Origin of the sequence: Labrenzia sp. 011, from assembly GCF_003075075.1 — a bacterium.
Taxonomy (GTDB): Bacteria; Pseudomonadota; Alphaproteobacteria; order Rhizobiales; family Stappiaceae; genus Roseibium.
This window is the reverse complement of the sequence record NZ_QCYM01000001.1, coordinates 575,004-631,419: the sequence shown is the minus strand read 5'-3', so window position 1 is coordinate 631,419 and position 56,416 is coordinate 575,004. Positions and strand designations below refer to the sequence as shown.

Sequence of the window (56,416 nt, the reverse complement as noted above, 5' to 3'; positions counted from 1 at the left end):
CCAGATGCCCGGCGGCATCCTCGACCATTGCCTCGAAGACTTCGGGGGTAACATGCACGCCGCCGTGGCGTTCCGCCAGATTGACCACACCGACGGGCAGCGAGATCCAGGAGCGGATAAAACGTGTCAGGGCATATCCGCGCGCCCCGCAACGGTTGCGCAGATCGAGCCAGACGATTTCAGACGATCCGCCGCCGATGTCGAAAAGGATGACGCCGTCCGCGTCGTGATCGACCAGAGACGCGCAGCCGGCAACGGCCAGACGGGCTTCGGTCTCGCGGTTGACGACTTCCAGGGCAAGGCCGGTTTCCGACTTGACCCGCTCGATGAACTCCGCGCCGTTTTCAGCTGCCCGGCAGGCTTCCGTGGCGATCAGACGCGAGCGGGACACGCCCCTGTCCGCCAGCTTGCGGTGGCAATTGGCCAGCGCGTCGATCGCCCTGTCCATGGCGGCTTCGCCCAGGCGCTTGTTGGAGCCCACCCCCTCGCCCAGTCGGACGATACGGGAATAGGCGTCCACGACCCGGAACCCGCGACCCTCCGGACGGGCGATCAGCAGCCTGCAATTGTTCGTTCCAAGATCCAGCGCCGCATAGAGTGATCCACGCGGTCGGGCGTTTCTGGCCCGGTCGGCATGAACGCCCTTCCAGGGCGAGCGGGACTGGTCGTCCCGAGCTTTCGGCAACCGGATATCGGCATCCCGGGTTGACGGTGCCCTAGCAGCGGAGCCGGCGTTTTCGCCATTTGCCGGCCGTCCCGGCGCAATGCCGCCCTCCGAATCAGGACCGCGGCCGGCGGATACTCCCTCCGGACCGCCGCTTTCGGACTGCCAGCGACGACGGCCTCTGCGCCGCGCGGCCTTTTTGCCTTTCAGGCTGGTGGTGGCATCGCCGCCTTGCTGTGTGTCCCGGTTTTCTCCTGTGCCAGAGCTGCCATTCGCCGTATTGTCTGCGACCGCGAGGGAGGGACGGCTGCGCCGTCGCTTCTTGCGGCGCTTTCCGGAATTGGGCGCGGGTCCCCCGGCCCCTGCGGGCGATGCCTGCAAATGGGCGGTTGTTTCGACGCTTCCGGATACAGCTTTGGCCTGAACAGGTCCCTGCCTTTCGGGCTCCCCTGCCGCGGCGGCACTTTCCTGTGCTGCCGCCTTGCCTTTCGGTCCCTTGCCGGAACGGCGCTTTCGGCGTCGTCTGGCCGGTCCCTTGGACTCCTGCGGGGTCCCGCTGTTTCCGGACACGTCAGCGGTACGACGCCCGTTTTCGGGCGGTTCCTGACCTGACTGAGTCACTTTATGCCTTTCAGATCCCGGCGTACCGGCCGTCAAACGGGGCGCTGCCGAAGACCATGTCTTTCGTTGACAAAACTGTAACAGGTTGGTCGCCGATCGAAAAGCACATAACGTCGGGTTCGGGACCATAGCTTTTGTGAAACTGTCCCGTCGGCCCCTATTTCACAAAAAAATCGGAAACGGCCCTTGCATTCGCAAATATGATGGATGTATATGCGGCACATCGTTCGCAACGGGGCCTCACGGCCTGCATCGTTGTTACAACGAACCGCCCGGTCGCCGGGCCGTGTTGGGGAATAGGTTAACGGTAGACCCACGGACTCTGACTCCGTTAGTCCTGGTTCGAATCCAGGTTCCCCAGCCAACCCTTTTCCAAGTTATTGATTATATTGAGATAATCGGCACTATAAAGCCGTGTCCTCAGCCGATTCGACCAACTGATGCCCAAAACTGGTCCCCGGAACTGGTGCCCAAAGGCGCCGTCCGGCACAGGGAATATGGGCAATGGCTCGTCGACACGACGTTCAAAATCTCCTGCGCCGGGGAAACATCTGGTACTGGCGCCCTCGCCTTCCAGTAGCGCTTTCTCAATCAGACCTTAACCGGAAGCTGTCATTCAGCCTGAGACAATCCGATCACCACCGGGCACGATTCATGGCGCGCCGCCTGAACACCATGCTTGCTGAAATGAGGTTTCGACGGGACCTATACCAAGCCCAATAGGTTGCGACTCATATTTGAGCTTCCCTGTTCAGGGAAAATCATGATTCACGATGGCAAACAGGGAGTTTGCCATGGGTAGCCGGATTTCACTTCGCGATGATTTTGATGCCTGGGCACTGCGGCGTCTTGCCGATCAATCAAGGGATGCCAATCAGACGCGGCGTTTGCTGGCGCTTGCCTCGATCTACGGCGGCGGCAAGCGCCTTGAGGCGGCCGGGGCACGGGAGCCGGCCGTGTTGTACCCCGGTGCCACACGGCCATGATGCAGCCTCACCTCGTGGAAATCTCCACTCATGTTGCTCCCGGTGCGCATGCGGTTCTGATGATGGACCGGGCTGGATGGTCCATGAACGGAAAGCTTCAAGTGCCGGACGACATAAGGACCCTGCCTATGCTGCCCAAACCGCCGGAGCTCAATCCGGTCGAGAACATCTGGCAGTTCATGCGCGATAACCGTCTCTCAAATCGCGTCTTCAAGTCCTACAAGGAGATCCCCGACCTGTACTGCCGGGCTTGGAACAAGCTTGTCGAGCAACCATGGACCATAATGTCAATCGGCAGGCGGGATTGGGCGCATCGGTTCTGATCAATTGCGCTTGGTATGAGTGGAGGTCGACCGATGTCCTTGCCATGATGGCGTGGCTGGCCCGGCTCATGTCTTTCAGGGCCTCCGTCCCGATGATTTCAATGAGCTTTCAATTCGTTCACGCTCCAAAGCGTTGCTGAAATTCGCGGATACGGGCTGCGTTGACGCCCTGGTCACTTCTACCCACTCTCGACACGCTTCGCATGTCTACGCGGCTGCCTGCATCCGTTTCCGCCACGACCACCACAACGTCGTCCGCGAAGTAGAACACAGACGTGCGCGCGGTGGCTTCGAAGCGGCGGCGGTCCGCATCTGCTGCAATGATCTCCCAACCCATTTCCTCCGCCACCGCCAGAGCGCGTTGATACGCCGCGTCGGCAGATTGTTCTGTTTCGAGAGGGGCAATATCAGGGTAGGCAGCGGCTTGAGCTGCGGCCAATTCGGTCCCCGCATATTCCAGTGGGTTTCTGGCCCCTTCGCGTGTTTCATCCAGCACTTCGAACGCGGGGGGATTGGCGGTATCGGTCGTGATGTTGTGGATCGGCGCCGCACGCGGCGACGGGTTGACCGTCGCGGCGATCATCGGTGCCAGGCAGGCCAACCCGACAAACAAAGCAAATCCGCCCGCCAACATCCCCTTCGTTTCCTTTCGCAGGAAATGAACAAGCAGCGCCATGCCACCCAAAGCGGCGACGATTCCCCCAAGCGGATTGAGGTAGTTTCGATAAAATCCGAAGCCTGTGACCGGTGCCCACAGCCCCAGACGCGCACCGAACAGCATCAGGGTCACAAAGAATATGCCAAACACCGCAACGACAAGTGCGATTTTTCCGAAATGTCTCATCAGCTACATGGGCCTTTCGCCGCGTTCACCGTATGGGAGTATGTCCTGCTTCGCAGCCACTGACGCCGCAGGGCAAAGAAGCCCCTTCCACCGCTGTTGTCGCGTTCAAAAGAGGTGGTTCTGGAATCTCGATCAAGTGATGCTCAAAACCGGTCCCCGGAACGGGTGCCCAGATACGGCGTCCGGGATAAGGAATACCGGAGCAAAACAGCTATCACTTAACCAGGGCTTGTGACGAAATTATTCCTTTCCCTTGGTGAGGGACCTGATCAGCAGTGTCAGAATTGGTGTCAACAGGGCGTGGATCGTTCCGTCGAGCGGGTTTCTGGAGAAATTCAGGAAGCTTTTTTTCAGCGTCAGCAATTCATCCCTGATTGCCTCTACCTCGTCCTGAACGGTTTCCGCCCTGGCCTCGAGTTCGAGCAGGCCGGAATCGCGGACCTCGCGGGCAAGATCAAGTTCCGGACCGGTCCTCATACGGGACGCCCAGAGAACCAGAAGGACGGCGATCAGGAAATCGGCAGCCGCGACGCCAAGGGCGGCATAGATCGGTCCCCAACTTTCCTGCAGCGCGAAAAAACCGGCCACATTGAGCATGCCGAGGCCGAACACGAAGACCAGACCGGCGAACGCCGTGGCGCCGATCCGTTTGGTGGCGACATTCAGTTTCGCTTCAATGATCAGCAATTCCGCGCGCCAGACAATCCGCATCGTCCTGACGAAACCGTCCATGAGCCTCTCCTATCGCCTGAGAAGCGCTCCGATCACCACGCCGAGAGCAAGAGCCCCCAAGACAGCAGTAACCGGTCGCTCCCTGATTTCGTCGCCCGCATTTTCAACGAGGTCCGACAGTTTGTTCGCAAGGTCGCCGAGTTCGTTTTTCTCGGACGCGTCTTCCGCAGCCGGCTCCGGCGGAATCACGTTGTCTTCATCCGCGGACTTTCGGGCGCGCGACCGGCGAGGCCTGGCCTTGCCTTGGGAATCGGCCTTCAATTGTGAAAGTTCTGTCTTCAGATCGGAGGTGCGGGGCATGAGTATATCCTTCGCAATCGAACGATTAGAGTAGCTTAGGGGACGCGGCCATAAAAGGATAAACTTCGGAACCGACTGCGGGCTGCAGCGGTCCGGATGATCAATGTATAAGCTGAAGCGGCTGCACAAGGGAATGAGACACAATGGCAACCGACAGGGCTACACCGGACAAAAATCCGGTCGACAGAGTGTACTTGCAACTGTTTGTGATCGGATTTGTCGCCCTGGCGACCGGGGCTGCCTTTCTTGGTCTGATCCGGGATTATCTGATCGCCCTTTTTCTGGCAGCCATATTCAGTGCATTGGCCGCTCCGTTCTACAGGTGGATCCACAGTCACACCGGACGCCATCAGGGCTTTGCGGTCGCCATCACGCTCACCATCCTTTCGGTCGGCGTGCTTTTGCCGATGGGGACCGTGATCGTGCTGGGCGGGCAGCAGGCGGCGGCAGTGGCCAAATCAACCTCTGCCTGGGTCGAGACGCTCGATCTTGCCGCCATAAACAACGGGTTGGCCAACTGGCTGCCTTTCGAAGTGGACCTTGCCGGACTTGGGGCCACGATCACCCAGAAGGTGGGGCAGGCGGCTGGGCAGATTGCCGATTTCTTCGTGGCAGCCCTCTCCCAGGCGACAAAGGGCACGGTCTCCTTCTTTCTGAATATCTTTATCATGCTCTACGCCATGGTGTTTTTCCTTCCGCAGCGGACAAACATGTTTCAGCAGGTGCTTGCCCATTCCGGCTTGCCGTCAGCAATCCAGAAAAGACTGGCGGATCGGGTTGTCTCCATAAGCCGGGCGACCATCAAGGGTACCTTCCTGATCGGTTTGGCCCAGGGCGTTCTCGGGGGCCTCGGTTTCTGGTTTGCCGGACTTCCCGGTGCGGCTTTCTGGGGATGTGTCATGGCGGTTTTCTCCATCATCCCCGGAATCGGTCCGACAATCGTGCTGATTCCGGGCATAATCGTGCTGGCGGTGAACGAGCAGTTCTTCCCGGCTGTCGGTCTCGCCCTGTGGACGGGGCTTGCGGTCACGACCGTCGACAATCTCTTGCGTCCCGTTCTCGTTGGACGCGACACACGGATGCCGGATCTGCTCGTGCTCGTCAGCACCTTCGGCGGGCTGGCCTCCTTCGGGGCCGTCGGGCTGATTCTCGGGCCGGTGATCGCAGGGGTGTTCATGACGGTCTGGGCGGTTCTTGAAGACACGCTCCGGGCAGGCGGTCTTGCCGCAAGTTCTCTTGAGACCTCCTCCTCCCCTGCTTCCGAGCAGACGGAAGGTCGCTCCACCGGGCAGGACATCTGCTCCCCGCAAGGTGAACCGGGTTCGCTTACCGATCCGAGATAACAATCCGTTTCGCGATGCGCTGTTCCAGCCATCTCCCCCGCTCTCCGATGAGGCCGATCTGTGGACGCAGTGGCAAAGCCCGGTGATCTCCGGACCAGAAATGCGCTGTTTGATCAGAACCTGTTTCACCGTGTTCGGGTCCTTCTTCATGCCGGTGACAAGTGCAACCGGGACCGCATACTGCCCTCCCCCCTCCGGGAACAGTCTTTCGGAATTGCGTAGCCATGAAATCATCGTGATTTTTGCAGTTCTCAAGTAGGGATATGTTAATTTTTAAGGTGTTATTTCTGCTGTGTTTTCAATGGGTGTCCACAATTCGAATCGATATTTGGTCGACTTGAAAATAGACTTTTGTTTTGGCGGTCACTTGAGAAGATCGAAGTACGTCTTTTTCTGCGTGTGATGTCGGGACGGAGGTTCACAAGTGCGGGTTGTCTCCCATGATGTTTTCGGCACGGCACCGATGCCGTTGCGCCGGATGATGATCAAATCAGGGAACCGCATCGCGGTTGAACGGCGTGGATCCGCGTCGGTCATGCGAGTAGCGCCGGTGTCGGGTGCGCGCCTGACACAGGTCGGATGTCTTCGGTGTCAGGCGGCGACGCCTGGATCGCCTTGAATTGCGGCGGGCGTCTGCATTGCCCGCGGAACCCACATGGAGGAGCTCGCCAGGTGCAAGCGATCGATCAAGAAAACAAACTCGCCATTGACGGTGGTGCCCCTGTTCGCACGGCGCCATTGCCCTGGGAACTGCCCGGAGCCCATTGGATCGGCGAGGAAGAGCGCGAACTGGTTGACCGGGTCTTGCGCGCGCAAAGTCCTTTCCGGTTCTACGGCATCAATCCCCAGTACATGGTGGAAACCCTGGAGCGGGAATGGTGTGAAACCTACGGGCACAAACATGCACTGGCTGTTTCTTCCGGAACGGCCGCCTTGTCCATAGCGCTGTCCGCGCTCGAAGTGGGGCCGGGTGACGAGGTTCTGGTCGCAGGTTACATGTGGGTGAGCTGCATTTCCGCCATCGTTCGGGCGGGCGCCATTCCCCGGCTGGTCGATATCGACGACACCTTCTGCATGGACGTCAAGGACCTTGAGAGCAAGATCAGCTCCCGTAGCCGGGCCATCCTGCTGGTTCACATGAGCGGCGCCCCCGGGCATGTGACGGAAATCGCCGAGATCGCACGCAAGCACGGGCTGGGCCTGATCGAAGACTGTGCGCAGGCCGCGGGATCGAGCCAGAACGGAACGCCTGCTGGCCGTTTCGGCGATATTGCCACCTTCAGTTTCCAGATGAACAAGAACATGACGTCAGGCGATGGCGGCATGATCGTCTGCAAGGATGACACGCTGTTCCGCAGGATCGTTGCCATGCACGATCTTGGCTATGCCCGCAACGATGCGGGCCGTTTCGACCCGGCAGATGAAACCTGCCAGTTCTGGGGAATCGGGGCCCGCATGTCGGACCTGACCGGCGCGATGGCCCTGGCGCAATCGCGCAAACTGGGCCGGATCACAGGCGCCATGCGCGACGCAAAATGGCGCATCCGCGAAGCCCTTTCGGACATCCCCGAGATCCGGTTCCGCAATGTCATCGATCCGAAGGGTGACAGCGGGCCGTTCTTGATCATGACCTTCGAAGACGAGGACATCTGTTCGCGCTTCATGGCGGCTGTCCGGGCCGAGGGCATTCATGGGCCGGAAGGGTCGCTGAGTTGCCTGCCCATGCGCGACTGGGGATTGCACTGGTATTTCAACATCCCCAGCCTGACCGAAAAACGGTCGAACACACGGGACGGGTTCCCCTGGACCCACCCCGACAACGCCTTTGCCTCGCAGATCGATTACCACCGCGGACTTCTGCCGGTGTGTGACGACCTGCATGACCGCTCAGGCCTGTTGTCGATCGCTTCCATCCTGACCGATGCGGATGTCGATGACATTATTCGGGCTTTCCGCAAAGTTGCTGCCGTATATTTCAATCGCTGAGGCTCAAGTCCATGAAATCTCTGTCTTCGGTCGTTACCTCCGACCTGTTTTCCATCGCCAAAGCCACGACAAATATCGACGTGTTGATCGTAGGATCGGGAACGGCGGGTGTCACCAGTGCCATCCAGCTGGCAAACAAGGGTCTGTCCGTCGTGATCCTCGAGGCCGGTCCGTTCGTGCTGCCCAGCCATGTCGGGTCGACCCCGTTTCGCAGTCGCAGCGATCTGACGCCGCAGATTCACAATCTGGTACGCTACAGGACCGCCTGGACCGACCGCGCCCATTTTGACGAAAGCGTCGCTCCTCCCCTGAACAGCGACGCATGGTCCACCGTTGGCGGCCGGACCCTGTTCTGGGGTGGCTGCACTCCGCGTTTCACGGAATGGGACTTTTCCGACTGGCCCGTCACATATGAAGAGTTCGAGACCTATTACCAGCAGGCAGAAGACCTGATGCATGTCTCGGGTCCCAACACGAGCCGGCCGGCATTTTTCAGGGGTGAGGCACAGCAGGGATTTCTTGACCGGCTGAACGATGCCGGAATCGAGGCCGTGCATGCCTCCACCGGTGTCGACACCCAGGAACCGCGCAACGGCTACATGCCGCGCGGCTTCGACAGTTCCTCCGACCGGCTGATCCGCAGCGGTCTCCTGACACGTGAAGTGGAGCGCGGCCGTATCGTGCTGGTTCCCGACGCCATTGCCGAGCGGGTCGATCATGACGGGAGCAATGTCACCGGACTGATTGTCAAGGGGACCGACGAAGAACAACGTTTCCGGCTGGTTGCCCGCCATTACACGTTCGCCGGTGGGGCGATCCAGTCGACCCGGCTGGCCCTGGCATCCGGTCTGAAGGACCTGCATCCGGCTGTCGGCAGCCATATCGCCGACCATCAGTTCATTCAGGGCCTGTTCAAACTGCGCAAGCCGTTGAAAGAACCGATTTACGCCTTCATTCCGCCGACCCGGGAACGCCCCTATCACATCCAGATCCAGGGGCCGTTCGCCGAGACCTGGTACACCCCCTATCATGCCACCGTCTGGCTCGATTGCGATCCTGACGGCCTGTACCTGCTGGCCTATTGCTTCGGCGTCGGGGAAGCCTCCGAGACAAATGAAGTGGTGCTGACCAAGGGTAAGGGTGACGGCCCCGGCGAGATGGGTCAATACGCGGTCATCGCCGATCGCAGCGACAGCGACAAGCGTATCCTGGGCGAGATGGATGCCTTCCTGCCGCAGGTCGCAGAGGCTCTCGACGCGGAGCTTCTGCGGACCCAGGTCAATCCGCTGGGCGCGGCCCTGCACGAGATCGGCGGTCTGCGCATGTCTGAAGACCCGGATGGCGGCGTGACCAACACCTTCGGTCAGTTCTGGAAGCTGCCCAACCTGTCCGTTGCCGATGCGGCCGCATGGCCCTCGCAGGGGTCGGCCAACAGCTATCTCACAATCACAGCATGGTCTCTGCGCCATGCCGAAGGCGTGTATGCGCGCCTGTCGGCCTGAACCCGAAGGATGACTTGAATGCTCTTACGTCTGGTTTCTCTGGCCGCCCTGTTCGGCTTGCTCTTCGGGTTCGATGAAGGTGTGATCGCCGGAGCCCTGCCCCTGATCACGAAGTCCTTCGACATCTCGCCTACCGGCGAGGGTTTCATGACCGCCGCAGTGCCGCTGGGCGCCGTTGCCGGAGCCATTCTGGCGGCAAGGTATGCGGACAGTCTCGGGCGGCGCAAGGTGCTGATGCTGTGTTCGGTTCTGTTCGCGGCCGGCGCGGTCGCAGCAGGCCTGGCCACCGGGCTGGAATTTCTCATCACCGCGCGCCTGGTGCTCGGGATCGCGATCGGGGCATCCGCCCTGGCTGCCCCGATGTTTCTGGCCGAACTTGCTCCTGCAAAATACAGGGGCGCGGTGGTGTCGGCATTCCAGCTGATGATCACCGTCGGCATTCTGTCATCCTACCTTATCGATATGGCACTTGAACCCCTGGGCGCCTGGCGGTGGATGCTGGCTCTTGGCGCCGTGCCTGCGCTGATCTCCCTGGTCGGGATCGCCAAATCGCCGGAAAGCCCGCGCTGGCTGGCCATGAACGGTGCAAGGGACAAGGCCATATCGGTTATCGGACTTGTTCAGCCGGATCTGTCCAGGGATCAGGCCACGCATGTCGTCGATGAAATCGAGCGTTCAAGCGCTTCCGGAGCCGCCGAGCCGGCGTGGAGTGCCTTCCTGACACAAAACGTCCGGCCGCTGGTTATCTTCACGATTGCAGTCTTTGTCTTCCAGCAGGTCAGCGGCATCAATGCGGTCATCTACTATGCTCCGATCATCATGAAACATGCCGGGTTCGACGGTTCCAGCACCCAGCTGGCCGCTACCGTCGGCATCGGAGTGGTGAATGTGCTGATGACCGTCGTCGCCATGTTCGTCGTCGACCGGTTCGGCCGGCGCCCCCTGCTCATCCTGGGTTTTATCGGCACCGCGCTTAGCCTTGTCGTTATCGCCTTCGCGATGCAGGCCGACAAACCCGAGCTGGCTCCGCTGGCCCTGGCCGGTCTGTTCGCCTATATCGCCTTCTTTGCGGTCAGCCTGGGGCCGTTGCCGTGGCTGTACATGTCCGAATTGTTCCCGCTCGCCCTGCGCAGCCGGGGCATGGCCATGGCCTCCGTCGCGAACTGGAGCTGCAACTTCATCGTCGTGTTTACCTTCCCGGTGTTCCTGGCCCATTTCGGCGCAGTCGCGACATTCGCCCTGTTCGGAATATTCTGCACCATCGGAGCGATCTTCTCCTGGTTCTACGCACCTGAAACGAAGGGCGTCAGTCTGGAAGAGATCGAAATGCGCCACAGTCCTGCCGCGGCATGACACTTGCTCAAGTCACTGGCACGCGGCTCTACCTCGCGGTAGGCCGCGTGTCGTTCCTGACCGTCTGTGCGGGTCTGCTGTTCGGTTACAGCACGGCGAGCATTGCAGGATGGCTGGATGAAATCGGCCGCGAATTCTCCCTCGGCAACGGGGGCAAGGAATATGTGACCGTTTCGCTGGTGTTCTGCTGCTTTCTGGGTGCGATAGCCGCCGGCCCCCTGGCGCGGGCTTTCGGGCGGCGGATCACGCTGCTGGCGGCCTTCGGTCTGGCAGCAGCCGGGTATGGCCTCATTCTCACCCATCCGGACCTGACCGGATTGGTCATTGCACGCATACTGGTCGGTCTGTCCGTCGGTCTGTCCTCCATGGCAGGGCCAATGTATGCAGGCGAAGCAACGCCGGCGCGGTTCCGTGGCAGCGTCGTCTCCCTGTTCCAGCTCGCCGTCACCATGGGGATACTGGCCGCCTACACGGTGCCCCTCGTGATCGACGATCCCAGAGCCTGGGCGTCCGGTATCGGGTTCGGCGGTGTTATCGCGCTGGCAGGACTTGCCGCGCTGCTGATGGTGCCGGAAAGCCCGGTCTGGCTGGCTCGGGTCGGCCATATGGACAGGGCGCAAAGCGTCTCCGCATCGCTTGGTCTCGAACGTGTCCCGGTGGATGAAGCTTCCGAACGGCCGGCGGTGTCCCTCTGGAAGGCGCTGCGCGTCGGCTCGACTCCTGCAGTCCTGGCGCTGTGTTGCGGCTTGTTCATTCTGCAAAACCTGAGCGGGATCGACGGAATTCTCTATTATGCACCGGCAATCTTCGTCGATCTGGGGTTCTCTCCGGGAACCGCCGCCCTGGGAGCGACCTTCGGACTGGGCCTGATCAATCTGATCGCGACTGTCGTGGCCATCGCCACGGTTGACCGGCTGGGCCGCAGACCGCTGGCAATCGTGGGCTCTCTCGTCATGGTGATCGGCCTGTTGGGGGTCGTCGTCGCCCAGGTCTGGTCCCTGCCCATTCTCGGCCTGATCGCCTTGTGCGTCTATATCGGCGCCTTTGCCATCAGCCTGGGACCGCTGCCCTATGTCATCATGTCGGAGCTTGTTCCCTCGACGATCCGGGAAACGGGAATCGCGGTGGCCTCGGCCACCAGCTGGCTGTTCAATGCCCTGATTGCCTTCGTCTTTCTCACGGGCGTGTCCAGCATCGGACTTGACGGGGTGTTTCTCATATTCGCGGCGGTCTGTGTCTGCTCACTGGTCATTTCGCTGGTGTGGTTGCCGGAGACCAAGTCCAGAAACCTGGCGACAATCGAAGGCAACGTGATTGGCGGTATTCCCTTGCGACAGCTGGGCGATATCGACCAGGGGCCGGTTTCCTCTCAGGAGAGCGGCACGCCGGGATAACAACCTGTGGCGCAGCCGCCGGTGCGCGCATTCCTCCCGCCCGGATCTGCCTGGCGGAAGAACGAACGGCCCTAAGGCGTTTATTACCCCGGCGCGGGGCTTTCCGGTCCGCAATACTGAGGACTCGCCCCGGTCGTTCAGGCCGTCAGTCGGACTTCGCCTGTTGCGCATGTCTGGCCATGACCGCTTCCGTGTCCCTGGATGACGGTGGCAGCCAGCCGTGGTTTGCCTGGGTGTCGAAGGCCTGGCTCTTGCCGAAGATCTGTGCGTCACGCTCTTCCATCAGCGTCCGCGTTTTCTCGATATAGGCCAGGTTCTGCCCGGTCGGGATGTCCGGGTCGAAGACTTCTGCCATTTCCTGCAGGACATGACGGTCGTCCTCGGCAAACTTGCGGGCAAGCTGTTCGGCTTCAAACGGATGCATTCCCATTGCCTCATAGGCGGTCCGGCCCGTCCGGACGCTGGAGTCGAAGGTTTCCCGGACGATGTCGGTGCAGCCGGCGGCAAAGAGATCATAGACGTGATGCCTGTCGACCGCACGGGTAACGATTTTCACATGCGGATAGGTCTTGCGGACGTAGTGAACAATCGCGTTGATCTGTTCCTTGCCGTCGATCGCGACAACCAGAAGACGAGCCTTGTCTATGCCGGCCGCATGCAGCATGTCCGGTCGCGTCGCATCGCCGTAGAAGACCTTGAAGCCGAAGGCCCGCAACAGATCAAGTTGCGCCGCGTTATAGTCAAGCACAGTGGTGGAATAGCCAGCCGCCCTCAGCATGCGGTTGACGATACCTCCGAAACGTCCGTGTCCCGCGATGATGATATCGCCTGTCTCGTCGACGGTATCTGGGTCGCGTTCCTGCATTTTCGCGAAGCGCGGGGAAACCAGTTTTTCATGAAGGATGAACAGCGCGGGTGTGAGCAGCATCGACAGGGCAACGATCAGCAGGAGCTGATCGGCGACCGGCTGCGGAATGACCCGGTTGGCGACCGTGAAGGACAGAAGCACGAACCCGAATTCACCGGCCTGAGCAAGACCGAGACTGAAAAGCCAGCGATCTCCTCCCGGCAGCCTGAACAGCCAGCCGAGGAGCATCAGAACGCCGAATTTCAGACCGATGAGACCCAGGGTCAGGGCGAGAATCACGCCGAACCTGTCGAACAGCAGGGCGAAGTCGATACCTGCGCCCACGGTGATGAAAAACAGCCCGAGCAGCAGACCGCGGAAGGGATCGATATCGGATTCCAGCTCATGACGGTACTCGCTGTTGGCGAGCACGACCCCGGCCAGAAAGGTGCCCAGAGCGGGAGACAGACCGACCGCGATCATCAGCAGTGCAATGCCGATGACAAAGAGGAGTGCCGTGGCCACGAAGAGCTCCCGCAGGCCGGCCGCAGCAATGAAGCGGAACACCGGGCGCGTCAGGTAGGCGCCGCCGAGGATCACCGCACCGATCGCGCCCATGGTCATCAGGGCCGTCTGCCAGCCGTTCAAACCGGCGACCAGGCTGAAGGTACCGGCATGACCGCCACCTTCCCCGGCATCCACCGCGTGACTTTCGCCGGCGAGCGCCGCTTCCGCGCCATGTCCGGTGGCGGAGGCCAGCCCCTGGGCCGCATCCATCAGCTCGGGCATTGCCAGCAAGGGAATGAAAGCAAGCATCGGGATGACCGCAATATCCTGAAACAGGAGGACAGCGAAACTCGACTTGCCGCCGGCAGAGCGCATGAGCCCCTTTTCGTTCAAGGTCTGCAGGACTATGGCGGTCGATGACAGCGCCAGAACAAATCCGATGGCCACTGCTATTGTCCAGGGCTGTCCAAGAGCGATTGCAATTCCCATGACCGCTGCCGTCGTACCAGCCACCTGAAGCCCGCCCAGGCCCAGCAGTTTCGTTCGCATGGCCCAAAGCACTCTGGGTTCAAGTTCCAGACCGACGAGAAACAGCATCATCACCACGCCGAATTCGGCAAGATGCTGGATCGCCATCACATCGACACCGAGCACGGTCAGCAGAGGGCTGATGACGATCCCTGCGATCAGATATCCCAGGACGGAGCCGAGCCCAAGCCTGGTGGCGATGGGCACCGCGACGACACCGGCCACGAGAAACACGAAGGCAATAAGGAGGAAGTCGGTCATGGATCAGGATCTTTGCAAAACGGGCAAATCGTCAAATCGGACGATCTCCCGGCTGTCCGCAGACGTGAAGTCGTAAAGATCGTCACGGATCGCGGTGAGCAGATCTGCAAAACCTTTCGAATGTCGTGGTATCTCGTCTGTTTCCGTGGCCCCGAGCGCTCCATAAAGAACATAGGGCGCCGTAAAGGACATGCCGCAAAGACGGGCTGTCTGTTCCAGCGGAGCCAGGAAAACCCTGAGCGGAAAGTTCTGATATCCCTCCGCGGTATAGGCGTCGTCCGCTCCGCCGGCGGTAACGGCCAGCATCATCCGTTTGCCGGCAAGCCGGTCGCCCTTGTGACCAAAGGCAAATCCGTGCTGCAGAACCAGATCCTGCCATTCCTTCAGCAGACTTGGTGTCGAATACCAGTAAAGCGGAAACTGGAAGAGGATCACGTCATGATCGAGCAGCCGCTGCTGCTCGCGGTCGACGTCGATATCGTGTCGCGGATATTCGGCATAGAGATCCACAAAGGTGATGCGGTCGACCGAGCGGGCAGCCTTCGCCATTGCCGCATTCGCCCGGCTGAAGCGCTGACCCGGGTGGGCGTAGTAAACGATAAGTCTGGCCAATTGCGTCTCCTGCGCAGGGCAAAACATGACGCCCGTTTTCAGGAGCGCTCCAATCGATCAGGTTACGTCAACCTCACGGACTTGAAACGGCTGCCGTGTCCGACGAACCGGCCGGCAGCGGCCCTCACCGCAACAGGAACGACATGGTCAGAACGAGACCGATGCCCGCAACGCCATAGCGTACCACAGGTTCGGGCAGACGCCGGGTGACACTTGCCCCGACGTAGCCGCCGATCATGCCGCCCACGAGAACACAAAGGGCAGCCACCCAGTCGACCAATCCGGACAGCATCATCGGCACGACCGCGACGGACTGGATCGCCGCGGCGAAAAGGTTCTTGGCTCCATTGACGTGGCTGACGCCCATCCCCGAGGACACCGACAGCACAGCCAGGAGCATGAACCCCAGACCGGCGCCAAAAAAGCCGCCATAAAAGCCGAACACCGCGAGCAGAACCGCGACTGCGGACTCCAGCCGTTCCCCGGGGAAGGCCCGGCGCATCAGAACTGTCGTGCGCGGCCCCAGAACGATCGCGACAACCGCGATCAGGAGCAGAAACGGTACCACGCTTATGAAGGCATCGTCGCTCGAGTTGACCATGACCAGCGACCCGAGCAGGGCCCCGGCGAGCGCGGGGATCATCTGGCGCCAGAGGCGTTTCATTTCGCCGGCGAGTTCGCGCCGATAGACCCAGATGGCGGGCAACTGCGCCGGCCAGAGCGCGACGCCCTGGGTTACATTTGCCGCGATCGGTGGCAGTCCGGTTGCCAGAAGAAGCGGGAAAACAAAAAGCTTTGCGCCACCAGCAGCAGCGTTGACCGCGCCGCCGACAAGTCCGGCCGCGAGAAACAGAAGAACCGAATCGATCATGCGCCATGCCCGCCGGTTGCGCCCCTGCGGAGGCAGCTACCAGGAGACGGCCGCTTGCAGGTCGGGCATTCGTGCCTCGCGTTGTTTCCGTCGTCCGGATCTTCCTTGCCGAAATAGGTCGCTGCTGTCATGGGTCCTGGCGCTTCGGTTTACAGTTCTGACTTCATGTATTCCCGGCTTTAGCCGGTGAATTGGGTGCTTCGATCCGGTCAAGCTCGATCCATCCGCAATCGGCGGACGTCCTGCCGCCGATTATTTCGATGATGGCGAGACCGCCCGACGTATCTGTTCGAGGCGATTTCCGGCGGTACCTGTGCCGTTGTGGATCTGGCGTCCGGCGAAGGCCGGCGCACCGTTCACGCAGATAACCCCCTGAATGCCCCTGCCCCGAGCCTTTACGCGACATCTTTCAGATCGGCAAGAATAACCATTCAGGCTTCAGACCCGTGCGTATGAGACCGGCTGCAAAACGCGGACATGCCGCCCGGCCGTCGTCACATGGACGCGGCGAAGGATGACGCTTCCGCCGGGCGCGCCCTTCTGTGATACGTATAGGGCAAACACTGGATGCCATGTCTCCTGCCTGTCACCGGCCTCAGGGACCAGAGTCCATGAAATTCGACGGCATATGGGGATGTTCGGCTGGCGGACGGAGCATCCCGATCCTCCGGTTGGGCTCGATTGCCGATGACAGGCACTGGCACGGCGTATGGGCGTCGCCCCCAAGCACGAAAGAAGGACAGGATGAACACTCTCACAAGTATCGGCGACCGGGTTGACCTGAACAATGGGACAAGGATGCCCTGGCTGGGGCTCGGCGTCTATCAGATGACCGATGAGGAGACACGGCAGGCCTGCCTGCTGGCGCTCGACGCCGGATACCGCAGTCTTGACACCGCCTCAGTCTACAAGAACGAAGCCGGCGTCGGGCAGGCTTTGCGCGAAACGGATATCCCGCGGGAAGACCTGTTCGTGACAACGAAACTGTGGAATGACGACCAGCGCGCAGGGCGGACCATGAGCGCCTTTCAGGAAAGTCTCGACAGACTGGAAACCGACTACGTCGATCTCTATCTCGTGCACTGGCCCGTCCGGGGCCATATCGTCGGCACATGGAAGGCGATGGAGGACATCCTGGCCAGCGGACGCGCCAAAGCCATCGGCGTCAGCAATTTCCTGCCACATCATCTTGACGAACTTCTGGTTGCCGCCGAAGTCGTTCCGGCGATCAACCAGGTCGAATTCCATCCCCATCTGGTGCAGCCGAACCTGCTGAGCTACTGCAAGGCGCAGGGAATTGTCGTGGAAGCCTGGAGCCCCCTCATGCAGGGACAGGTGGCAAGCGAGAAAACAATCGCCGCTCTTGCGGAAAAATATGGCAAGACCCCTGCGCAAATCGTGCTGCGATGGGACCTGCAGCATGGTGTTGTCACCATACCCAAGTCCACCCGGAAGAGCCGCATCGAGGAAAACGCCGGGATCTTCGATTTCGAGCTCTCGGAGGAGGACATGGGCGTCCTGAACGACCTGGACGAGACCAGACGGCTGGGACCCGATCCCGATACCTTCGCATTCTAGGAACACGCAGTTTTCCCGCCTGTCCGGGTATGCAGGCGGAACAGTGGAAGGGAACGAAGTGTCCGGCGCGGCGTTACCATGACGGTACACAGTTGCGGCGGACACCGGGTTTCGCGAGCGGATACAGGTGCTCGATGACTTTGATGACAGCGATACTCACCGGCCTGTCGGCCATCTGCCTGGCCGCAAGTCTGGTCCCGCTCCTCCCCGTCGCCCATGGTCTGGTGAGATCGTTTGATTTCGCCCGCCTCCAGGTGATCGCGATAGCCGTTCTGATACTGGCAGCAGCGGCTGTCAGCCCGCTATCGCATATCGAAATGGCGATCATCGCGGTGATGACATTGACGGCGCTGGCCATCCAGCTGGTCCAAGTGGTCCCGTTCACGCCCCTCTGGTTCACCCAGACGGCCCGCTACAAAGGCGACCCGGCGCAAGCGGAAACCATTTCGTTTCTTGTTTCGAACGTGAAACAGGGCAATCGGAATTACCAGCGGCTGACTGACCTCATCGCGGAGCGACCCCCGGATATCGCCATTTTCATGGAAACCGATCAGGCGTGGTTCGAGGCACTGCGCCCTTCCCTCGCCGATTTCCACCAGACCGTCGCCTGTCCGCAATCCAACAGCTACGGGATGATTCTCGCCAGCCGCTTTCCGCTGCGCACGCACGATGTCCGGTTTCTTCTCAACAAGGAGGTGCCGAGCATATCCTGCGTCGTCACGCTCCCCGACGGCCATGACGTGCGGCTGCTGGCAATTCACCCGGAACCCCCGCTCCCCACGCGCGACACCTTTGGCCGGGATGCGGAAATCCTGCTGGTAGGAAAAATGGCCAGAGAGGAAAGCCTGCCGACGATCGTGACCGGAGACCTGAATGACGTTGCGTGGTCGCGTACGACCCGGCGGTTTCTGCGCCTTTCCCGTCTGCTCGATCCGCGCCTTGGGCGGGGCTTCTTCAACTCCTTCGACGCCAGACGCTGGTACCTGCGCTGGCCTCTCGATCACATCTTTCACTCGCGCAGGTTTGAACTCATCGACATGGAGAGACTTCCATTTGTCGGCTCGGACCATTTTCCGATGTTCTATCGTTTCGCACTGACGGGCGCCGACAACAACCGGCCGCCGCCTTGCGAAACGCGCGCAGATATCGAGGAGGCGGAAGAGGTTGTTGCGGCAGAACGGCAGCGGGACAGACCGCCCGCCGGCACCGATTGGGAATAGATCTGTCGCCAACGACCTAAACAGGCGCGTCTTTCGCGTCTTTCATGGAGGTCAGTCGCTTCAGCCCCATGGACAGATGCGCCCTGCGGATGTGCGCAGCCGCTTCAATGTCACCAATGGCCACGGCGTCGGTGATCGCGAATATCTCCTGGCAGAAAATTTCCACCTCGCGTGACAGGTTCGTGCTCGGGATCAGGGTGAGCCAGATGCGGCAGGTCTGATAGAAAAGCTTTTCGGACACATCCCGCAGGGGCTGATTGTCCGTCAGTTGCTGGAAGGCGTGGAAGAAGTCGATGTTCAGCCGGGCGAAGGCCTGTCTCTCCGGTGCAACGCGCAGGTCTTCGGCTCTCTGCCGCATGGTGTCGAACAGGGCCGCCAGGCGAAAATCGACATCGGCAGGAGACAGTCTGCCGGTCAGCTCGTTCATCTCCATGCGCAACTGGTAAACCTGGGCGAGTTCGTTCAGGTCGACATCGGTCACAAGCGTGCCTATGCCCTGCTGGGACAGAAGCAGCCCGTCCGCCTCCAGGATCTGCAGTGCCTTGCGCAGGGGGGAGCGGCTGATGCCGAATTCGCCGGCCAGAACCTCCTCGCTGAGCTGTGTGCCGGGCGGATAGACCAGCATCGAGATCCGGTCGCGCAGAACCGAATACATGATCTGGAAGCGCTCCTGTGCGGTCGACGCCGCCTCCAGCTGTGCGGCTATGTCCGGCTCGCCTGTATCGGCCATGCTCATGCCGGCCGCACCAGGGTTCTTTCCAGTCCGGACAGCATGGCGTGACATTTCTCAAGCTGTTCGAGCGACACGAATTCATCAGGCTGGTGCGCCTGGGCGATCGATCCGGGACCGCAGACAACGACCGACATGCCAAGAGCCTGAAACAGTCCGGCCTCGGTGCCGAAGGCGACAACGTCGCACAGGTTTTCGCCTGTCAGCGCGGCGACGATGTCGCGGGCCTCATTTTCGCTGGTGACAGCAAGTCCGGTGACTTCTCCAATCACTTCCGTGACGATATCGGCCTGCGGATACACGGCCCGCATGCGTGGCAGCAGGACGTCGCGGCAATAGGTTTCAAGAGCTGATTTGACGAGCCGTGCATCGTCCTCGCGGACAGGCCGCATTTCCCACTCGACGGCGCAGTTGCGGGCAATCACGTTGCGCGCCGATCCCCCCTCTATCTTGCCCACCTGCAGGGTGGTCCAGGGGGGATTGAAGCGGACGCTGTCGGGCCCGGCCCGGCGTTGCAGGTCGTGGGCAAGGTCCATCATCCTGCCGATAAAGGCTGCCGCCACGTGAATGGCGTTCACCCCCTTGTCCGGCTCGGAGCCGTGGCCGTCCGTGCCGTGAAAGGAGGTGGTGTATTCATAACAGCCCTTGTGACCTTCGATGACACGCATTTCCGTCGGCTCGCCGATAATGGCGATCGCAGGCCTGATATCGCTTTGCCGCAATTCTTCCACCAGGTGGCGCGCCCCGAAGCAGCCGACCTCTTCGTCATAGGTCAGGGCTACATGCAAGGGGCGTTTCAGGTCCAGCGCGGCATAATCCGGCATTCTGGCGAGAACCGCTGCAATGAATCCCTTCATGTCGCAGGTCCCGCGCCCGTACAGGCGTTCTTGAGCCGCACGCAGCGTAAATGGATCGCTCTGCCATTGCGTTTCGCCAGCCGGAACAACATCCGTGTGCCCGGAAAGCACCAGCCCGCCGGAGCATCGCGGCCCGAGGGTGGCGAAAAGATTGGCTTTCCGGCCGGTCTCGTCCTGTGAAATCTTCACATGCGCACCACTGTCCTCCAGAAGGCCGGCCGCATATTCGATCAGGGCCAGATTGCTGTCTGCCGAAACGCTGGGAAAGGCTATCAGCCGGTCGAGTATCTCGACCGTGCGGGAAAGATGTTCCGACGTCATCGGCACCTCAGGTCTTGACGAACATGTTGCGGGGCCGGTTGCATAGGCATTCCGCCGGCCCCTCCTCCCGGATGAGAATACTTTCAGTGATCTCCAGACCCCAGCCGTCCATCCAGAGCCCGGGCATGAAATGGAAGGTCATGCCCGGTTTGAGAACCGTCGTGTCCTCTTCCCGAATGGAGACCGTGCGCTCGCCCCAGTCCGGCGGATAGGAAATTCCGATCGGGTAGCCGGCACGGGCGCCGCGTTCGATACCGGCAGCCTCGAGCGGTTTGGCCAGTGCCCGGGCGATGTCGCCGGCGGTATTGCCGGCGCGTGCGGTGTCGAGACCTGCCTCCAGTCCCTCGACGAGTGCCTTTTCCGCATCCAGCATGTATTGCGGCGGCTTGCCGAGAAAAACGGTTCGGCACAGCGGCGCATGATAGCGGCGGAAACAGCCGGAAAGCTCGAAGAAGGTGGCCTCTCCCTCCTGCATGTACCGGCCATCCCAGGTGAGATGCGGCGCGGAAGCGTCAGCTCCGCTCGGCAGCAGCGGAACGATGGCCGGATAGTCGCCCCAGGCATCGTCCAGCCCCCGGATTGCGTCGGCGTAGATTTCGGCAACGAGATCGGCCTTGCGCATGCCCGGCCGGACCCGCTCGAAGACCCCGTCCATGATCTTTTCCGAGATCCGCGCCGCATTGCGCATGAAGACGAGTTCCTCGTCGGACTTGACCCCGCGGAGCCAGTTCACCATGCCGGTGGCGTCCGGAAATTCGGCCTCCGGCATTTCCTCGCGCAAGGTGAGATAGGCCTTGGCGGAAAAATAGTAGTTCTCGAGTTCGACACCGACCCGCCGGGCCTCATAGCCCTTCGATTTCAGAAGGTCGGCAAGATTCTGCATCGGGTGGCGTTCGGGGGACTGGATATAGTTGTCGGCATAGGAGGCGACCTGGTCATCATCCATCCAGACCGTGCGCCGGGCGCCGTTGGCGTCCTGCCTGCGGCCCCACCAGACCGGATCTTCATCAAGGAAAACCAGCACGCCCTGATGAACATAGAACGACCAGCCGTCATAGCCGGTGATCCAGGCCATGTTCGAAGGATCCTCGATAAAGAGAACGTCGATGCCGCGCGCGCTCATGTCGCGGCGCACGAGTTGAAGGCGACGGTCGTACTCCGACGCGCTGAATGGAAGGTCCTGACCGGGCATTGTGAATCCTCAACAAAATATTTGTATACAAGTAATCACGAACAGTGTTTATCGAGCAAGAAAAATCGCAGCTTCGCGTGCTTCCTCTTGCGGCGACCGCAATATTTGTACACAAATAGAGGTGGGGCGGGTTCGCCGTTTCCAATCCTTAGGTTCACTGGCTTGCTCCGAGGCTTCCATGCAGATGACGCTTGCAGACATTCTCGCCGCGCGGAAAACGATCGCCGGCAAGGTCGTCCGCACGCCGTTGCTCCCTTCCCGCTTTCTGTCGGAGGACATCGGTGCGCCCTTCCATCTGAAACTGGAGCACCTCCAGCCGACAGGCGCCTTCAAGCTGCGCGGCGCCACCAATGCCGCCTGCAATGTGCCCGCGGGAACGACAACCCTCACCTGCTGCTCCACAGGCAATCATGGCCGTGGCGTTGCCCATGCGGCGAGACAATCGGGGCTCAAGGCCGTGGTCTGCATGTCGTCGCTGGTGCCTCAGACCAAGATCGACGGCATCCGGGCGCTGGGGGCGGACGTCAGGATTGTCGGTAACAGTCAGGACGAGGCAATGGCCGAATGCCATCGCCTGAGTCAGGACCCCGGCGTTCGGGAGATCTCCCCCTTCGACGACCCGCATGTGATCGCCGGCCAGGGCACCATCGGTCTGGAAGTCCTGGAAGACCTGCCCGAGCTGGCGACCCTGCTTGTGCCCCTGTCCGGCGGCGGGCTGGCTGCAGGCGTTGCGCTCGCGGCAAAATCCATCAAGCCGTCCATGAAGGTCATCGGCGTGACGATGGACCGGGGAGCGGCCATGCATGCATCCATCGCGTCCGGACACCCGGTGGAAGTCACGGAATTCCCGAGCCTTGCCGACTCACTCGGCGGCGGCATCGGGCTGGACAACCGGTTGTCATTCGACATGTGCAGGGCGCTGCTCGATGATATCCTTCTGGTCACCGAGGAAGAGATCTACCGGGCCATGCAGGCGCTCTATTTCGAGGAAGGTCTTGTGGCTGAAGGCGCCGCTGTTGTCGGTATCGCCGCTTGCCGGTCCGGGAAGCTTTCCAGTGCGGCGGGACCGGTTGCATCGATCGTGACCGGCCGAACCGTCGACATGTCCCAGTTCACGGACATCGTCTGCGGCAGAGACGTCATGCTTGGCGACAAACTTCTGAAGGGAGCGCCCCATGCCCCGTGACATCAGGCTCGTCACAGAAACGGACCTGCGCCGGATCATCCATCTGGATCTGGATATCATCGATTGCATCGAAGCTGCTTTCGCGCGGCTGGCCACGGAGCAGGTGGTCATGCCGCCGGTGCTTTCCATGGCGCTTCCGGATGTGAATGCCGAAGTCGACATCAAGACCGCTTATGTCCCCGGCCTGGATGGCTTCGCAATCAAGGTGTCTCCCGGTTTTTTCGACAATCCGTCCCTGGGGCTGGCGAGTCTCAACGGTCTGATGGTGCTGCTTTCGGCCAGAACGGGTCTGGTTCAGGCGGTGTTTCTCGACAACGGCTATCTGACGGACGTTCGCACGGCCGCCGCCGGAGCCGTTGCCGCCCGACATCTAGCTCCCGGAACCGTCACGACGATGGGCGTTCTGGGGACAGGCGTTCAGGCCCGTTTGCAGATCATCGCGGCAGCCAAGGTCAAACCGGTCGAAAAGGTCCTGATCTGGGGACGCAGCGCCCGGAAGGCCGAAAAGCTGGCCACGGAATTGCGGACGGCGCTTGGTGTCGGTGTTCAGGCCGTCCCGGACAGAAACGAACTCGTTGCCGCCAGCCAGCTGGTTGTGACGACCACGCCGGCCAAGGAGGCCATTCTGGACGCCGGCTGCCTGCATCCCGGCCTGCACATCACCGCAATGGGATCCGACCAGGAAGACAAGAACGAACTCTCGCCCGAGATACTGGCGCGTGCCGACATTCTCGTCTGTGACCGCACAGCTCAGTGCGAAAGGCTCGGGGAACTGCGGACAGCCCTGCAAAGCGGCCTGCTGGGCGGATCACCGGATGTCGTTGAACTTGGTGCGGTGATCGCGGGGCAGACAGCGGGACGAACCCGTGACGATCAGATCACCGTTTGCGACCTGACCGGAACCGGCGTTCAGGATACGGCGATCGCGACACTGACCTTCGACCGGATCTCCAAAGCCCAAGCCGGAACACTTCTAACCGCCTGACCTGAATTGCTATTTCAGACCAAACAAAAGGATCGAAACATGCTCAAGAACGATCGGCTGGATTCCTGGGACCGGGAGAATTTCTTCCATCCGTCCACGCATCTGGCACAGCACGCACGCGGCGAAAGCCCGAGTCGTATCGTCACCGGTGGCGACGGGGTGTTTATCGAGGATCGCGACGGAACGCGCCTGCTGGACGCCTTTGCCGGCCTTTACTGCGTGAATGTCGGTTACGGCCGGACGGAAATCGCCGAGGCCATTGCCGCGCAGGCCAAGGAGCTTGCCTATTACCACGCCTATGTCGGCCACGGTACGGAAGCCTCGATCACCCTTGCCAAGATGGTCATGGACCGGGCGCCCGCGCATATGTCGAAGGTCTATTTCGGCCTTGGCGGCTCGGATGCGAATGAGACCAACATCAAGCTGGTCTGGTACTACAACAACATTCTCGGCCGTCCGGAAAAGAAGAAGATCATCTCGCGCTGGCGCGGCTACCACGGATCCGGACTGATGACCGGGTCGCTCACCGGCCTCGAGCTCTTTCACAAGAAATTCGATCTGCCGCTCGACAATGTCCTGCACACGCTCGCTCCGGACTATTTCCGCCGTGAAGACCTGTCCATGTCCGAGGCCGACTTCGTCGCCCATTGTGCCGCCGAACTGGAAGCCATGATCGACCGTGAAGGTCCCGACACGATCGCAGCGTTCATCGGCGAGCCGGTGCTTGGCACCGGCGGAATCGTCCCGCCGCCCGCCGGATATTGGGAGGCGATCCAGAAAGTCCTGAAGAAACACGATATTCTGCTTATCGCCGATGAGGTCGTCTCGGGCTTCGGACGGCTTGGAAGCATGTTCGGATCGGATCACTACGGACTCGAGCCGGATTTCATCACCATCGCCAAGGGGCTGACATCCGCCTATGCGCCGCTTTCCGGCTCCATCGTGTCCGACAGGGTCTGGAAGGTCCTGGAAGACGGAACCGACGAATTCGGTCCGATCGGGCACGGCTGGACCTATTCCGCACACCCCATCGGGGCTGCGGCCGGCGTTGCCAATCTGGAACTGATCGACCATCTCGGTCTGGTGCAGAACGCCAAATCCGCCGGAGCCTACCTGAAGACGGCGCTGGAGAACGAGCTTGGCGGTCATGGCAATGTGGGCGACATTCGCGGCGACGGGATGCTCTGCGCGGTCGAATTCGTCGAAGACAGGGACAAGCGGACCTTTTTCGACCCGGCCCGGAAGATCGGTGCACAAGTATCGGCCGCTCTCCTGAAGGAAGGTGTCATCGGACGGGCCATGCCCCAGGGCGACATTCTCGGCTTTGCTCCGCCGCTGTGCATCTCTGAAGCGGAGATCGATCAGGTCGTCGCCGCCACCGGCAAGGCTGTCCGGTCGGTCCTCTAGTCCGGAAAGGCCTTCTTTCCGCCGTTTCGGGTGAATTCCTTTCGGCGCTGTTCCGGCGAAGCTCTGCTCTCGCCGGGACAGTCTTGACGATCATCCCTGCGCAGGAGCGCAAGCGAATTCTTCCGCTACGTCGAGCATCCGCACCGATGCCGCTCTTGCACGGCCCGATTTGCAGTGTTGCGCGCTCCGGGCGAACCGCTCAGCGCCGAACAGGCAAGTTCGTTCTCGCCGCGCCCCTTGCCTTCGACCTCACCGGCATATCCGAGCCACAGGCGCGCCTGTCCGATCAGGTCGAGCGTGATATTCGCCAGCGCGATATCTTCTTCCAGTGCCGGTGCGTGTCCGCACCATCCAGAAACCCGATGAGCGAGAATGAGGGCGGTATCGCCCCTGCGCAACAGCCATTCGAACAGAATATCGCATGCGATAATATCGCGCTTTCCGCTCATTACAACTTTCCGACTTCATCAGGAATGTCATAAAAACTCGGGTGCCTGTAGATCTTGTCCGCTGCCGGCCCGAACAGGGCATCCTTGCTGCCAGGATCGGACGCGGCGATCTGCGCGGAAGGCACCACCCAGATGGAGACACCTTCCTTGCGGCGCGTGTAGACGTCTCGGGCATTCCGGATCGCCATTTCCGCATCCGGCGCGTGCAGCGACCCGACATGCCGGTGGTTGAGACCGTGCTGCCCGCGAATAAACACTTCCCAGAGTGGCCATTCCCTTTTCATGGATTTTCCTCCGCCACAGCCCGTTACGCCGCCGATTTGTCACAACGGGCGGAGCGCCACAGGGTGGCTGACGGCACATGGTTCCAGCCGAAGGCATGGTCGGACGAGCCGTGATCGTTCAGATGCTTCAGCCTTGCCCAGGCCTCCTCCAGCGTGGGCCGATGGCCGGCCGGCACCGGCCACATGAGAAAATTCATCTGCTCCATGACTCCGAACCACTCGGCCCGCCGCGCGTAGATCCGTTTGTGAACGATCCTGAAGACAAAATTCTCCAGGTCTTCGACGGTCTCCCACACGGAGAGATTTGGGATCATCATCGGATCGTCAGCCACCACGACCGAATAGTCCCCGGCCTCCTCCCCGTCATGTTGAAGTCGGGAAAGGATACAGCACAAAGAATCACATAAAACGTTATTTTTGCAAATTCCTGTGACGCTTTATGCGTCTGCGATCGCCCCCTGCCCCGTCAGGGTCTCCCGGCACCGGGACGCCAGGGAGTCCAGCCGCGCCTTCACATCTTCCGGAGCTTGCGGAAGCGGCCCGCTGCGATCGAAAAGGTGGCTGCCGATATAGGCGTCGGCAGCGTCGGACAGGCCGACGTAAAGCATGGCGAAAAGCCGGTGCGCTTCGCTTCCCGGCCAGTCTGCCGGCAGAACGGAGGGAGGCAGGAGGGGGTCGTTCAACCGGATCTCGCGATAGGCATGAACCAGCGCCAGCCTGAGGATCAGGGCCGCGTGTCCGTCGGGCGTTTCCTGCAATAGACGGGTCATCGGCCGGAATCTCTTCACAAAGCCGGAATAGGCACGGGCCAGCGCAGCGAGATCGAAAGTCGAGCTCAGCAGCGCCTGCAGGTCCACGCCCGGTTCCAGGACAGTGGAACGAAAGGCTGCGCCATAGACCGGACGACCGGGCCGTTCCGCGGCAATGTAGAAATCTCCACCCGCAGCCCTGAAGCCGTTGCGGTGCAGGACGTTCTGCCGGGCCTCGTCTGTACAGCGGGTTATGATCCAGCCGCATTCGCTATCCGCGGGCCCGAAAAACAGATCGGCGGCAAGATGATATTCGTCGCGGGCCTGTGCCGTCAGCGCGTAGTAGCTGCGTCGCCCTTCCCGTTCGCCTTTCAGCTGCCCCTTGGAAACAAGGCGGGACACTGCGGTGCGCACAAGGGATTCATTGACCCCGAAGCCGGCGCACAGGCTGATCAGGTCGCCCATCCAGAGCACTCCGCCACGCGGTTCGACAATGTCGCCATAAATCGTGACGATCAGCCGGGTGGCTTTGGGCGGAAAGGGCTTGAGGTACTCATTCGTTTCGAGTTCTGCGCAGGCAGGCATGAAGCATCTGATCCGTCAGCGTTTTTATTACCTTATCGCTGCCCGGCCAACAAACCAAGCGCCCAGGCCGTGAACAATCCCCGGATCCGGTCTTGCGGCACCGCACAGTAAACGTTATACAGTTACACGTTATAAGATAACATAGTCATGGAACCTGCCAATGAACATCCGTCCCAGCTCCAGATCGTCTTTCCGCAAGATACAGCGCAGTCTTCTGCTGTCGACCGCCGCCCTGTGCCTGGGCGCGGTGCCCACCTCCGCCAGCGCCGACGCTCCTTCGGTTGTCACCACCATCAAGCCGCTGCATTCCATCGCCTCTGCCGTGATGGAAGGCGTCGGGTCTCCCCATATTCTCATTGACGGCGCGGCTTCGCCGCACGGCTTTGCCCTGAAACCCTCGCAGGCCTTTTTGCTGCAGGGGGCGGATGTGGTGTTCTGGGTCGGACCGGAACTTGCTCCTTCGCTCGCCAAGCCGATCTCCTCCATGGCGGAGGATGCGCATGTCGTGGAACTGATGGATGCGACGGGCATAGACCAGCTGAAGATCCGTGAAGGCGCGAATTTCGACAGCCATGATCATGCTCACGGAGACCATGACCATGACCATGACCATGACGATCATGAGGATCATGCAGGCCACGACGATCATGATGACCACGATGATCATGCGGGCCATGACGGCCACGATGATCACGAAGATCATGCAGACCACGACGATCATGATGATCATGGTGACCACGCGGGCCATGACGACCACGACGACCATGAGGACCATGAGGACCATGCTGGCCACGAAGCAGCACATGGCGAAGCATTCGACCCACATATCTGGCTGAACCCGGACAACGGGATCGCAATTGCCGGTGCGATGGCCGAAACCCTGGCCGAACTCGACCCCGATAACGCCGCGACCTATCGGGAAAATGCCGCAAATTTCTCGGCGCGTGTCGAGGCGCTGGAAGGTGATATCGCCAAACAGCTCGAACCGGTCTCAGGCAAGAAATTTGTCGTATTCCACGATGCCTATCACCACTTCGAGCATCATTTCGGTATCGAGGCAAGCGGAGCGATCACCTTGTCTCCGGAGGCGCTGTCGAGCGCGGACCGGATCGCGGAAGTTCGCAAGGAGATCAAGGATCTGGATGTGACCTGTGTTTTTCAGGAGCCGCAGTTCGATGCCAAGCTTGTCGACGTGGTTCTGGAGGGCAGCAGTGCACGCAAGGCAACACTCGATCCTCTCGGGACCCAGCTGACCAACGGTCCGGACCTCTATCCGGAGCTTCTCGATAATCTTTCGACGTCCCTCGCCGATTGTCTCGGCGGTCAGTCCTGAATCAAACAACCGCCGGACAATGGTCCGGCGGTTGTTTCGTTTCCGGAAAAGATCAGGACGTCTTCGCCTTGCTGCGCGCCGCCTCGGTCTTTCCGATCGCTTTCAGAAGGTACCGGTCGCGGTCATAGACATCGGTGTAGTAGCCGATTCCGCCATCAAGTTCGGGCCAGGCGGTGAAGTAGGAGACATATACCGGGATATCGCCGGGAACCTGTTCCTGCTCGTTCCGGCCTGCCGAAATCCTCGAACTGACGTAATCCTTCGACTTTCCGAGAACCGCCGCCGCCATGGCCTTCGGATCATGCAGGCGGATACAGCCGTGACTGAATGCGCGCGCGTCCTTTTTGAACAGGCTCTTTGACGGTGTGTCGTGCATGTAGATGTGATGCTTGTTGGGAAAGAGGATCTTCACCTCCCCCAGCGCGTTCGACCGTCCCGGATACTGGCGGACATTGACGGATTGCTGTCTCGTGGCAACCGCATGCCAGTCCACCGCTGCGGATGAAACCTTGCGGCCACCAGGTGTGGAGACCTCATAGCCGGCGCGGTCGAGATAGCTCGGATCATTGGCCAGCTTCGGCAGCATCTCGTTGACGATGATCGAATAGGGAACACCCCAATACGGATTGTATTCAACGATCTCGATCGTGTCGTAGAAGAAATTGGTCTGGTTGGACTTCTTGCCCACCACGACACGCATCGACAACGGCATCTCTCCGGGAGCGGTATAGGTGGCCGTATAGGACGCCTGGTTGATGAACACCTTGCGCTCCCCGAGATCTTCCGGAAGCCAGCGGCTGCGCTCCATGGCCAGCTCGACCTTGGCGATCTTGGCCGCGTTGGTTTCACCGACCATGGCCTTGATCGTGTTCTTGCCGACGATGCCGTCCGGCGTCAGCTTGAGTTCCTTCTGGAAGGCCTTGACCAGTTCCACCAGTTCCGGGGTGTAAAGCTCGGAGCCGTCATAGGCCTCCAGCGTGTCCGCATGAGCTGCCTTCAGCTCCGGAGAGGCGTTCTTTTCGATTGCCGCGACGATATTTTTCATCTCGGGGCTGGATTTTCCCGCCTTCAGGAAAGTGCCCGGAGCAATGACGATCTGGTCGGTTTCCTCGTCCTCGGCCTTGAGACGTTCCAGCTCGGCGGTCAGGGACCTGAAATGGTCGCTTTGCGGCTGTGCCTTGTCCAGAACGTCCGCAGGATTTTTCGTATCCGCAAAATTCTCCATCGCAGCGACAAGATCAACCTTGTGCCTTGGCAGGTCGTGGTACTGCGAGATCCGGTTCGGATCGACCCGGCCGCGCTTTGAGTCCAGAACATAGGTGAGCACCGCCGCGCTCAGTTCCATCTCGAAGCGCATCATGGCCGCGTCGCGGTCCGCGTCTTCCAGACCGGTGACCGCTGGCAACTCCACGAAATAGTCTTGCGGATTCAGAGCGTATTTTCCCGCTTCGCTCAAGCCCTGGCGCACAGCGGCGGCCCGTTCCGAAACCTTGCCTTCTTCCACCCAGACAAAATCCGGATGCTCCTGGTAATAGGCGATCACCGCCTCTCCCACCTCCGGCAGAACGGTCAGTGTCATGTCTTCCAGTGCCGGACGCGCCTTGTCGAAGGCCGTCTGAACAAGCGGGGCGGACGGGAGGGTGACAGTCTCCACAACATCGGCGTCGCCAGTCTCGCCCGCTTGTTCGACAGGCTGAACTTCAGCGGTCTTTTTCTCGGCGAGCGGAGACAGGGACACTGCCTTCCAGACATCCGGCGAATAGTTGAGATAGCGCGGCGCGGAAACCTTGACCCTTACCACCTTTTCGCGCAGTTCCTCCTGCTGTTCGCGCTCGCGCTGCCGGCGATGAGCTTCCGGATTGAACAGGCGCTGGAACAGGCCCTGGGCAGAGGCTGGCTCCACGCTGGCCAGACCGAACCCGGAGGCAATCACCGTCGCCATCAGGCCCGCCTTGATGGAATTTCCCAACAAGGTCCGCGACCGCCTCTTCAAACCGCCCGCGTAATCGCTTCCGGTTTCCTTGCCCAGTCCAATTTCATTCGCTCGCATTGTCTCAAACCCGCAAATTATAAAAATGTTCGCAGCAGATGCCGTGTCTTTCGATCTTTTTGAAGGCAAAGATAGGGAAAGCCGACTCCGATCGCGTGGTCAAACCGACTCTTACTATAGCAGGCTTCTTGCGTCGGTTAAGGCTCGCCGCGATACACAGGTTTTGAATTCAAGATTGTGTGACGATTATGCCGTCCCGGAAAAGGTCGGCGCCCATCCAGGCTGGCCCAAGTGCGGCATCCGACGTCTTTTGCCTGCGATAGCTCCGTTTCGTGACACCTGTCACGCCACCGATTCCCGGGATCACCTATTTCTGCCTCACGAAAACGTGAAAGTTCTCAAGGAGAGACAGGATGCCATTTCAGTTCAATGTCGGAGATCACTCCTCATCCATCTTGAATTACACCCGTTTCGACTCGGCTCAGTACGGCAAGCTGAAATGGGCACGCAACAGGCTTTTCAGGATGGTGAAAAATATTCCGGGCTGCAATGCCTATTTTCGCACGTTGCCCGGAGGGCGCAGCCTGTCCGACATGATCGGCGACAGCGGAATCTGGGTGAATTACGGATCGGGCCTTTCACCGCTTTATGGCGAAATACACGTGCCAACCGGCGAAATAGCCGTTGGTGACCGGGCCTTCAACATGGGACGCTGGATGGTGCTGGCGACCCTTGTCCATGAACTTGCCCATCACAACGGCGCTCCGATCACAGGGGGCGACACGCGCGCGGAAGAAGCCGTCTACCATTGCGGCCTCGGCAACTCGCGGGAGTATTATGACGGTGTGGACGATCCGAACACACCATATGATCCGTCTGTAGGTGGTTGAGCTCACAGGGCCGCCGCTCGGTGTCGGGGCGGCCCTGCATTTGCAGAGGAAATCCTAGAACGGAATTTCGTCATCCATCGGTCCACCGCCGCCGCCGGAGGGGCCGCCGAAGCCGCCACCACTGGAGCCGCTGCCATATCCGCCGCCGCCGCCGCTTCCGCCGCCTTGCGGTTCGTTGCCGTAATCAGGCAGACCGCCGGGCTGGCCGCCGCCTTCACCGCGGCCATCGAGCATGGTCAGGGTCGAATTGAATCCCTGCAGCACGATTTCCGTCGAATACCGGTCCTGGCCGGACTGATCCTGCCACTTTCGGGTCTGCAGCTGGCCTTCGATATATACTTTCGCACCCTTGCGGAGATAGTTTTCCGCGACCCGGCAAAGACCTTCGTTGAAAATCACCACCCTGTGCCATTCGGTCCGCTCACGGCGTTCGCCGGTGTTGCGATCCTTCCAGCTTTCGGACGTTGCAATCCGCAGATTGGCAATCGGACGGCCGTCCTGCGTCCGGCGGATTTCGGGGTCGGCTCCCAGATTTCCGACCAAAATAACTTTGTTGACGCTGCCCGCCATTCTGCACTCCTGTTTAGTCTCTTGTCGGTTTGCCTGGCCATTTTTCGTGCTTCTGCGGCACTTCGCCAGTCTGTCACACCGAGCCGCAAGCGTTGCTGCAAGAAAACAGAACCCTAACGACCCGCCAACGGTTTCGCCTTCCTTTTCGCGATCAGGCGCGCATTTTCCACAAGGCAGGCCTGACCGCTACGCATTCACACCCATCGGCGGCGCTCTGCATAGGATCAATTTGCGCCAAATGCCGTTTCCAATGCCTGCTCCCCCGGCCTGTGCGGGGCCAGTCAGGCCATGCCGCCGAATGTCCCGGGCGTTGCCGGCCCGTTCTTTTCCGGGCCACCCCTGCAGAAATCCGATGCATCTCTGGTTCAGAACAATGCTGTGTACTTGTTTTGTTCCTATCATTTCTGTAAAAGCGATTCAATCCGGAAACATCTGCCGCGCGTTGCCCGGATCGCCATGAATGCGGCAAAATTGCCTGCTGTCAGAAAGCGCGACTGGAAGCGGCGCCTTAAACTGCTATATCGGGAAAGTGCGGTCCGGCTGGCGGGCACCGCGAAGCATTCCCACATGCATGCACCCGGCTGAAGGTTTTCAGGCCGTGCATGAGGTTCAGGAAAAGACAGAATGACGACATCCAAGGGGTCTCAGGCCGACGACAGCTGGAAGAACGACCGAACCAGGGTTCTCAGCGTCCGCGGCGCCAGGGAACATAACCTGAAGGGCGTCGATATCGACCTGCCGCGCGACAAGCTGATCGTGATGACCGGCCTGTCTGGCTCCGGAAAGTCCTCGCTTGCGTTTGACACCATTTATGCGGAAGGCCAGCGCCGCTACGTGGAAAGCCTTTCGGCCTATGCGCGCCAGTTCCTGGAAATGATGCAGAAGCCGGATGTGGACCAGATCGACGGTCTGTCACCGGCAATCTCCATCGAACAGAAGACCACCTCCCGCAATCCGCGCTCCACGGTCGGCACCGTGACCGAAATCTACGATTACATGCGGCTGCTTTTCGCCCGGGTCGGCATTCCCTATTCGCCCGCCACGGGCCTGCCGATCGAAAGCCAGACGATCAGCCAGATGGTGGACAGGATCATGGACCTGGAGGACGGCGCCCGCCTCTACCTTCTTGCACCGATGGTTCGCGGCCGCAAAGGCGAATATCGCAAGGAGCTGGCCGAGCTCATGAAAAAGGGCTTCCAGCGCGTCAAGATCGACGGCACGTTCCACGAGATTGCGGAAGCCCCTGCCCTCGACAAGAAATTCAAACATGACATCGACGTTGTCGTGGACAGGATTGTCGTGCGCGATGATATCGCCGGCCGCCTGGCAGATTCCCTGGAAACCGCCCTCAGGCTGGCAGACGGTATCGCCATAGCCGAATTTGCCGACAAGACCGACGAAAACGGCAATCCGGAGCGGCTGATCTTTTCTGAAAAATTCGCCTGCCCGGTATCCGGTTTCACCATCGCGGAAATCGAACCGCGACTGTTTTCCTTCAACAATCCCTTCGGCGCCTGCCCGACCTGTGACGGTCTGGGCACGACGCTCGCCTTTGAAGAGGATCTGGTGGTGCCGGACCACTCGCTGTCGCTGCGCGAGGGCGCCGTGCTGCCCTGGGCCAAGACGGGTGCCACTTCTCCCTATTACGCCCAGACCCTTGAAGCGATCTGCAATCACTTCGAGGTAAAAATGTCCACGCCCTGGAAGGACCTGCCGGCGGAAGTCCGGGACGTCATCCTTCACGGCACCGGGAAGACCAAGATCGAATTCGTCTATGATGACGGTGTGCGCAGCTATCGCACCGAAAAGACCTTCGAAGGCGTGATCGGCAACATCGAGCGGCGCTGGCGAGAAACTGAATCCACCTGGGTGCGGGAAGAGCTCTCCCGCTACCAGTCGGACCATGCCTGCCCTGCCTGCAACGGGTTCCGTCTCAAGCCCGAGGCACTCGCCGTGAAGATCGCCGACCGGCATATCGGCCAAGTCACGGAATATTCGATCCGCCAGGCGAGCGAGTGGTTCGAACAGCTTCCGGAAAAGCTCAATACCAAACAGACCGAAATCGCCGGGCGTATCCTGAAGGAAATCCGCGAAAGACTGAGATTTCTGAACGACGTCGGCCTCGAATATCTGACTCTGTCCCGGGCCTCCGGCACATTGTCCGGCGGCGAGAGCCAGAGGATCCGGCTTGCCTCGCAAATCGGTTCGGGGCTGACCGGGGTTCTCTATGTTCTGGACGAACCGTCGATCGGACTTCACCAGCGGGACAATGCCCGGCTTCTGGAAACCCTCAAGCACCTGCGCGACCTCGGCAACACGGTGATCGTTGTCGAGCATGACGAGGACGCGGTTCTGACGGCCGATTATGTGGTCGATGTCGGCCCCGGTGCGGGTGTGCACGGCGGACAGGTGATCGCCAAGGGAACCCCTGCCGAGATCATGGCCAACCCGAATTCGCTGACAGGCGCCTATCTTTCCGGGACAAAGATGATTTCCCGGGCGGAAGGACGGCGCAAGATCAACAAGAAGCGGCAGCTTTCGGTGCGCGGCGCACGGGGCAACAATCTCAAGGACATCGACGTGGACGTGCCGCTCGGCACATTCACCTGTGTCACCGGCGTTTCGGGCGGCGGCAAATCCACATTCCTGATCGACACGCTCTACAAGGCGGCCGCACGCCGCCTGAACGGCGCGCGGGAGAATCCGGCCCCTCATGACCGCATCGAGGGTCTGGAGGTTCTCGACAAGGTGATCGACATCGACCAGTCCCCCATCGGGCGGACCCCGCGTTCAAACCCGGCCACCTACACCGGCGCGTTCACTCCGATGCGGGAATGGTTCGCAGGCATGCCCGAAGCCAAGGCGCGCGGATATCAGCCGGGGCGTTTTTCCTTCAACGTCAAGGGGGGGCGCTGCGAGGCCTGTCAGGGAGACGGTGTCATCAAGATCGAGATGCACTTCCTGCCCGATGTCTATGTCACCTGTGACGTCTGCAAGGGCCGGCGCTACAATCGCGAAACGCTGGAGGTCGAATTCAAGGGAAAATCCATCGCGGATGTTCTCGACATGACCGTCGAGGAAGCTGCTGCCTTCTTTTCTGCCGTGCCGTCGGTCCGGGACAAGATGGAGACCCTGGCACGGGTGGGGCTTGGCTATATCAAGGTCGGCCAGCAGGCGACCACGCTTTCCGGCGGGGAGGCTCAGCGCGTGAAGCTGGCCAAGGAGCTGTCCAAACGCTCCACCGGCCGCACGCTCTATATTCTCGACGAGCCGACCACCGGCCTGCATTTTCACGACGTGGCGAAATTGCTGGACGTGCTGCATGAACTCGTGGACCAGGGCAATACGGTTCTGGTGATCGAGCACAATCTCGAGGTCATCAAGACCGCAGACTGGATCATTGACCTTGGACCGGAGGGCGGCGACGGCGGTGGGACCGTGGTTGCCACCGGGCGGCCGGAAGACGTCGCCGAGGTCAAGGAAAGCTATACCGGACATTTTCTCCAGGAGCTCTTGCAACGCCGCCCGCAGCGCGCGGTAGATGCCGCCGAATAGGCATTTCAAGCCCTATCCCCGTTTCAGTGTGCAATGCACACTGATTTCTACCATGATGTTTTTCCGCGCATTTCCGCAATTCCGGGCGTATTCTCACCGATTTTTTGCTGCATTGCACCACGCGCATGTCAGGCATGCAGAGATAGCACTTCTTTTATTTTACCCTCTGAATTATATCCTAAATCAGCAAACGGCGAGGACGCATCGGCGCCCTGCCTAATAAGGAACAAAAAATGTTTGATACTGTGCGTCAGAAGTACAGCAACTGGGTTAGCTACCGTCGTGCAGTCGACGAACTGTCGCGTCTGTCTACCCGTGAACTGTCTGATCTTGGCATCAACCGCAGCGACATTCATTTTGTCGCACGCCGTTCCAGCAACGGCTAACAGAATTCAGAGATCGCGTCCCGAGGCATCCTCCTCCCAGCCAACGGACGTGTGACACGCAGGGCATCCTCCTCCCAGCCCTGCCACGTCGAAACGACGCCCGTCAGCACCTCCTCCCGCTGGCGGGCGTTCGTTTTTCTGCATTGCATTCTCTATAACGTTTCATCCGCACGTCACCAACCGGACCATGAGGGACCGGGCACCCTTTCGCATGTGCGAGATACCTTTCGTCCCGCCATGCGATTTACGCATGGTAATTACCTCTTTTCGAGGTAATTAATCGGTTGTTAATCTGCGTTTCATGCATAGCTGCTTCGCGTTTTAGCATCTACCTTGCAGTGCACAAAAACACTATCTTCAAAACCGTAAGAGATGCATGGGCCAAACGCCGATCCGCGGTGCCGTGGCCATGAGATAGCGAAAGGCCTAACCAATGATCGATTCCGTAGTTCGCAAATTCAATAACTGGAAGCGCTTCCGTCAGACCTATGACGAGCTCTCCAGTCTGTCCAACCGTGAACTGGACGACCTGGGCATTGCCCGTACCGACATTGCTCGCTACGCACGCATGTCCGCAAAATAAGTCAACTGATAGCCGGAAGGGTTCCTCCTCCCAACCTTCTGGCTGTATATCTCCGCGTATTATGCGCGGAGTTTAAAGAGCACCTGCCGGAATCCTCCCTCCGGCAGGTGTTTTTTTATTGCCCGGACCGGCAACCGGAACCTGCGCGCCATATGATCCTCCCGGGGTACGGCAAGGCCTTACCTCGGCATGTCTCCGTACCGACGCATTCCCCGCAATTCCGAGAAATCGTTGCGGCTCGCATTCATTGCCTGTAATCAGGTCCGTCAGAGCATGTTTGCGTTAAATCGGGTTCCCTGTGGCTCCCGCCCGATCGGCAGGGTAACTGCAGACTCGGGTTTCCGGGTCTCCTGCCACATCCAGGAATTCGTTTGAACACAACACGCCACAGGACAAGGGTCCGCGGTTCCGGCAGCCATGGGCTGAAACGGACCGCCGGAAAAGCTTCCAAGGACGGTCAATGACACCCATTCATGTAATTGGCGGCGGCCTCGCCGGTTCCGAGGCTGCCTGGCAGATCGCTCAAGCCGGACTTGAGGTGGTGCTGCATGAAATGCGGCCGGTCCGGAAAACCGAGGCCCATCAGACCGACGGGCTCGCGGAACTCGTCTGTTCGAATTCCTTTCGCTCCGACGATTCGGAACAGAATGCGGTCGGCCTCATCCATCACGAGTTGCGTCAGCTCGATTCTCTGATCATGTCCTGCGCCGATGCGCATCAGGTGCCGGCCGGCAGTGCTCTGGCGGTCGATCGTGATGGCTTCTCCAATGCCGTTACGCAATCGCTCGAAGAACATCCGGGAATCACCATCGAGCGCGGTGAAATTGACACGTTGCCGCCCGAAGACTGGTCCAATGTGATTATCGCGACCGGTCCGCTGACGTCACCGGCCCTGTCAAAGGCAATTCTGGAAAAGAGTGGCGAAGATGCGCTCGCTTTCTTCGACGCGATCGCACCGATCGTACATTTCGATTCGGTTGACCTGAGCAAGGCCTGGTTCCAGTCCCGTTATGACAAGGTCGGTCCGGGAGGCACCGGCAAGGACTACCTCAATTGTCCGCTGGACAAGGAGCAGTATGACGCTTTCATCGATGCGCTGATTGCCGGTGACACCGCGGATTTCAAGGAATGGGAAGCTGACACGCCGTATTTCGACGGCTGCCTGCCGATCGAGATCATGGCAGCCCGCGGTCGGGAGACCCTGCGCCACGGGCCGATGAAGCCAATGGGCCTGACAAATGCCCATAATCCGACGGTCAAACCCTACGCGGTGGTGCAACTGCGGCAGGACAATGCCCTCGGTACGCTTTACAATATTGTCGGCTTCCAGACCAAACTGAAATACGGCGCCCAAGCCGAGATCCTCAAGATGATACCCGGGCTCGAAAACGCCCGTTTCGCACGTCTTGGGGGGCTGCACAGAAACACCTTCCTGAATTCCCCGAAAGTGCTCGACGGGACGCTGCGGCTGAAGGCCGATCCGCGTCTGCGGTTCGCCGGCCAGATCACCGGCTGCGAAGGCTACGTGGAATCGTGCAGTGTCGGATGCATGGCCGGTCTCTTCGCAGTCGCGGAAGCGCGTGGACGGGAGATCCTTCCTCCCCCTGTCACCACGGCAATGGGCGCGCTGCTGGGGCATATCACCGGAGGTCATATCGTTCGGCAGGACGGGGCCGGGAAACCGGGATCCTTCCAGCCGATGAACGTCAATTTCGGGCTGTTTCCCCCTGTTGAGGCTCCCAGGACTGACGACGCCGGAAAGCGGCTGAAGGGCAAGGACAAAACCAGGGCGAAGAAACTCGCCTTGACCTGCAGGGCAAAGGCCGATTTCGACGCCTGGCGATCAGAGCTGGCGTTCAGGCCGGCTGCGGCGGAATAGCACCCCGAGCACTCCGGCGGGTCTTTCCTGTCTGAAAACCGGTGCGCGTGTTCGGCAGGGTCGTCTCAGACCCTGCCGAAAACATTGCCGGACGCGCGCCACAGGATCCACTGACGGCGCAGCTGGGAGATTTCGGCAATCTGCTGAAGCGGGTCGAACCCGGCAACTTCGAGTTTTTTCAGGAACGGCTCGGCCAGCACGAGCGGAAGAAAGGCGGCCTGACACTTTGCGGGCACGTCGGAAGCGGCCTGTCTGACGCGTTTGAGATGATGGCGGGCATGGCCGCGCATTTCCGCCAGGACAGCTTCGAGTTCCGGGGAGGTTTTTCCTTGGAAGACGGTTTCCGGATCGAGATTGTGGCGGGTGCAGACATCTCCCGGCAGATACATCTGCCTGCGCGCCGCATGCCATGGCAGGGCCCGCATCAGGCCGGTCAGGCCGTAGGCGACTCCGGCATGTCCGGCAGCTGTCGCGGTTCCCGCGTCTTTGCCGTCGTTGAGGACCAGGCAGCCAAGCTGAAACAGCCCGGACACGGTTTCTCCCGTATAGCCTTCCAGGTCGTTGAGGTCGGGCATGGGATCATTGTAAAGATCGAAGATCCTTGCCTCGGTCATTGCAACGAGCGCCCTGGCCGGCAGATTGTATCTTTCGATCGTTCTCAAGAGAGCGTTCGCGACCGGATTGGCCGCGGCTGCCCCATGTTCCGTCCCTTCCAGAAGATCGCGCCACCATTGCAGGCGAACTTCGCCCGGAAGAGGCTCGGAGACGATTTCCCGGATACGGCCCAGTTCGGCATTGAAGGCATATAGCGCCATAAGGGCGTCGCGATGAGCCTCGGGCGCCAGCAGCGCACTCAGGTAACGATCCCGGTCGAATCGGCGCACCACATCGGCAGCATGTTCAAAATCGGTGGTCATAGGCCCTCATATGGCCCTTGCTCAGCGGTCACTCCACTGCCAGAAGCGCAGTGGCCACCGCCCGGTTTTCGGACAAAAGCACATTGAATGTGCGAACGGCGGCCCCGGTCGACATCGGGTCGGCCAATATTCCGAATTCACGGCATTTGTCCCTTAACGCGGCCGGCAGAGGTGTCAGCTCCTTTCCGGTCCCCACGAGAAGCACTTCAATGTCGTCGGTCTCCTCGAAGACCCTGGAAAAGGCTTCCAGTGTGAACTCGGACGGATCTGTCAGGTTCCAGCCGTATATCCCGCTCGGGACGCACAACAGCGATCCCAGGTGGGACATCTGGGCAAACCGGAAGCCGCCGTTGCCATAGGCATCGATCGGCGCCCGGCCCGGAAAATGCGCATTCCGGATTTCCATTGCCCCTATCCTCAGGCCGTTGCCTCTGCGTCTGTTTTCTTGTCCCCGTCATCGTCCTTGGGCGTCATGGCATCCTCTCGGAGGTTGAAGAGGATCAGGAACGGTGCGGCAAGGAAAATCGACGAGTATGTGCCGATCACGATGCCGAAAATCATGGCCAGGGTGAAGGACCGGATCACTTCGCCACCGAAGACGTAAAGCGCGATCAGAGCCAGTAGCGTGGTGACCGAGGTCATCGTCGTGCGCGACAGGGTTTCGTTGATCGACATGTCGAGCAGTTCGGTGAGCGGACGCTTCTTGTATTTGCGCAGATTCTCCCGGATCCGGTCATAGATGACCACGGTATCGTTGAGCGAATACCCAATAATCGTCAGCACTGCCGCGATGCTGGAGAGGGAAAAATCCAGATGCAGCAGAACGAACAGCCCGATCGTTATGACCACGTCGTTCGCCGTCGTCAGGATGGCGCCAACGGCGAACTGCCATTCGAAGCGGAACCAGATATAGAAAAGAATCGCCAGCAGGGACGCACCAACCGCGATGGCTCCGGCCCGGGCCAGTTCGCTGGACACGCGCGGCCCGACCACTTCAACGCGGCGGAAATCGACATTCTGTCCCTCGAAGATCGTGCGAACGCGGGACACGACGGATTGCTGGGCAAGCTCGCCGCCCGGCTGTTCCTCGACGCGGATCAGGATGTCGTCCGAACCGCCGAATTCCTGCACCTGCACATCACCGAGGTTCAGAGACGACAGTTGCGAGCGTATGGCGCCGATGTCGGCCGGCCCGTCGGTCTTGATCTCGATGATCGTGCCGCCCTTGAAGTCGATGCCGTAGTTCAGGCCGATCAGGAAGAAGCCGGCAAGCGAAGCCAGAACCAGCACGATGGAAACCGGAAAGCTCAGCTTCCGCAGCCACATGAACCTGATGTTGGTATTGTCCGGAACAAGTCTCAGCAACATTGGTTATTCTCCCGGATCATATCGGCAACTTGGACGGACGGCGACGGCGAACCCAAAGGGCCACGAGCAACCGGCTGAACGTGAAGGCTGAGAAGACAGTGGTGAAGATCCCGATGGCCAGGGTCACGGCGAAGCCGCGGACAGGCCCCGAACCGAGCTGGAACAGAATGACCGCCGCTATCAGGGTGGTGATATTGGCATCCAGAATGGTTCCGAGTGCCCTGCTGTAACCGGCATCGATAGCGGATACCGCCGATCTGCCCGCCCTTGCCTCTTCGCGGATACGTTCGAAAATCAGCACATTGGCGTCGACGGCCATGCCGATGGTCAGAACGATACCGGCGATGCCGGGCAAGGTCAGCGTTGCCTGCAGGAATGTCAGGGCGCCGAAGATCAGGAAGATGTTCGCCATGAGCGCCAGATCGGCGATGATGCCGAAACGGCCATAGGCGAGTATCATGAACACGATCACCAGCGCACCGCCAATGATCGAGGCCAGCTTGCCCGCCTCGATCGAGTCGGCACCGAGACCCGGTCCGATGGACCTTTCCTCGATCACGGTTAGCTTGGCAGGCAGAGCGCCCGCCCTCAGCAGAACCGCCAGATCATTCGCGCCCTCGACAGTGAAACTGCCGGAAATCTGACCGGAGCCACCGGTGATCGGTTCGCGGATCACCGGTGCGGAGATAACCTCGTCGTCGAGCACGATGGCGAAGGGACGGTTCACGTTCTGCTGCGTTACCAGTGCGAATTTCCGCGCACCGGACTGGTTGAAGCGAAAGTTCACAACCGGTTCGTTGGAACGCTGATCGAAACTGACCTGCGCGTCCACGAGGTCCTCACCGGACAGCAGCGGCGTTTCCTCGAGAAGATAGGGAAACGGCGGATCGTCGACAGACATCATGACCACGGTCCCCACCGGCGGACGGGTCTGCATCGCCTGTTCGCCGGACATGGACGTATCAACCATGTGGAACGTGAGCTGAGCCGTCTGGCCGACCAGGTCCTTCAGTCGCTCGGGGTCGCTTTCCCCCGGTGCCTCGACGAGAATCCGGTCCGTGCCCTGGCGCTGGATATTCGGCTCCGTCGTGCCGATTTCGTCAACACGTCGACGGATGACTTCGATGGACTGCTGCACGATGGCAGCCATCCGGTCCTGAAGACCCTGTACGGTATAGGAGAAGCGCACGAGACCGTCATCGGTCGCACTCATCTCGAATTCATTGACCGGCTGGCCGCCGAAGAGATTGGAAACCAGGGGATTGACCAGCGGCTGAAGGCGTTCTTCGGCCTCTTCAAGCCGTGTCAGGTCCCGGATTCGCACCTGCGCGGTATCCCCCTGCACCCCGAGACCGGTATAGCCGATACGCGGATCCTCGCGCAGCGTCGTGCGGATATCGCTGACCAGCGCTTTCATGCGCTTCTGGATATAGTCTTCCTGGTCCACTTCGTAGAGCAGATAGGCACCGCCCTGAAGATCGAGCCCCAGAACCATCTGGCTTTTCGGCAGAAAATCGGGCCAGCTTTCCAGTTGTTTGGCGGAGAAGAAATTCGGCAGGGTCGCGAGGATGCCGGCGGCAACCACAAGCGCGATCAGTGCGATTTTCCAGCGAGCGAAATAGAGCATGGTCAAGCCTTAAAAGCAGCCAGGCCGGTCGGGAACCGGCCCGGCAAATTCATAAGATCCGGATCTTGAAGCCTTACGCGTTGTCTTTCGCAGGCTCGGATTTGGAACGGACTTCCTGAACCATGGAGCGCACGACACGAACCTTCACGCCTTCGCCGATCTCCACCTGGAGTTCGCCGTCGTCGACAACCTTGGCAACCTTGCCGATCAGACCGCCCGACGTCACGACAGTGTCGCCACGACGCACGTTGGAGACCATTTCCTGGTGCTGCTTCACGCGCTGACGCTGCGGCCGGATGATCAGGAAATACATGATCGCGAAAATGGCCACGAACGGAAGCAGCGACATAAGGAATTCCGGACCCGCAATTCCGCCGGTCTGTGCATAGGCTGGTGTGATAAACATTCAACTCTCCTAAGGGGCGTTCTTGCCACCGCAGGTCCAATTCGCGGATCCGGGGCCTCAACGCTCTAATTCTGGTGGCGGGACTATAACGGCGACACGCCCCAATTCAAGCTTTGCAAGCTGTTTCCGGCGTACCAGTATGGGAATATCAGACGTTTTCGACTTTCCCCGACCGTGTTACTCCTCCGGCGACTTTCTTCTGGGCCTCACATGGGCCTTTTTGACGGGGCTTGCAAGAATAATGAGTGCACCGAACGACCTTTCCGCATTGAACGCAAAACTGGAAACGTTGATCGAACTTATCGGTCGCGCGGTTCCGGCTGCCGCGCAAAACCCGGACTGGACGCAGGCCGATGCCTTCGTCTGGGTCCCCGAACCGGGGGAGCTTCACGCGGTCAAAAAGGTGAACCGGGTCGATATCACCTTATTGTGCGCGGTATCGCGCGTCAGAGACCTGCTCCTCGACAACACGAGACGATTCGCACAGGGACTGCCCGCAAACAATGCCCTTCTCTGGGGATCCCGCGGCATGGGAAAATCGTCGCTGGTCAAGGCGGCCCATGCGGCCATCAATCAGGAAAACGCTTCCACAGGATTGAAACTGATCGAGATTCACAGGGAAGACATTGAATCCCTGCCCGGGCTCATGGCGGTCATCCGCTCCGCGCCTTTCCGCTTCATCGTATTTTGCGACGATCTCAGCTTCGACAATGACGACACGTCCTACAAATCCCTGAAGGCGGTTCTGGAAGGCGGCATTGAAGGACGCCCGGAGAACGTGATCTTTTATGCGACCTCCAACCGTCGCCATCTTCTGCCGAGGGACATGATCGAGAACGAACGGTCCACCGCGATCAACCCTGCCGAGGCGGTCGAGGAAAAGGTCTCGCTTTCCGACCGGTTCGGATTGTGGCTCGGGTTCCACAAATGCAGCCAGGAAGACTATCTCGACATGGTTCGCGGCTATGCGGGACATTTCGAACTGGACATCTCCCCGGAAGACCTGCGCGCGCAGGCGCTCGAATGGGCCACCACCCGTGGCAGCCGCTCCGGTCGTGTTGCCTATCAATTCATTCAGGATCTGGCCGGGCGCCTGGGCAAGAGACTTCCGTAACCCGGAAGGACGCCCATTGAACCGATCGTGAAACGGGCCGCGAATCTCTGCAGGTGACCGGCCTTTTTCACCGAAGGGCAACGCCCCTTCCCGCTCGTCACCATCCGGTACGGCGCCAGATCGGTTTCCCGTTTTGAAATTCCGTCCCGAGACCGGGCCGAGGATGTGAACGACGCGAAAAACCCGGCACATGGCCGGGTTTTCAATCCTGTCGAGATGTCTGCGGTTGTTGTGATCAGCGCTGCGGCAAGTGCTTCAGCGGGTCGACCGGCTTGTTGCCCTTGCGCAATTCGAAGTGAACCTGCGGCTGGTTGACCGAACCGCTGGCCCCTGCAAGCGCCACCACGTCTCCCCGGCGAACCGTATCCCCGCGCTTGACCTTCAATTCGCTGTTGTGCGCATAGGCGGTCACCCAGCCTTCGTCATGACGGACAAGGATCAGGTTGCCGTAGCCCTTCAGCTCGTTGCCCGAATAGATAACCGTTCCGCTGTCCGCGGCCTTCACGGGTGTTCCCTCCGGCACGGCAAGGTTCACCCCTTCGTTCTTTCCACCACCCGGCTTGGCACCGAAATCGGAAATGATGCGCCCGCGCACAGGCCAGCGGAAGGTTTCCGTCGTAACATCGACTTCTTCCTGGACGCTTGCCACAACGGCAGGTGTCTTGATCGGCGCGCTGGGGGCCGCTTCTTTCGTCAGAGCCGGCTGAGGCAGCGCCGGTTTTCCCGCCGATGCGGACGGTGCAGAGGCGACACGGCTCGGCATGTCGGGCTGGCGGGGCGGCGTGGGAACCTGGGAGGAAATCGAAGCGGTCGTCACCACACGTTCGCCGCCACCTGGCTTGCGTTTCGGCAAGGTGCTGACATGCGTCACGTTACCCGCGCCGACGTCACCGCGGCTGAGCTGCGCGAGGCTGGGCTGTTTGGGCGGCCGAGGCATGGATCCGGCGGATGTCGGCACCGCGCCGGTAACAACGGCGTCGTTGCGGCTGACGGCAGGCAACTTCACCGGCCCGGTCTCGCCGGCCGTCGTGCTCGTGGAACCGTTTCTTTCCGCATAGACATAAGTCGGAACGATGATGCTCTGGCCCGCACGTACACTCTTGGCATCGTCGATGCCATTCACGGCGGCCAGCGCCTGAACCGGCACACCATAGCGGCGGGACACGGAATTCAGATCGTCTCCCTGGCGGAGCTGTACCCTTGTTCCACCGGCAGACGTCCACCCTTTCCAGCTTTTTTCAGTGGAGCTTACGGTCTGAGCCGGCCGGGCAACCTCGGGAGCCGGCAAGGTGGCAACGGGAGCCGGCGCAGGCACGGACGGCCTGATCGCGGTCTTCGTCGGCACCGGAGCCGGCAGCGGCGCCGACTTGATGTCGGGAGCCTTCGCGGAAATAGAGCCAGTGGTCACGGGCTGCGATGACGATTGCGGCAGTCCCGCAACCGTCCCTCCCGGACCATTGACGATATCCTGATAGGTCGGCTGCTTCTGACCACCATTGAGGATGGCCCGCTGGTTCTGGGTGTTCCCCGTATAGTACGGAGGTTCACCGAAGCGCTCAACCGCACCGGAACATCCCGCGATTGACACTGCAACCAGTGATACAGTTGCCGCTTTTCCCAAAAGGTCCCTGCGGAGGGTACGCATCCGCTTCATCATCGCCTTAACTCTGACCGCTAACTATGGCTGTTATGGTTAAGAGTAGACGCCAGTAAGGTTTATAAAGGCTAAAGACCGGATCATGTTTCCCGGAAAAACGCAGTTTCCTCAGTATTCCGCAGGACTGAGAAAATCTCCATCAGGCTGTTTATAGTAAATTTGCAGAAGGATCACGGGTCCCGATTCGGCCCGTGCAGGGATCGCAAGACCCGGGCATTTCCTGCAACTTACAGCTTCTTGGCAAGGCCCGGCTGTAACATCACGGTACGCACGCTCATCAGAGTCTCAGCTGTCGTGTCATTTTCAGTCTTGTGGAACCGTTTCAGGGACTGGGGCTGTTTTGCCTTGCCGATCGGCGCGATCAGGATTCCGCCCGGCTTGAGTTGCTGTATCCAGCTTTCGGGCACCGACTCGACCGCTGCGGTCACCACAATCCGGTCATAGGGGCCCTTCTGTCTCAAGCCATCCAGGCCGTCCACTTGCCTGGCCTTGACGTTTTCCAGTCGAAGGGCGGCGAATCTGCGGGTCGCAAGATCAGTCAGAGTGGCAAATCGGTCCAGCGTTTCAACTCTGGCCGCAAGATGGGCCATGATCGCGGCCTGATATCCCGATCCGGTTCCGATTTCCAGAACCGCATGCTCCGGTGCGAGGCCGAGCGCCTGTACGGTAAAGGCAACCAGGAACGGCGCGGACACCGTCTGTCCGCATTCGATGGGAAGGGCTGCGTCTTCATAGGCCAGACCATGATGGCGAGCCGAGAGGAACAGGCGCCGGGGCACCCGCTCGATCGCCGCGAGGACTTCCCGCGCCCCGATACCGCGACGCCTCAGACCGAGAACCAGCGCAGCGCGGGCCTCTGCTTCGTCCGGCAATGAATTCGGGTAAGTCGACATCTGGTCCATGCCGGGCTTTTGGCCGGCCATCTACCGTACCCCTTCCGGGACTATTGAAGTGCTCCTGCAAGGTGATTCACCAGGTCATGAGCTGTCAAATCTATGCGTAGCGGTGAAACGGAAACATATCCATCGGCAATCGCCTGAAGATCGGAATTTTCGAGAACCGATTTTCCCCGGTCCTGAAAACGGAGCCAGTAGTAAGGATATCCACGCCCGTCCTTGCGCTCGTCAATGGAAAGTCCGCTTTGTTCATGATGCCCCTGCACTGTGACCTTCACGCCCTTCACGGCGCTTGATGGACATGGCGGGAAATTCACGTTCAGCAGCGAATAGCGCGGCAGATCGAAATCGATGAGTTTGCGGAAAAGAGCGGGCGCGTGTGCTTCCGCGTTGCTGAAATCCGGCTCGGCGGCCACATCCCAGTCATAGGCCTGGGAAACGGCAATGGACCGGATACCGAGAATCGCGCCTTCGATCGCGCCGGCGACGGTGCCGGAATAGGTCACGTCCTCCGCCAGATTCTGTCCCCGGTTGATGCCGGACAGGATCAGGTCCGGGAGGGCCGGCAGTACCCTGTGTACGCCCATGATGACGCAATCCGTCGGCGTGCCCTTGAGGGCGAAATGGCGGTCGCCGATCTGCCGCAGCCGCAGGGGGTCGCTCAGGGTCAGCGAATGCGCGACTCCGCTCTGGTCCGTTTCGGGAGCGATCACCCACACATCATCCGACAGTGTCCGCGCGATTCGCTCCAGAACCGCCAGTCCCGGAGAATGAATGCCGTCATCATTGGTAATCAGAATGCGCATATGAAGATATTTCCCCGAGTTTGAACCCACTTCGACCAATCCGTCCGCGCAGCCGACCGGATTTCCATGCCCGGCGGCGTACCCTTCAGGCGGGCTGACCGGCCTCGTCACGCCGGATCATCCCGGCAGCACCTGAGAACGGTCTGCTTTAACCGATCGTTTCCAGGCCACCCATGTAGGGACGCAGGACTTCCGGCACGGTGATCGTGCCGTCGCCATTCTGGTAGTTCTCCAGAACGGCGATCAGGGCCCGGCCCACGGCAATCCCCGACCCATTGAGCGTATGCACATGCTGGGGCTGTTTGGAATCGGCCGGCCGGAAGCGCGCATTCATGCGCCTTGCCTGGAAATCCCCGCAAACCGAACAGGACGATATTTCCCGATAGGTATCCTGACCGGGCAGCCAGACCTCGATGTCGTAGGTCTTGCGCGCACCGAAGCCCATGTCTCCGGTGCACAGGGTCATCACGCGGTAATGGAGCCCGAGGTCCTGCAGTACCTTTTCCGCGCAGCCCAGCAGGCGTTCCAGCTCGTTGAGCGACTCCTCCGGCCGGGTCACCGACACGAGTTCGCATTTCTGGAACTGGTGCTGGCGCAGCATGCCGCGGGTGTCGCGGCCGGCGGAACCGGCTTCGGAACGGAAGCAATAGGTCAGGGCCGCAACACGCAGAGGCAACTGATCCTCGGCGAGAATCTCGCCGGCAACCAGATTCGTAAGCGGCACCTCCGCGGTCGGGATCAGGTAGTGATCCGTCGTGGTCCTGAAGAGATCTTCCTCGAATTTCGGCAACTGACCGGTGCCGTAGAGCGGATCCTGATGCACCAGCAGCGGGGGCGACACTTCGGTGTAGCCGTGGTCGCGTGTGTGCAGATCGATCATGAACTGGCCGAGAGCCCGTTCGAGCCGTGCAATCTGCCCCTTCAGAACGACAAAGCGCGATCCCGACAGTCTCGCGGCTGCCGAAAAATCCATGCCGTCCAGAGCTTCGCCGAGGTCGAAATGTTCCCTGGGTGTTTCGGTGAATGGGAAAACCGGCTTTTCACCATGGGTTTTCAGCAGCACATTCTGGGTTTCATCTTCACCGACGGGCACATCGTCATGCGGCAGGTTCGGAATGACGGCCAGCGCAGCTTCAAGCTCCGCGTTGAGCTTGCGTTCTTCCTCTTCGCCGGACTGAATGAAGGACTTGATCTGCGCGACTTCCTCGATCAGCTCTGCCGCGCGCGCGTCATCACCCGCCCCCTTGGCCTTGCCGATTTCCTTGGACGCGGCATTGCGCCGTTCCTGGGCTTCCTGAAGCCTGGTGATATGGGAGCGGCGAGCGTCGTCCAGCGCAATCAGTCTGGCGGCTGAAGCCTCATGCCCCCGTTTCGCCAGGGCCTGGTCGAAGGCAGCAGCGTTATCCCGTATCCACTTTATATCAAACATCTTCGTTTCCCGAACGGCGGTCGTTATTCATGGGTTCCGTCCGGCGAACACGATACCTGCCTGGGAGGCCTGCACTAAACCGCAGCGTCTTCCGCCTCGCTGGCGTCTTCCGTTTCGCGTGCAGCTTCCCGCTCGGCCCGTTTGCGCTCTATCAGTCTGACGGACAGAATGGAGACTTCGTAGAGAAGCAGCGTGGGCAGTGCAAGACCGATCTGTGAAATCGGATCGGGAGGCGTCAGAATTGCGGCCGCGGCGAAGGCCCCCACAATCGCATATTTGCGCTTGTGCCTGAGCGTCTCGGAACTCACAAGCCCGGCCCGCCCGAGAAGTGTCAGCACGACAGGCAGCTGGAAGACGAGGCCGAAGGCGAAGATCAGGATCATGATCAGGCCGAGATACTCGCTCACCTTGGCCAGATGCTGGATCGCCACCTTGCCGGCGCTTGCCATCTGCTCCTGGGACAGGAAAAAGCCCATCGCCATCGGCATCACCAGGAAATACACCAGACACGCGCCGATCAGGAACAGAACGGGCGTCGCGATCAGGAACGGCAGAAAGGCGCCGCGCTCGTTCTTGTAGAGGCCGGGGGCAACGAACATGTAGATCTGGCTGGCGACCACGGGAAAGGCCAGGAAAAGCGCGCCGAACAGGGCGAGCTTGAGCTGAGTGAAGAACCATTCCTGCGGTGCGGTGAAAATCATTTCCACCGGATGGGCATCGCCGGCTGCGCGCAGGTAGGGAACGGTCAGGATATTGTAGATGTCTGTCGCGAAATAGAAGCAGATCAGGAACATCACCAGGATCGCCCCGAGTGACCACATCAGCCGCTGGCGCAATTCGATAAGATGCTCGATCAAGGGCGCCTTGGAGGCGTCGATTTCGTCCTGGCTCATGCCTTCACATCTTCCGTCAGCGGAACTTCATCCGGTTTTGACTTGGTTGCAGCCGCCGGGTCCGATGACGGTTTTGCACCGGCCGGTTCGCCGGTTTCCGGGGGTGACGGCTTGTCGGAAACAGGGGGCGTCGCAGAGGCCTCGGGTGTGGCCGGGCGCTTTGCCGCATCCTCCTCGATGGACTTCTTGAGATCGCCGAGAGGATTGAAGTTGGCAACCTCCTCGACCTGTTTCTTCATGTCGGAGATATCGGCCTGCTTTTCGGCTTCGCGAAGAGCATCGTTGAAGGTCGACTGGAATTCCCGCGACATGCGCCGCATCTTTCCCATCGTTTGCCCAAGCGTACGCAACATGCGCGGGAGATCTTTCGGTCCCACGACAATGATCGCCACGCAGGCGATCACCAGAAGTTCGGTCCACCCGATATCGAACATATGAAGTTCCGTCCCTTAGGGAGACGCGATGCAGATTGAGATCAGCTCGCTTTGGTCTGATCTTCAGCTTTCGCGGTTGGTGCCGCTTCGCCGTTCTGATGATCGATTGTCTTCGGAGCATCGGCGGTATCGTCTTCGGCCATGCCCTTCTTGAAGCTTTTGATTCCCTTGGCGACATCGCCCATGAGATCGGAAATCTTGCCCCGACCGAAGAGCAGAACCACCACCACTGCGATGATCAAGATCTGCCAAATACTAATGCCCATACGCCAAACTCCTGATAATCGGCTTTAAAAGCCCTAAGGCTCTTGTACAAAAAGGATTCCGCCCCTGCAACAGCGCCGCGGGAACAATCGCCGCTCTTAGACGGAATGATTAACCCACCCGGCCCAATTTCGCCATCGCGGGCGCAACCGGGATTTGCTTCACGATAAAAACACTACCGACCGATGCGATGCTTTCGGACAGAACATGCTTCAATGGCGCCCGTTCATAGCGCGCCAGCCAGGGCACTTCCATCCATTAGATCTGGGATGAGTCCCGGGCAAAAACAAGCACGTCCTTGCGATCGGTGCTGACGGCGACGTCCATTCCTCTCTCCCAGGGGCTGCCGGCACGGACGCGCGCCTGCAGGGGATGCTCCAGTCCCTGGACGGCGATCGTGAGCAGATCGACCTCGCCGACGAATCTTTTCGAGCGTATCCGGCCGGAAACACCGCACAGGCCGTTCTTGTTCAACAGGATGCCCTGTGGACGCACGCATACATCCACCTTCTGTCCACGGGCGAGACCTTCTCCGGCCAGAATGCCCAACGGGGTTTCTATGCCCGCGGATGTCACGTGTCCTTCGAACTGATTGAGTTCCGAAAAGAACCGGGCAGAAAACAGATCGACCGGGTCCTTGTAGAGATCCGCGGCGGTCCCGTGCTGCACCAGACGCCCCCGCCGCATGAGAGCGATCCTGTCGCCCATGCGCATGGCTTCTTCGGGATCGTGGGTCACGATGATGCAGGTTGCCCGCGTTTCGCGGATGACGGCCAGGGTTTCGTCGCGAACGCTGTCGCGGAGACGCTTGTCGAGCCCGGAAAACGGTTCATCCATCAGCAGGATACCCGGCCGGGGAACCAGGGCCCGTGCAAGAGCGACGCGCTGCTGTTCCCCGCCGGACAGCGAATGCGGATAGTCTGCGGCGTAGTCGGCAAGGCCGACGCGACGGAGCGCCGCCAGCGCCGCGGTCCGGGCGTCCTTCTTCGGCATGTTGGTGAGGCCGAACATGACATTCGAGACAATATTCATATGTGGAAACAGGGCATAATCCTGGAACATCAGGCCCACACCGCGTTTTTCCGGCGGAAGGAAAACCGTATCCCCGGCGATTTCGCGCCCGTTGATGAGTACCCGGCCGTGGCTCTGACGCTCCACTCCGGCAGCTATGCGCATCAGGGTGGTCTTGCCGCAGCCTGAATGGCCGAGCAGACACAGGATTTCCCCCGGAGCGATCGACAGGCTCAAATCGCGGACGGACGAGACGCCGTCGTAGTCGTGCGAGACGCCTTCAAACACGAGACCGGCGGCTATGGTCGCCCCGGCAGTGCCCGGCGCGCCCCAATTGGGCGGAGGACCGTTTCCGCTAGAGTCGTTGTTGGTGGTATGTCTGGACATCAGTCTTCGGCGTTCTCGTCCGCTTCGTCCTCGAACAGGGACCCTTCTTCCAGCGGATCCTCGTCCTCGGTCAGCAGAATGTCGTCATTGGGGGTGGGCACCAGGAAGGATGCCGGAACGGCACTGTCCAGAAGCCCTGCCCCTTTCAGTTCTTCCAGTCCCGGGAGGTCCTTAACACTTTCCATGCCGAAGTGAATCAGAAACTGTTCGGTCGTGCCATATGTCACAGGGCGTCCGGGCGTTCGCCGGCGACCGCGCATGCGGATCCATGTGGTTTCCAGAAGCACATCCAGCGTCCCCTTGGAGGTGGAAACACCCCGGATCTCCTCGATTTCCGCCCTGGTAACCGGCTGATGATAGGCAATAATCGCCAGGGTTTCGAGGGCCGCCCGGGAGAGCTTGCGCTGCTCCTCGACATTGCGATGCATCAGAAAGGCCAGATCTTCGGCGGTTCTGAAGCACCATTTCCCCGCCACCCGGACCAGATTGACCCCGCGAGCAGCGTAGATCTTCTGCAGCTCCTGCAATACTCCGAGCACATCCGTGCCCTCCGGCACGCGCAGGGTCAGCTCTTCGAGGGACAGGGGCTCGGAAGACGCGAAAAGCAGGGCTTCAATCATACGCTGGCCGGCAAGGTCGAGAGCGGCCTCCCCGGCATCGCCTTTCCGGGCCTGATCCTGCAGTTCCAGAAACTCGGGTTCAGACGTCATGATCCGGCTCCTTGGCAATCGAACGGATATAGACCGGGGAGAAGGGCTCGCCCTGACGAATCTCGACCTGACCCTCGCGGACCATCTCGAGACTGGCGGTAAAGGTGCTGGCGACAATCGTCGCCCAGTCCTTGTCGTCATAGAGATAATCGCGCAGATAGGAATTCAGGGGGGCCCATTCGCTGACCCGCCCGACAAGTCTGGTGAGAAGCTCGCGCGCTTCCTGCAGGGACCAGACGGTGCGGCGCAGGACGCGCACCGAAGTGACTGACTGGCGCTGGCGCTGGGTGGCATAGGCCGACAGAAGATCGTAGACCGACGCGTCCCAGATGCTGTGGTGCCGGACAGACATGGTTTCGGGCGCCCCGCGGTGAAACACGTCCCTGCCCGCGCGGCTCCGTTTCATCAATCTTTCCGAAACGTCGCGCATGGCTTCCAGGCGGCGCAGGCGGAAGGCGAGCGCCGCAGCCAGTTCCTCACCGGTCGGTTCGTCCTCGTCCCTTTGCTCCGGCAACAGCAGCTTGGACTTCAGGAATGCCAGCCAGGCCGCCATGACCAGATAATCCGCGGCAAGTTCCAGCCGCATGCGGCGGGCCGCGGCGACAAATTCAAGATATTGTTCGACCAGTTCGAGAATGGATATACGCGCCAGATCCACCTTTTGCGTGCGCGCAAGACCAAGCAGCAGATCGAGCGGCCCTTCGAACCCCTCGACGTCCACGACAAGCTGCGGGTCGGATACCGCCCGCTCCTCTGCCGCAACGGCAGTGCTGAGCAGATCGAAGGACCCGTCTTCCGCAACCTGTTTCTTATCGTCCAACTTCGCCATTTCCGCTCCGCCTGGAAACACCCAGCGATCCGGAGAACGCGGAATGTCATGCAATTTCAGGCCCGATCAACAGTGCCGGCCTCATTCCGGTCCTAAGGAAAGCTATCCGACGTGAACTCCTTGCCAACCGGTCAGTGACCGGAACTCATCCCAGGCCTCGCGCCTGTTGAACCCGGGCCGGGGTGGCTGCAACCCGTTCAACGCGCGGTCGCAGCGGCGTTTCGCATCACCGGCAAGTTCGGGAACCGTTCTGGCAACATCGCGCATTTCGCCCATATCACCATTGCAGTGCAAAACGATGTCACAGCCAGCCTCAATGATTTTTCCGGTTCTCTCCTCGAAACCGCCGCCGAGCGCGTGCATCGACATGTCGTCGCTCATCAGGCAGCCGTCGAACCCAATCTCGGTCCTGATGATATCCTGAATGACCCTCTTGCTCTGGGTACCGGGGCTCGTTCCGTCGATGGTCTCGTAGACAATATGGGCTGTCATGCCCAATGACACGTGGGAAAGTGCCTTGAATGGCCGGAAATCCACGCTTTCCAACGATGATTTGTCCGCAGCCACCCTGGGAAGTTCCAGATGGCTGTCAACCTGTGCCCGGCCGTGGCCGGGGATGTGCTTGATCACCGGCAGCACCCCGCCCGCAAGCGCGCCGTCCACCATGGCCTGACCGAGCTTGGCGACCACATCTGGATCGGCCGAGAACGCCCTGTCGCCGATCGCGTCGACGGTATCGGGAAAGCGCACATCCAGACACGGCAGGCAATCGACGCTGATGCCGACATCATGGAGGTCGGCGGCAATCAGGCGCGCGCCCAGCCAGGCGGCGCGCAAGGCCTGCTCCGGATCGCTTTTATGAAGATCGCCATAAAGCTTCGCGGGTGGATATTTCGGCCAGTGCGGCGTCTTCAGCCGCTGGACACGCCCCCCCTCCTGATCGACCAGCACGGGCGCATCCTGACGGCCGACGGCATCGCGGAAGGCCTGCGTGAGGCTTCTCACCTGATCCGGCGTCTCGACATTACGGGCGAACAGGATCAGTCCCCAGGGAGCTTCCCCCCGGAAAAAGCGAATTTCATCGGCGGTGAGCGCCGGGCCGGCACATCCGGAAACAAAGGCCTTGGTCATGGTTCCGGCTTAGCCGCAGCAGCGGGACCCGTCAAGAAACCCGACGCCTCCACTTGCGCCCTCCCCGTGAACTTGCAATCTAGGCTCACACCCTGTCCCCATGCCTTGATCGGAGTTATCCATGCGCGCGCGTCTCGACATTCCAGCCGGAACCCTGCACCGGATTTCCCACAGGTCCGAGATTCTCGGGAGCAATCGGCTCGGCGACACCGCAACGCGCGAGATCGTCGTCTATACGCCCCATGGCCATGACGGCGCCGGGTTGCCGCTCCTGGTGGATATCGTCGGCTACACCGCCGGCGGCCCCGCTCATGTCAACTGGAAGAACTTCGGCGAGAACGTTCCCGAACGTCTCGACCGTCTCATTCACGATGGCGCCCTGCCGCCGGTCGTCGTCGCCTTCCCGGACTGTTTCACCCGTCTTGGCGGCAACCAGTACATAGACAGCGACGCCATGGGTCCCTGGGCAACATGGCTGACCACAGAGATGCTTGAGGATGTCGAGGGCCGTTTCGGCTGTGGCGGCGACGGGAAGAGAGGTATTTTCGGCAAATCGTCGGGAGGCTACGGCGCGATCATTCATGCCATGAAATATTCGCATGTCTGGTCCGCAGCCGCATGCCATTCCGGCGACATGGCGTTCGAGCTCTGTTATCTGCCTGAAATGCCGAATGCGCTCAGGGCGATCGCCAAGGCCGGGTCCATCGAGGCCTTCGTCACGGATTTCGAGAAGGGTCCTAAATATCCGGGCAATGCCCTTCATGATCTGATGACCTTCGCCATGGCAGCCACCTATGACCCGGATCCCGATCCGGATGTTTTCTGCGGCATCCGGCTGCCCGTGGATCCAGAGACCTGCGAACTCATCGAGGAGCGCTGGAATGCCTGGCTCGAATGGGATCCGGTCATGATTGCCGACAGGCATATCGGTGCGCTGAATTCCCTGAAGGGTCTGTGGATCGAATGCGGTTCGGTGGATCAGTACAATCTGGTCTACGGCGCCCGCCGGCTGCACAGAAAGCTTGAGACGGCGGGGGTCGATCACGTCTATCAGGAATTCAACGACAATCATTCATCGATTGACTACCGGCTCGACGAAAGCCTGCCTTTTCTGGCAAAGCGGCTTCTCGACTGAACCGCCGCGATGCAGCCGGTCGCTTTTATGAGGGCATGGCGTCAGGAGAACGCCCGACGCTGTGCTTGCATCACAAGAGCGCTCGGGCCATTTCTTGAAGTCAAAGTCACCCAACAGGCGCAAGCCCACTTACCCAGCAGCCGGATACGATCAGAAAGCGGTCGATCAGGAAGAACCTCAATTGAAAATGGCCGGAACTTCCGGCCATTTTCATTGCTTGCAAGGTACCAATTCATCACCGCGTTCACGGTTGCCTGCGGACAAAACAGTCGCCACCGGCAGCCTGAAGGCTTTCGCAAAGCGCATTCGCGTCGTCACGCGATCCGGTCGGAATCCGCGCCCGGTAGAACACGCCCCGGTCTCCCAGATCGGCCGTTACAACAACAGCCTGACGATTTCCAAGAATTGCCGGGAAGCGGCGCTGAAGACTGGAATAGGCATCGCTGGCGGCTGCGGCGGTGCGTTGCGATGTCACCTGAACGATATAGGTGCCGGAGGGAATGCTGCCCGAGGCGCCAGAGGCGCTTGCAGGAGCGGACGGAGCCGCTGGCGCAGGTGCTGCTGCCGCAGGCACGCTTGCCTGTTGGCCAAGGTTGAGAGGTCCGTCCTGCGGAGCCGCCGGTGCCGGAGCTGCAACAGCCTGGGGGGCTTGCGCCACCTGAACCGGGGCATTCGGCTTCTTGCGCGGCAAGACTGTCGGGACCGGTCCTGCAGGCGTTTCGGTTTCCGTACCGGCAACAATCGCCGGCGTTGCAGGCGCTGCCTGCAACGGTACGGCGGCACCGTTTTGCGGGTCTGCAATCGCCTCAGGCGTGGCGGCGGGCTGATCGGACGAGATTATCGGGGACGTCGCAACGACCCTGGGCGAGTCCGTTCCCGCAACGGAGGACGGTGCCTGTATCGCAGGCGTGGTACTCGGGGATGCCACCGGATCGCCTTCGGAAATGATCGTTCCATCCGGGCGCACGACGAGAGTTCTTACCCGTTTCGGCGAGCCGG

53 protein-coding genes, 1 tRNA gene and 1 pseudogene (2 of these 55 only partly in view) are annotated in these 56,416 nt (G+C 60.4%); 22 read left to right on the top strand and 33 right to left on the bottom strand.

Annotated features, from left to right (window positions below; translation table 11 throughout):
* A protein-coding gene (locus DCO57_RS23775; RefSeq protein ID WP_244287860.1) for a Ppx/GppA phosphatase family protein crosses the window boundary here: on the bottom strand, window positions 1-1,045 show its 5' portion. Its footprint begins 431 nt before the window's first position; only the first 1,045 of its 1,476 coding nucleotides appear in the window; the start codon lies at window positions 1,043-1,045; its stop codon lies beyond the left edge, outside the window.
* Between the two features lie 530 nt (window positions 1,046-1,575).
* Here DCO57_RS23775 and DCO57_RS02765 point away from each other — a divergent pair.
* From DCO57_RS02765 to DCO57_RS02750, 4 genes are all read left to right on the top strand, one after another.
* A tRNA-Gln gene (locus tag DCO57_RS02765) sits at window positions 1,576-1,649 on the top strand.
* A gap of 140 nt (window positions 1,650-1,789) precedes the next feature.
* Entirely contained in the window at window positions 1,790-2,008 is a 219-nt protein-coding gene (locus DCO57_RS24120; protein WP_116697282.1) for a DUF6538 domain-containing protein, read from the top strand.
* A 71-nt stretch (window positions 2,009-2,079) separates the two neighbouring features.
* A complete protein-coding gene (locus DCO57_RS02755) occupies window positions 2,080-2,271 on the top strand; it encodes a hypothetical protein (protein WP_133192618.1) in 192 nt (63 codons plus the stop codon).
* An 83-nt stretch (window positions 2,272-2,354) separates the two neighbouring features.
* Entirely contained in the window at window positions 2,355-2,594 is a 240-nt protein-coding gene (locus tag DCO57_RS02750) for a hypothetical protein (protein ID WP_133192617.1), read from the top strand.
* 118 nt (window positions 2,595-2,712) lie between these two features.
* Here the strand turns inward: DCO57_RS02750 and DCO57_RS02745 are convergent, their stop codons facing one another.
* The 3 genes from DCO57_RS02745 to DCO57_RS02735 form a co-directional block, all read right to left on the bottom strand.
* Complete coding sequence (locus tag DCO57_RS02745) at window positions 2,713-3,438, bottom strand: DUF1499 domain-containing protein (RefSeq protein ID WP_116697279.1); 726 nt, start codon at window positions 3,436-3,438, stop codon at window positions 2,713-2,715.
* 240 nt (window positions 3,439-3,678) lie between these two features.
* Complete coding sequence (locus DCO57_RS02740) at window positions 3,679-4,170, bottom strand: phage holin family protein (RefSeq protein ID WP_116697278.1); 492 nt, start codon at window positions 4,168-4,170, stop codon at window positions 3,679-3,681.
* A 9-nt stretch (window positions 4,171-4,179) separates the two neighbouring features.
* Window positions 4,180-4,470, bottom strand: a complete 291-nt coding sequence (locus DCO57_RS02735; protein ID WP_116697277.1) for a hypothetical protein — start codon at window positions 4,468-4,470, stop codon at window positions 4,180-4,182.
* A gap of 194 nt (window positions 4,471-4,664) precedes the next feature.
* Here DCO57_RS02735 and DCO57_RS02730 point away from each other — a divergent pair, with 194 nt between their 5' ends.
* The 5 genes from DCO57_RS02730 to DCO57_RS02710 all read left to right on the top strand — a co-directional run bounded on the left by DCO57_RS02730 (window position 4,665) and on the right by DCO57_RS02710 (window position 12,048).
* Window positions 4,665-5,813: an AI-2E family transporter gene (locus tag DCO57_RS02730; RefSeq protein ID WP_165814610.1), complete on the top strand. Its 1,149-nt coding sequence runs from the start codon at window positions 4,665-4,667 to the stop codon at window positions 5,811-5,813.
* A gap of 672 nt (window positions 5,814-6,485) precedes the next feature.
* A complete protein-coding gene (locus DCO57_RS02725; RefSeq protein ID WP_205756056.1) occupies window positions 6,486-7,799 on the top strand; it encodes a DegT/DnrJ/EryC1/StrS family aminotransferase in 1,314 nt (437 codons plus the stop codon).
* Window positions 7,800-7,810: 11 nt separating this feature from the next.
* Entirely contained in the window at window positions 7,811-9,301 is a 1,491-nt protein-coding gene (locus tag DCO57_RS02720; RefSeq protein ID WP_116697274.1) for a GMC family oxidoreductase, read from the top strand.
* Between the two features lie 18 nt (window positions 9,302-9,319).
* Complete coding sequence (locus tag DCO57_RS02715; protein WP_116697273.1) at window positions 9,320-10,654, top strand: sugar porter family MFS transporter; 1,335 nt, start codon at window positions 9,320-9,322, stop codon at window positions 10,652-10,654.
* Entirely contained in the window at window positions 10,651-12,048 is a 1,398-nt protein-coding gene (locus DCO57_RS02710) for a sugar porter family MFS transporter (protein ID WP_116697272.1), read from the top strand. The genes DCO57_RS02715 and DCO57_RS02710 overlap by 4 nt, the downstream gene beginning before the upstream one ends.
* A gap of 145 nt (window positions 12,049-12,193) precedes the next feature.
* Here DCO57_RS02710 and DCO57_RS02705 read toward each other — a convergent pair whose 3' ends face one another.
* The 3 genes from DCO57_RS02705 to DCO57_RS02695 form a co-directional block, all read right to left on the bottom strand.
* Window positions 12,194-14,191 (bottom strand): cation:proton antiporter, encoded by a 1,998-nt coding sequence (locus DCO57_RS02705; RefSeq protein ID WP_116697271.1) that lies wholly within the window; start codon window positions 14,189-14,191, stop codon window positions 12,194-12,196.
* Window positions 14,192-14,194: 3 nt separating this feature from the next.
* A complete protein-coding gene (locus DCO57_RS02700) occupies window positions 14,195-14,803 on the bottom strand; it encodes an NAD(P)H-dependent oxidoreductase (RefSeq protein WP_205756055.1) in 609 nt (202 codons plus the stop codon).
* A 124-nt stretch (window positions 14,804-14,927) separates the two neighbouring features.
* Window positions 14,928-15,674: a sulfite exporter TauE/SafE family protein gene (locus DCO57_RS02695; protein WP_116697269.1), complete on the bottom strand. Its 747-nt coding sequence runs from the start codon at window positions 15,672-15,674 to the stop codon at window positions 14,928-14,930.
* Between the two features lie 744 nt (window positions 15,675-16,418).
* Between DCO57_RS02695 and DCO57_RS02690 the strand changes: the two genes are divergently transcribed.
* Both DCO57_RS02690 and DCO57_RS02685 read left to right on the top strand, forming a co-directional pair.
* Window positions 16,419-17,252: an aldo/keto reductase gene (locus DCO57_RS02690; RefSeq protein WP_116697268.1), complete on the top strand. Its 834-nt coding sequence runs from the start codon at window positions 16,419-16,421 to the stop codon at window positions 17,250-17,252.
* Between the two features lie 134 nt (window positions 17,253-17,386).
* Window positions 17,387-18,472: an endonuclease/exonuclease/phosphatase family protein gene (locus DCO57_RS02685; RefSeq protein WP_165814609.1), complete on the top strand. Its 1,086-nt coding sequence runs from the start codon at window positions 17,387-17,389 to the stop codon at window positions 18,470-18,472.
* A 16-nt stretch (window positions 18,473-18,488) separates the two neighbouring features.
* Here DCO57_RS02685 and DCO57_RS02680 read toward each other — a convergent pair whose 3' ends face one another.
* The 3 genes from DCO57_RS02680 to doeA are packed head-to-tail and all read right to left on the bottom strand — an operon-like array spanning window position 18,489 to window position 21,572.
* Entirely contained in the window at window positions 18,489-19,208 is a 720-nt protein-coding gene (locus DCO57_RS02680; protein ID WP_116697266.1) for a GntR family transcriptional regulator, read from the bottom strand.
* A complete protein-coding gene (argE, locus tag DCO57_RS02675; protein ID WP_116697366.1) occupies window positions 19,205-20,380 on the bottom strand; it encodes an acetylornithine deacetylase in 1,176 nt (391 codons plus the stop codon). The genes DCO57_RS02680 and argE overlap by 4 nt, the downstream gene beginning before the upstream one ends.
* 7 nt (window positions 20,381-20,387) lie before the next feature.
* Complete coding sequence (gene doeA / locus DCO57_RS02670) at window positions 20,388-21,572, bottom strand: ectoine hydrolase DoeA (protein ID WP_116697265.1); 1,185 nt, start codon at window positions 21,570-21,572, stop codon at window positions 20,388-20,390.
* A 178-nt stretch (window positions 21,573-21,750) separates the two neighbouring features.
* Here doeA and eutB point away from each other — a divergent pair, with 178 nt between their 5' ends.
* From eutB to DCO57_RS02655, 3 genes are read left to right on the top strand one after another with little or no spacing between them, the layout of a single operon-like run.
* Window positions 21,751-22,758 carry a hydroxyectoine utilization dehydratase EutB gene (gene eutB, locus DCO57_RS02665; protein WP_116697264.1) on the top strand — a complete coding sequence of 336 codons (1,008 nt, stop codon included), beginning with the start codon at window positions 21,751-21,753 and terminating at the stop codon, window positions 22,756-22,758.
* Window positions 22,748-23,743, top strand: coding sequence for a cyclodeaminase (locus DCO57_RS02660; protein WP_116697263.1), 996 nt, complete (start codon window positions 22,748-22,750; stop codon window positions 23,741-23,743). Before eutB ends, DCO57_RS02660 begins: the two co-directional genes overlap by 11 nt.
* A gap of 39 nt (window positions 23,744-23,782) precedes the next feature.
* Complete coding sequence (locus DCO57_RS02655) at window positions 23,783-25,150, top strand: aspartate aminotransferase family protein (protein ID WP_116697262.1); 1,368 nt, start codon at window positions 23,783-23,785, stop codon at window positions 25,148-25,150.
* Between the two features lie 212 nt (window positions 25,151-25,362).
* Here DCO57_RS02655 and DCO57_RS02650 read toward each other — a convergent pair.
* The 4 genes and pseudogenes from DCO57_RS02650 to DCO57_RS02635 form a co-directional block, all read right to left on the bottom strand.
* Window positions 25,363-25,599: pseudogene (locus tag DCO57_RS02650) on the bottom strand (Phenylacetic acid catabolic protein); the annotation flags it as partial.
* Window positions 25,599-25,883: a 1,2-phenylacetyl-CoA epoxidase subunit PaaB gene (gene paaB / locus DCO57_RS02645; protein WP_116697260.1), complete on the bottom strand. Its 285-nt coding sequence runs from the start codon at window positions 25,881-25,883 to the stop codon at window positions 25,599-25,601. The gene paaB and the pseudogene DCO57_RS02650, both read right to left, overlap by 1 nt.
* A gap of 23 nt (window positions 25,884-25,906) precedes the next feature.
* The gene (locus DCO57_RS02640; RefSeq protein ID WP_116697259.1) at window positions 25,907-26,308 is read right to left on the bottom strand and encodes a DUF3291 domain-containing protein; all 402 of its coding nucleotides are present in this window, start codon (window positions 26,306-26,308) and stop codon (window positions 25,907-25,909) included.
* A 12-nt stretch (window positions 26,309-26,320) separates the two neighbouring features.
* Window positions 26,321-27,217: a PaaX family transcriptional regulator C-terminal domain-containing protein gene (locus DCO57_RS02635; protein WP_116697258.1), complete on the bottom strand. Its 897-nt coding sequence runs from the start codon at window positions 27,215-27,217 to the stop codon at window positions 26,321-26,323.
* A 160-nt stretch (window positions 27,218-27,377) separates the two neighbouring features.
* On the opposite strand from DCO57_RS02635, the gene DCO57_RS02630 reads away from it, so the two are divergent.
* Complete coding sequence (locus DCO57_RS02630) at window positions 27,378-28,550, top strand: zinc ABC transporter substrate-binding protein (RefSeq protein ID WP_116697257.1); 1,173 nt, start codon at window positions 27,378-27,380, stop codon at window positions 28,548-28,550.
* A gap of 52 nt (window positions 28,551-28,602) precedes the next feature.
* Here DCO57_RS02630 and DCO57_RS02625 read toward each other — a convergent pair whose 3' ends face one another.
* On the bottom strand, window positions 28,603-30,492 hold the full coding sequence (locus DCO57_RS02625) for a L,D-transpeptidase family protein (protein WP_208977745.1): 1,890 nt from the start codon (window positions 30,490-30,492) through the stop codon (window positions 28,603-28,605).
* Window positions 30,493-30,953: 461 nt separating this feature from the next.
* Between DCO57_RS02625 and DCO57_RS02620 the strand changes: the two genes are divergently transcribed.
* The gene (locus DCO57_RS02620; protein WP_116697255.1) at window positions 30,954-31,430 is read left to right on the top strand and encodes a hypothetical protein; all 477 of its coding nucleotides are present in this window, start codon (window positions 30,954-30,956) and stop codon (window positions 31,428-31,430) included.
* Window positions 31,431-31,484: 54 nt separating this feature from the next.
* On the opposite strand, the gene DCO57_RS02615 is transcribed toward DCO57_RS02620, so the two are convergent.
* Window positions 31,485-32,000, bottom strand: a complete 516-nt coding sequence (locus DCO57_RS02615) for a single-stranded DNA-binding protein (protein WP_116697254.1) — start codon at window positions 31,998-32,000, stop codon at window positions 31,485-31,487.
* Between the two features lie 624 nt (window positions 32,001-32,624).
* On the opposite strand from DCO57_RS02615, the gene uvrA reads away from it, so the two are divergent.
* From uvrA to trmFO, 4 genes are all read left to right on the top strand, one after another.
* Entirely contained in the window at window positions 32,625-35,555 is a 2,931-nt protein-coding gene (uvrA, locus tag DCO57_RS02605; protein ID WP_116697252.1) for an excinuclease ABC subunit UvrA, read from the top strand.
* Between the two features lie 233 nt (window positions 35,556-35,788).
* Window positions 35,789-35,941: a DUF1127 domain-containing protein gene (locus DCO57_RS02600; protein ID WP_116697251.1), complete on the top strand. Its 153-nt coding sequence runs from the start codon at window positions 35,789-35,791 to the stop codon at window positions 35,939-35,941.
* Between the two features lie 433 nt (window positions 35,942-36,374).
* Window positions 36,375-36,524 carry a DUF1127 domain-containing protein gene (locus DCO57_RS02595; RefSeq protein ID WP_116697250.1) on the top strand — a complete coding sequence of 50 codons (150 nt, stop codon included), beginning with the start codon at window positions 36,375-36,377 and terminating at the stop codon, window positions 36,522-36,524.
* A gap of 460 nt (window positions 36,525-36,984) precedes the next feature.
* The gene (trmFO, locus tag DCO57_RS02590; protein WP_116697249.1) at window positions 36,985-38,403 is read left to right on the top strand and encodes a methylenetetrahydrofolate--tRNA-(uracil(54)-C(5))-methyltransferase (FADH(2)-oxidizing) TrmFO; all 1,419 of its coding nucleotides are present in this window, start codon (window positions 36,985-36,987) and stop codon (window positions 38,401-38,403) included.
* Window positions 38,404-38,468: 65 nt separating this feature from the next.
* On the opposite strand, the gene DCO57_RS02585 is transcribed toward trmFO, so the two are convergent.
* The 5 genes from DCO57_RS02585 to yajC form a co-directional block, all read right to left on the bottom strand.
* On the bottom strand, window positions 38,469-39,320 hold the full coding sequence (locus DCO57_RS02585) for a phytoene/squalene synthase family protein (RefSeq protein WP_116697248.1): 852 nt from the start codon (window positions 39,318-39,320) through the stop codon (window positions 38,469-38,471).
* A 28-nt stretch (window positions 39,321-39,348) separates the two neighbouring features.
* On the bottom strand, window positions 39,349-39,726 hold the full coding sequence (locus DCO57_RS02580) for an Mth938-like domain-containing protein (protein ID WP_116697247.1): 378 nt from the start codon (window positions 39,724-39,726) through the stop codon (window positions 39,349-39,351).
* Window positions 39,727-39,737: 11 nt separating this feature from the next.
* Entirely contained in the window at window positions 39,738-40,688 is a 951-nt protein-coding gene (secF, locus tag DCO57_RS23870) for a protein translocase subunit SecF (RefSeq protein ID WP_116697246.1), read from the bottom strand.
* A gap of 16 nt (window positions 40,689-40,704) precedes the next feature.
* On the bottom strand, window positions 40,705-42,315 hold the full coding sequence (gene secD, locus DCO57_RS23865) for a protein translocase subunit SecD (RefSeq protein WP_116697245.1): 1,611 nt from the start codon (window positions 42,313-42,315) through the stop codon (window positions 40,705-40,707).
* A 73-nt stretch (window positions 42,316-42,388) separates the two neighbouring features.
* The gene (gene yajC / locus DCO57_RS02565) at window positions 42,389-42,721 is read right to left on the bottom strand and encodes a preprotein translocase subunit YajC (RefSeq protein ID WP_116697244.1); all 333 of its coding nucleotides are present in this window, start codon (window positions 42,719-42,721) and stop codon (window positions 42,389-42,391) included.
* 241 nt (window positions 42,722-42,962) lie between these two features.
* On the opposite strand from yajC, the gene DCO57_RS02560 reads away from it, so the two are divergent.
* Window positions 42,963-43,835, top strand: a complete 873-nt coding sequence (locus tag DCO57_RS02560) for an ATP-binding protein (RefSeq protein ID WP_116697243.1) — start codon at window positions 42,963-42,965, stop codon at window positions 43,833-43,835.
* 235 nt (window positions 43,836-44,070) lie between these two features.
* Here DCO57_RS02560 and DCO57_RS02555 read toward each other — a convergent pair whose 3' ends face one another.
* The 11 genes from DCO57_RS02555 to nagZ all read right to left on the bottom strand — a co-directional run bounded on the left by DCO57_RS02555 (window position 44,071) and on the right by nagZ (window position 54,282).
* On the bottom strand, window positions 44,071-45,480 hold the full coding sequence (locus tag DCO57_RS02555) for a M23 family metallopeptidase (protein WP_208977744.1): 1,410 nt from the start codon (window positions 45,478-45,480) through the stop codon (window positions 44,071-44,073).
* A 239-nt stretch (window positions 45,481-45,719) separates the two neighbouring features.
* Window positions 45,720-46,415: a protein-L-isoaspartate(D-aspartate) O-methyltransferase gene (locus tag DCO57_RS02550; RefSeq protein WP_244287859.1), complete on the bottom strand. Its 696-nt coding sequence runs from the start codon at window positions 46,413-46,415 to the stop codon at window positions 45,720-45,722.
* 20 nt (window positions 46,416-46,435) lie between these two features.
* Window positions 46,436-47,194 carry a 5'/3'-nucleotidase SurE gene (gene surE, locus DCO57_RS02545; protein WP_116697242.1) on the bottom strand — a complete coding sequence of 253 codons (759 nt, stop codon included), beginning with the start codon at window positions 47,192-47,194 and terminating at the stop codon, window positions 46,436-46,438.
* A gap of 148 nt (window positions 47,195-47,342) precedes the next feature.
* Window positions 47,343-48,623, bottom strand: a complete 1,281-nt coding sequence (serS, locus tag DCO57_RS02540) for a serine--tRNA ligase (protein ID WP_116697241.1) — start codon at window positions 48,621-48,623, stop codon at window positions 47,343-47,345.
* 74 nt (window positions 48,624-48,697) lie between these two features.
* The gene (gene tatC, locus DCO57_RS02535) at window positions 48,698-49,516 is read right to left on the bottom strand and encodes a twin-arginine translocase subunit TatC (RefSeq protein ID WP_116697240.1); all 819 of its coding nucleotides are present in this window, start codon (window positions 49,514-49,516) and stop codon (window positions 48,698-48,700) included.
* Complete coding sequence (tatB, locus tag DCO57_RS02530; protein ID WP_116697239.1) at window positions 49,513-49,950, bottom strand: Sec-independent protein translocase protein TatB; 438 nt, start codon at window positions 49,948-49,950, stop codon at window positions 49,513-49,515. The genes tatC and tatB overlap by 4 nt, the downstream gene beginning before the upstream one ends.
* 41 nt (window positions 49,951-49,991) lie before the next feature.
* A complete protein-coding gene (locus tag DCO57_RS02525) occupies window positions 49,992-50,216 on the bottom strand; it encodes a twin-arginine translocase TatA/TatE family subunit (protein ID WP_116697238.1) in 225 nt (74 codons plus the stop codon).
* A 256-nt stretch (window positions 50,217-50,472) separates the two neighbouring features.
* Window positions 50,473-51,612, bottom strand: a complete 1,140-nt coding sequence (locus DCO57_RS02520; protein ID WP_116697237.1) for an ABC transporter ATP-binding protein — start codon at window positions 51,610-51,612, stop codon at window positions 50,473-50,475.
* Window positions 51,612-52,322 carry an SMC-Scp complex subunit ScpB gene (gene scpB / locus DCO57_RS02515; RefSeq protein WP_116697236.1) on the bottom strand — a complete coding sequence of 237 codons (711 nt, stop codon included), beginning with the start codon at window positions 52,320-52,322 and terminating at the stop codon, window positions 51,612-51,614. Before scpB ends, DCO57_RS02520 begins: the two co-directional genes overlap by 1 nt.
* Entirely contained in the window at window positions 52,312-53,151 is an 840-nt protein-coding gene (locus DCO57_RS02510; RefSeq protein WP_116697235.1) for a ScpA family protein, read from the bottom strand. The genes scpB and DCO57_RS02510 overlap by 11 nt, the downstream gene beginning before the upstream one ends.
* Before the next feature lie 102 nt (window positions 53,152-53,253).
* Complete coding sequence (gene nagZ / locus DCO57_RS02505; protein WP_116697234.1) at window positions 53,254-54,282, bottom strand: beta-N-acetylhexosaminidase; 1,029 nt, start codon at window positions 54,280-54,282, stop codon at window positions 53,254-53,256.
* A 121-nt stretch (window positions 54,283-54,403) separates the two neighbouring features.
* On the opposite strand from nagZ, the gene DCO57_RS02500 reads away from it, so the two are divergent.
* Window positions 54,404-55,417, top strand: a complete 1,014-nt coding sequence (locus tag DCO57_RS02500) for an alpha/beta hydrolase-fold protein (RefSeq protein ID WP_116697233.1) — start codon at window positions 54,404-54,406, stop codon at window positions 55,415-55,417.
* Window positions 55,418-55,661: 244 nt separating this feature from the next.
* Here the strand turns inward: DCO57_RS02500 and DCO57_RS02495 are convergent, their stop codons facing one another.
* Window positions 55,662-56,416, bottom strand: partial view of an SPOR domain-containing protein gene (locus DCO57_RS02495; protein ID WP_165814607.1) — the 3' portion only. It continues 1,678 nt past the right edge of the window; only the last 755 of its 2,433 coding nucleotides appear in the window; its start codon lies beyond the right edge, outside the window; its stop codon occupies window positions 55,662-55,664.

Bases quoted from the DNA above. Each gene is read 5' to 3' on its own strand.
- DCO57_RS24120 (WP_116697282.1), top strand. From the start codon at position 1,790: ATGGCTCGTCGACACGACGTTCAAAATCTCCTGCGCCGGGGAAACATC.
- DCO57_RS02755 (WP_133192618.1), top strand. From the start codon at position 2,080: ATGGGTAGCCGGATTTCACTTCGCGATGATTTTGATGCCTGGGCACTG.
- DCO57_RS02750 (WP_133192617.1), top strand. From the start codon at position 2,355: ATGAACGGAAAGCTTCAAGTGCCGGACGACATAAGGACCCTGCCTATG.
- DCO57_RS02745 (WP_116697279.1), bottom strand. From the start codon at position 3,438: ATGAGACATTTCGGAAAAATCGCACTTGTCGTTGCGGTGTTTGGCATA.
- DCO57_RS02740 (WP_116697278.1), bottom strand. From the start codon at position 4,170: ATGGACGGTTTCGTCAGGACGATGCGGATTGTCTGGCGCGCGGAATTG.
- DCO57_RS02735 (WP_116697277.1), bottom strand. From the start codon at position 4,470: ATGCCCCGCACCTCCGATCTGAAGACAGAACTTTCACAATTGAAGGCC.
- DCO57_RS02720 (WP_116697274.1), top strand. From the start codon at position 7,811: ATGAAATCTCTGTCTTCGGTCGTTACCTCCGACCTGTTTTCCATCGCC.
- DCO57_RS02715 (WP_116697273.1), top strand. From the start codon at position 9,320: ATGCTCTTACGTCTGGTTTCTCTGGCCGCCCTGTTCGGCTTGCTCTTC.
- DCO57_RS02710 (WP_116697272.1), top strand. From the start codon at position 10,651: ATGACACTTGCTCAAGTCACTGGCACGCGGCTCTACCTCGCGGTAGGC.
- DCO57_RS02705 (WP_116697271.1), bottom strand. From the start codon at position 14,191: ATGACCGACTTCCTCCTTATTGCCTTCGTGTTTCTCGTGGCCGGTGTC.
- DCO57_RS02695 (WP_116697269.1), bottom strand. From the start codon at position 15,674: ATGATCGATTCGGTTCTTCTGTTTCTCGCGGCCGGACTTGTCGGCGGC.
- DCO57_RS02690 (WP_116697268.1), top strand. From the start codon at position 16,419: ATGAACACTCTCACAAGTATCGGCGACCGGGTTGACCTGAACAATGGG.
- DCO57_RS02685 (WP_165814609.1), top strand. From the start codon at position 17,387: ATGACTTTGATGACAGCGATACTCACCGGCCTGTCGGCCATCTGCCTG.
- DCO57_RS02680 (WP_116697266.1), bottom strand. From the start codon at position 19,208: ATGAGCATGGCCGATACAGGCGAGCCGGACATAGCCGCACAGCTGGAG.
- argE (WP_116697366.1), bottom strand. From the start codon at position 20,380: ATGACGTCGGAACATCTTTCCCGCACGGTCGAGATACTCGACCGGCTG.
- doeA (WP_116697265.1), bottom strand. From the start codon at position 21,572: ATGCCCGGTCAGGACCTTCCATTCAGCGCGTCGGAGTACGACCGTCGC.
- eutB (WP_116697264.1), top strand. From the start codon at position 21,751: ATGCAGATGACGCTTGCAGACATTCTCGCCGCGCGGAAAACGATCGCC.
- DCO57_RS02660 (WP_116697263.1), top strand. From the start codon at position 22,748: ATGCCCCGTGACATCAGGCTCGTCACAGAAACGGACCTGCGCCGGATC.
- DCO57_RS02655 (WP_116697262.1), top strand. From the start codon at position 23,783: ATGCTCAAGAACGATCGGCTGGATTCCTGGGACCGGGAGAATTTCTTC.
- paaB (WP_116697260.1), bottom strand. From the start codon at position 25,883: ATGAAAAGGGAATGGCCACTCTGGGAAGTGTTTATTCGCGGGCAGCAC.
- DCO57_RS02635 (WP_116697258.1), bottom strand. From the start codon at position 27,217: ATGCCTGCCTGCGCAGAACTCGAAACGAATGAGTACCTCAAGCCCTTT.
- DCO57_RS02630 (WP_116697257.1), top strand. From the start codon at position 27,378: ATGAACATCCGTCCCAGCTCCAGATCGTCTTTCCGCAAGATACAGCGC.
- DCO57_RS02625 (WP_208977745.1), bottom strand. From the start codon at position 30,492: ATGGCGACGGTGATTGCCTCCGGGTTCGGTCTGGCCAGCGTGGAGCCA.
- DCO57_RS02620 (WP_116697255.1), top strand. From the start codon at position 30,954: ATGCCATTTCAGTTCAATGTCGGAGATCACTCCTCATCCATCTTGAAT.
- DCO57_RS02615 (WP_116697254.1), bottom strand. From the start codon at position 32,000: ATGGCGGGCAGCGTCAACAAAGTTATTTTGGTCGGAAATCTGGGAGCC.
- uvrA (WP_116697252.1), top strand. From the start codon at position 32,625: ATGACGACATCCAAGGGGTCTCAGGCCGACGACAGCTGGAAGAACGAC.
- DCO57_RS02600 (WP_116697251.1), top strand. From the start codon at position 35,789: ATGTTTGATACTGTGCGTCAGAAGTACAGCAACTGGGTTAGCTACCGT.
- DCO57_RS02595 (WP_116697250.1), top strand. From the start codon at position 36,375: ATGATCGATTCCGTAGTTCGCAAATTCAATAACTGGAAGCGCTTCCGT.
- trmFO (WP_116697249.1), top strand. From the start codon at position 36,985: ATGACACCCATTCATGTAATTGGCGGCGGCCTCGCCGGTTCCGAGGCT.
- DCO57_RS02585 (WP_116697248.1), bottom strand. From the start codon at position 39,320: ATGACCACCGATTTTGAACATGCTGCCGATGTGGTGCGCCGATTCGAC.
- DCO57_RS02580 (WP_116697247.1), bottom strand. From the start codon at position 39,726: ATGGAAATCCGGAATGCGCATTTTCCGGGCCGGGCGCCGATCGATGCC.
- secF (WP_116697246.1), bottom strand. From the start codon at position 40,688: ATGTTGCTGAGACTTGTTCCGGACAATACCAACATCAGGTTCATGTGG.
- secD (WP_116697245.1), bottom strand. From the start codon at position 42,315: ATGCTCTATTTCGCTCGCTGGAAAATCGCACTGATCGCGCTTGTGGTT.
- yajC (WP_116697244.1), bottom strand. From the start codon at position 42,721: ATGTTTATCACACCAGCCTATGCACAGACCGGCGGAATTGCGGGTCCG.
- DCO57_RS02560 (WP_116697243.1), top strand. From the start codon at position 42,963: ATGAGTGCACCGAACGACCTTTCCGCATTGAACGCAAAACTGGAAACG.
- DCO57_RS02555 (WP_208977744.1), bottom strand. From the start codon at position 45,480: ATGCGTACCCTCCGCAGGGACCTTTTGGGAAAAGCGGCAACTGTATCA.
- DCO57_RS02550 (WP_244287859.1), bottom strand. From the start codon at position 46,415: ATGGCCGGCCAAAAGCCCGGCATGGACCAGATGTCGACTTACCCGAAT.
- surE (WP_116697242.1), bottom strand. From the start codon at position 47,194: ATGCGCATTCTGATTACCAATGATGACGGCATTCATTCTCCGGGACTG.
- serS (WP_116697241.1), bottom strand. From the start codon at position 48,623: ATGTTTGATATAAAGTGGATACGGGATAACGCTGCTGCCTTCGACCAG.
- tatC (WP_116697240.1), bottom strand. From the start codon at position 49,516: ATGAGCCAGGACGAAATCGACGCCTCCAAGGCGCCCTTGATCGAGCAT.
- tatB (WP_116697239.1), bottom strand. From the start codon at position 49,950: ATGTTCGATATCGGGTGGACCGAACTTCTGGTGATCGCCTGCGTGGCG.
- DCO57_RS02525 (WP_116697238.1), bottom strand. From the start codon at position 50,216: ATGGGCATTAGTATTTGGCAGATCTTGATCATCGCAGTGGTGGTGGTT.
- DCO57_RS02520 (WP_116697237.1), bottom strand. From the start codon at position 51,612: ATGTCCAGACATACCACCAACAACGACTCTAGCGGAAACGGTCCTCCG.
- scpB (WP_116697236.1), bottom strand. From the start codon at position 52,322: ATGACGTCTGAACCCGAGTTTCTGGAACTGCAGGATCAGGCCCGGAAA.
- DCO57_RS02510 (WP_116697235.1), bottom strand. From the start codon at position 53,151: ATGGCGAAGTTGGACGATAAGAAACAGGTTGCGGAAGACGGGTCCTTC.
- nagZ (WP_116697234.1), bottom strand. From the start codon at position 54,282: ATGACCAAGGCCTTTGTTTCCGGATGTGCCGGCCCGGCGCTCACCGCC.
- DCO57_RS02500 (WP_116697233.1), top strand. From the start codon at position 54,404: ATGCGCGCGCGTCTCGACATTCCAGCCGGAACCCTGCACCGGATTTCC.